Consider the following 57,671-nt stretch of genomic DNA (forward strand, 5'->3'; position numbering starts at 1 on the left):
CTAGAGGCACCATTTTAAAACGCACACCTTTTTTAGCTTTCCCAGCATTGTTTTTTACATTTTCTATGGCATCATTAGTCGCTTTGGCGTTTATTTCTACTATTTTTTTACCGTTACTATTTGTAAACTCTAAAATTTCTGCTACAAAACCATAAGTACCATTCATACGTTTATAAAAACGATCATGAGCAAAAGCTTCGCTTAAAATACCAATCTTGTTTCTTAAGCCCATTTGATTTACAACATATCTTGGATGATGATTATAAGTATAAATTGCTTTTGCGGGCCAACCTTGACGTAACGAATAGCCTCCGTAAGGCCCCAATTTTACACCATAATTTTTATCGATAGACTTTACAATACTTGGTAACATGGTGTTCCAGGTAAAATCGTAAGGTGCTTTTTCACCTGCATAATGATAACTTGGCGCATATGTAACGCCATATCCATGCCAAGTCCCATTGGTTGTATGTAAATCTACTAGCATTTCTGGATCCCATTTTACCAATACATTTTCTACTAAAGCCTGAGTTTCAAAAGCCTCCATTTTAATACCATCTCTATTTAAATCTAATCCTTGACTGTTGGCTCTAATACCAACCTCAACAGGACTATCTTCTTGTGATGGTCGTCTGCCTTTCTCCATTTTATCATTAGAATCTGTGTTATAAATTGGTGCAAAAAGCAGAATTTGATTGTCCAATAAGTGCTTCTTCTCTCCAAGTAGAATATCACGCATTAATTGTTGCAGAATCTCTTTGCCTTCTACTTCTCCAGAATGGATATTTCCTTGAACGTACATAACAGGCTTCCCTGAATTTTTAGCTTCTTCAGCTGAACTTATTTTTGGATTTGCCATAACTACAACTGGAATACCCTTACCCTCTTTACTAGTTCCCATAAATTCAAGGTGAACTAGATTCGACTTACTTTGAATGGTCTTAATAAAGTCCATTACTTCAGCATAAGTAGAGGTTTTCTGATAATTAGTTTTTTCAGGAGTTGTTATTAAATCTTCGCTCCAAGGTGTGCTTTGTGCAGATAATTGAATCCCTATTAAAAAAATGGCTAGTCTTAAAAATGATTTCATAATCAATCTGGTTGGTTTATAAATTTCATTGCATAAAAATACTTTATTAAGCTTCAACTACGCAATTATTTCTGTTACAAATTGTGTCATCTATATTTTTTGCAATTTCAAATACAGAAGTATCTTGTTTTTCTTGTATTTTAGTACTTAAAAGAACTGCAATGAAAAATTTAAACACAATATTTTTTAGTGTTTTCACTATCCTATTTACTATTAGTTGTTCCAAAAATAATACTCCTAACAACCCTTCAACTCCACAGCCTAACAATTCCACATGCACTAACGGGTTTGCAGACGTATTCCCTTGTAACGATTATGACCTTATGGCACATATGACTTTAGAGGATCTTAATGGCGGTATCGAAGGAAACGATTCATGGGGATGGACAGACTCTGTTTCTGGTAAAGAATATGCTCTAGTATGCACCTCATCTGGCGTGTCGTTTGTTGATATCTCTAATCCTATGGATCCAATACTAATAGGCACTCTCCCAACAGCCACTACTAATAGTTCATGGAGAGATGTAAAAGTTTATAATGACTATGCTTTTGTTGTAAGCGAAGCGCCAAATCATGGCATGCAAGTATTTGATTTATCAAGATTAGGTGATGTAACTACACCTCCTGAAACTTTTACTGAAGATGCCTACTACAATCAGTTTGGTAACGCACATAATATTGTAATTAATGAGGTAAGTGGCTATGCTTATGCTGTAGGAACCAACACTTATAATGGTGGCCCACATTTTGTTAATATTCAAGATCCTTTAAACCCTATAGCAGCTGGCGGCTATAGTAACGATTCGTACTCTCATGATGCGCAAGTAGTGACTTATAACGGTCCTGATACTGATTATGTTGGGCGTGAAATTTTAATTGGAAGTAATGAAGATGAGGTTGTTATAGTAGATGTAACCGATAAAAACAATCCAACAAACATATCTAATGTGTCTTATTCAAATATTGGTTTTACACATCAAGGTTGGTTTACCGAAGATCAAAAATACTTTATTCTTGGTGACGAATTAGATGAAATCAATTACAACACTAGAACCAGAACTATTGTGTTTGATTTTTCAGATTTAGACAACCCTTCTTTTCATATGCAGCACCTTGGGTCAACCACAGCAATAGACCATAATGTATATGTAAAAGGAAATGTATTATACCAAGCTAATTATACTTCTGGAGTTAGAATTATTGATATCTCTAATATTGAAACTAATACCATGACCGAGATAGGCTTTTTTGATACTTATCCTGAAAATAACAATACATCTTTCCATGGTGCTTGGAATGTATATCCATTTTTTGCAAGCGGCAACTTAATAATAAGCGATATTGAAAGAGGCTTATTTATTATTCGTAAAAGTGGAAATTAATATGAAAAAAGTAATCAACTTATTTTGCATAATTACGTGCCTTTGCGTTAGTAGTTCTTGTCTTGAAGATTTAGACGACAACTATGTAGCTTTTTTTAATGATATTGAGTTTATAAACACCTATGGAGGATCTCAAGAAGACCATATCCTCTCTATTGCTGAAACTCTAGATGGCAACTTAGCCCTCTTTGGTTATACAAATAGTATAGATGGCGATATTACTGATAAAACCTTACAAGAAAACGATTATTGGTTAACAAAAATAACTCCTAGTGGGAACATTCTATGGAGTAAAACTTACGGAGGAACTGGAGACGATGTAGGACAGAAAATGGTAACAACAAACGATGGTGGCTTTGCCGTTACTGGTTATAGCATGAGTAGTGATGGTGACGCAAGTAACAATGAAGGGTTTCATGACAATTGGCTGCTTAAATTAGATGCAAATGGCGGTATTTTATGGGAAAAAAGTTATGGGTTTTCTGGTCACGACCATGCTTATTCAATTATTCAAACAAATGATGGTGGGTTTTTAATGACAGGGTTTTTAGACGTTACAGCTTCAGGAGGAGAAGGCAACACAAAAATAAGAAACTCTAAACGTCATGGCATTGGTGAGTTTTGGTGTCATAAACTAGATGCCAATGGAAACATTGAGTGGCGAAAATATTTTGGCGGCACAAATAACGATCGTTCTTTTGATGTAGTTCAAGCAAATGATGGAGGCTATGTAATAACTGGGTTTTCAGAAAGTAATGACTTCGATATCACAAATAGTAAAGGCTCTTATGACTATTGGGTTATTAAGTTAGACCCTAACGGAAATTTACTCTGGGAAAAATCGTTAGGTGGCTCCGAAATAGATCAAGCAAGATCTATTGCTAAAACAAACGATAATGCCTATATCATTGCTGGAAACTCTTTTAGCATAGACGGAGACGTAACTTCTAACCTTGGAAATTCTGATTTTTTTATCGTCAAAATTGATGATAATGGAAACATCAAATGGCGAAAAAATTATGGAGGTTCCGATTTTGATTATGCAACTTCAATAAGGTCTGCAACAAGCGGATTCTTAATCACAGGAAACTCCAAAAGTAGCGACAAAAATGTAACTTCTAATTATGGTGAAAACGATTTTTGGGTAGTTAAAATTAATACCAATGGAAAGCTTTTAGATCAAAAAAGCTTTGGTGGCTCTGGTTTAGACTTCGCTTTTGATGTGTTAGAAACAACTCAAGGTCATGTTTTTATTGTTGGAGAAACCGAGAGCAATGACTTTGATGTTTTTGAGAATAAAGGTCTTAAAGACGCACTAGTTATAAAGCTAAATAATTAGCTGGTTTCACATAACAAAAACCTATCTAACCATTGGCTAATATAATGTTAGGTTTTCTTTAAATACAGGACATAAATTGTATATTTGTACTTTATTTAGAAATAATCTACATAAGAATATGATCAAAGTTTCAGAAACTGCTAAAAAGAAAGTTGTTGAGCTAATGAGCGAAGACGGTTATAATGCTGTAACGGACTTTGTGCGAGTAGGCGTAAAAAGTGGTGGTTGCTCTGGTTTATCATATGATTTAAAATTTGATAAATCACAGCAAGAAGATGACAAAGTATTTGAAGATAATGGTATAAAAATTATTGTTGACAAAAAGAGCTTTTTATACCTAATTGGAACTACTTTAGAATATTCAGGAGGATTAAACGGAACAGGGTTCGTGTTTAATAATCCTAACGCTAACCGAACTTGTGGTTGTGGCGAAAGTTTCTCCTTATAAAAAATAACATGAGCAAATATACAGAAGACGATTTAAGAGAAGAACTTAAAACCAAGGAATACGAATACGGTTTTTACACAGATATAAAATCTGATACATTTCCTGTTGGTTTAAATGAAGATATTGTTAAGGCCATTTCAAAAAAGAAAGAGGAGCCTAAATGGATGACCGATTGGCGCTTGGAAGCATTTAGGGTGTGGCAAGAAATGATAGAACCAGAGTGGGCAAATGTACATTACGAAAAACCAGATTTTCAAGCTATTTCTTACTACTCTGCACCTAATAGCAAACCAAAATACGATAGTTTGGATGAGGTTGACCCAGAGTTATTAGATACTTTCAAAAAGTTAGGTATTTCTCTAGATGAGCAGAAAAAGTTAGCTGGTGTCGCTATGGATGTTGTAGTTGATTCTGTGTCTGTGGCTACTACTTTCAAAAAAACCTTAGCTGAAAAAGGCATTATTTTCTGTTCTATTAGTGAGGCTATTCAAGAACATCCAGAATTGGTAAAAAAATATATTGGAACCGTTGTTCCAAGAACCGATAATTTTTATGCAGCCTTAAACAGTGCTGTGTTTAGTGATGGTAGTTTCTGTTATATTCCAAAAGGCGTTAAATGTCCAATGGAATTATCTACCTATTTTAGAATTAACCAAGCAGGAACAGGACAATTTGAAAGAACCTTGGTTATTGCTGATGAAGGCAGTTATGTAAGCTATCTTGAAGGTTGTACTGCACCTAGTAGAGACGAAAACCAATTGCATGCTGCAGTAGTAGAATTAATTGCTTTGGATGATGCCGAGATTAAATACTCAACCGTTCAAAACTGGTATCCTGGAAATGCCGAGGGCAAAGGTGGTGTTTATAATTTTGTAACCAAAAGAGGCTTGTGTGAAACCAACTCTAAAATTTCTTGGACACAAGTTGAAACAGGAAGTGCTGTAACATGGAAATATCCATCATGTGTATTGAAAGGTGATAATTCGGTAGGCGAGTTTTACTCCATTGCTGTGACAAATAACTTTCAGCAAGCCGATACTGGAACTAAAATGATTCATTTAGGAAAAAACACTAAATCAACGATTATTTCTAAAGGAATTTCAGCAGGAAAATCACAAAACTCTTATCGTGGATTAGTACAAGTTAGCTCAAGAGCCGATAACGCTCGTAACTTCTCGCAATGCGATAGCTTATTAATGGGTAACGAATGTGGTGCTCATACATTTCCTTACATTGAAGCAAAAAATAAATCTGCTCAAATAGAACACGAAGCAACTACCAGTAAAATTGGAGAAGATCAAATATTTTATTGTAACCAACGTGGTATCGATACCGAAAAAGCCATTGCGTTAATCGTTAACGGTTTTAGTAAAGAAGTATTAAACAAACTACCAATGGAATTTGCGGTAGAGGCTCAAAAGTTATTGGAAATAAGCTTAGAAGGATCCGTAGGTTAAAAATAATTAAACTATGAAAAAACTAATGTTATTATTAGCAATTATTGCTTTTATAGGTTGTAAAAAAGAAACAAAGTCTGTAGAAAACTCAACAGCTTCGGAAAAAGGTTCTTCTGAAAGAACTGAAAAACAAAACGATGGTTTAACACTTTTAAAAGGTGATTTTATTTATTATGCTGATGCTGCTGTCCTACAAACACATAATGAAATTTATGGTGTTATTATTAACGAGAAAATGCATGAACTAAACGAGCAAGTAAAACAGTATAAAAAAGCAGATACAGATATGGCTTCTGTAGAAATAAGAGGAATTATTACACCAAAACCTGAAAATGAAGAAGGTTGGCCATTAAGAGTAGAAATAAAAGAAATATTAAACGTAAGTAAGCCAAATCCTGAGGGAGGCGAAATGATAACTATAGGTAAAGATTAATATGTTAAAAATTGAAAATTTACACGCAAGTGTTGAAGATAAAACAATACTAAGAGGCATTAACCTTGAGGTTAAAGCTGGAGAAGTACATGCTATTATGGGTCCAAACGGTTCTGGAAAAAGTACTTTGGCATCAGTAATTGCTGGAAAAGAAGAATATGAAGTTGATAATGGAAGTATTGTTCTTGAAGGTGAAGATATCGGTGAGTTAGAAGCCGACGAACGCGCTCATAAAGGTGTATTCTTGTCGTTTCAATATCCAGTAGAAATTCCAGGAGTGACTGTCACCAACTTCATGAAAACTGCTATCAACGAAACACGTAAGGCTAAAGGTCTTCCTGAAATGCCTGCTAATGAAATGTTGAAACTTATTCGTGAAAAATCTGAGTTACTAGAAATAGACAGGAAATTTTTATCACGTTCTTTAAACGAAGGGTTTTCCGGAGGTGAAAAAAAACGAAATGAAATCTTCCAGATGGCAATGCTTGAGCCAAAATTAGCCATTCTGGATGAAACCGATTCTGGATTAGACATTGATGCTTTACGTATTGTTGCTAACGGTGTTAACAAATTACGTAGTAAAGACAATGCTACTATTGTTATTACTCACTACCAACGTTTGTTAGATTACATTGTACCAGATTATGTACATGTACTTTATAACGGACGTATTGTAAAATCTGGTGGTAAAGAGTTGGCACATGAATTAGAAGAAAAAGGATACGACTGGATTAAAGAAGAAGTTAGCGCGTAACGTAAGCAGTAAACAATCTCAGTAAACACCGTGATTGAAAACTGAAAACTGAAAACATGGAATTAAAAGAAAAATTATTATCATCATTTTTAGCTTTCGAAAATCAAGTAGATGTAGATACCTATGTTCACGATATTAGGAGTAAAGCCATTAAAACCTTTGAAAACAAAGGTTTTCCAAATAAAAAAGATGAAGCCTGGAAATACACCTCTTTAAACAAAATATTAAAGGAAGATTACAGTGTGTTTTCTAAAGAAGAAAACAATCTAGATTACAATGATGTAAAGAAATATTTAATCCACGATATCGATTCGTATAAAATTATCTTTATAGATGGCAAATATTCGTCACATCTTTCAGAGACTACTCACGACGGAATGGATGTTTGCTTAATGTCGGCAGCTTTAACAAAGCCTAAATACCGTTTAGTTATTGAAAATTATTTTAATAAAATAGCAAAAGACGATAGTTTAGCAGCTTTAAACACCGCGTTCTCTCAAGAAGGTGCGTTTATTAATATTCCAAAAAATAAACTTGCTGAAAAGCCTATTCAAGTTATTCATTTCTCAACAGGAAAAGAATCGTCTTTAATGTTGCAACCAAGAAACTTAATTGTTGTTGGCGAAAATTCGCATGTGCAAATTATTGAGCGTCATCAAAGCTTAACATCTAACCCAGTATTAACGAATTCGGTTACCGAAATTTTTGCATCTAAACGTGCTATTGTAGATTATTATAAGGTACAAAACGATAAGCAAAACGCCTCGTTAATTGATAATACCTACATTAATCAAAAACAACAAAGTCACGTATCTGTTCATACCTTTTCTTTTGGAGGGAAATTAACCAGAAACAATTTAAATTTTTATCAAAACGGAGAGCGTATAGATTCAACCCTAAAAGGTGTGACTATAATAGGAGACAAACAACATGTAGATCATAACACTTTAGTACATCATATAGAGCCTAATTGTGAGAGTCATCAAGATTATAAAGGCATTTTCGGCGATAGTGCCACAGGCGTATTTAATGGAAAAGTTGTTGTTGAAAAAGAAGCACAAAAAACTAATGCCTTTCAAGCTAATAATAACATATTGGTAAGTGATAAAGCCTCTATTAACACAAAACCTCAACTAGAGATTTTTGCAGACGATGTAAAGTGTTCACATGGTTGTACTATTGGACAATTAGATGAAAGTGCTATGTTTTACTTGCGTTCGAGAGGTATTCCTGAAAAAGAAGCTAAAGCATTGTTAATGTATGCCTTTGCTAATAACGTTTTAGAAAGTGTAAAAATTCCTGAGCTTAAAAAACGAATTAACAAGCTTATTGCCAATAAATTAGGTGTAAATATTGGATTTGATTTGTAAGAAATAGTACTAAATATAGAATAAAAAATCCCGCTTTTGCGGGATTTTTTATTCCGTTAAATTAGTTATTCATTTCAAAAAATTACTTCATCTTCTAATTAATCACTTCAATTACATCACGTAATAAACCATTAAAATCCATTGGTTTTAATCCCATGCGTACTACAACCAAATCTTTACTTGGGCACATATATACACGCTGCCCTTGATATCCATTAAAAGAAAATACATCTCTAGGCACATCAGGCAAAAAACCACCAGCGTTTAGCCAAATTTGCGCACCATAACGTCCGTTAGACGAGTTGGTAGGCGTAACAGCATAATCATACCAGTCTTTTGTAAAAATTTGCGCTCCATTCCAGTTACCCTGATGCAAATACAGCAATCCCAATTTTGCCCAATCTCTAGGACTTGCCCAACCATAACTAGAGCCTACATAGTTGCCTATCATATCAGCTTCAATTAACATGGAGTGCATTCCTATTTTATCAATTAAATCAGTGTACCAAAAATCTAAATACTCCTGATATGAATTGAACTGCTTACGCAAAATCCCTGATAATAAATTGGTAGTTCCAGAAGAATAATACCAACTTTCATTTGGTTTTCCAACTAAAGGTTCATCTGCTTGAGAACTCGTCATATCTTCTTCTTGAAAGAGCATTTTTGTAACATCGCTAATGGTTTCATAGTTTTCTTCCCACTCCAAACCTGAATTCATTTGCAATAAGTTGTTTATAGTAATCTTATTGCGCTCATCATCTTTCCAAGCATCAATAGGTGCAGGTTGCATTACATCTATTTCACCATGGCTTTGCAAGACACCATAGATGGTACTGGTAATACTTTTGGTCATAGACCAACCTAAAATTCTGGAATCTTTATTAAATCCTTTAGCATATGTTTCTGCTATAATCTGGTCTTTATAAATTACCAAAAGTGCTCTGGTTTGTAGGCTGTCTTGAGAGTACGTATCAATAACACTCTGTAATTTTTTGTAATCTACATTAGCAAAAACTGTGTCTTTTTGTTCTAAGTTTCCATAAGGATATGGTAACTCTATTTTAGTAAAATTACGCTTCGGTTTTATATTGTCAGGCGTATATTTATATCCATCTGGTATAAGTACACTTCCCAAGCCTTCTCTATAAATCGCTTTTCGTTTATTTAACCCAAACACCGATGCTGTAGCACTTTTTTCCTGCAAATCAATTTCATCTTTAGCAATGTTTATTGGAGAAAAGTTATTATCTGTACTATCTGTAAACTGAAAACCTCTTTTAGCCGTAAATACTGAAGACGCCATACTTTTAGCCGAATAACCCGAAACAATATCTAGGCGTTCGTAATTTAAAAATACCACAACAATAACAGCTGCTAACAATAGCAATAAAAACCACTTTAAATATTTCATAAACGTATGATTTTTGAAGTTTTTCAAATATAAGAATTCAAGTAAATGTAATTTGCATAAATAATCTTTAAGTTCTTATCAACTTATTCAATGCCTTCATTTCTAAATGAAACTTAGTATTACTACCTTTGTTTTTTGAAATTAAAAGCTATGTTAGACGTTACAGTAATTAGAAAAGATTTTCCAATACTCTCTCGTAAAGTAAACGGGAAACCTTTGGTGTATTTAGACAATGCCGCAACGTCGCAAACACCACAACAAGTTATAGATGTTATTGTAAATTATTATAGTAATTATAATGCAAATATACATCGTGGTGTACACACCTTAAGTCAAGAAGCAACCGATAAATACGAAGAAGCACGTAAAAAAATTCAAACGCATTTTAATGCTGAAAAAGCGCATGAAATTATTTTCACTTCAGGAACAACACACAGTATTAACTTAGTGGCTAATGGCTTTGCTTCGTTGTTAAAAAGTGATGATGAAGTTATTGTTTCTGCCTTAGAGCATCATAGCAATATTGTGCCTTGGCAAATGCTTTGTGAAAAAACTGGAGCCACCTTAAAAGTGATTCCAATGAATGAGAAAGGTGAGTTAGTAATGAGCGACTATGCAAATTTGCTTTCCAACAAGACCAAATTGGTGTTTGTAAATCATATCTCTAATGCGCTTGGTGTTATTAATCCGATAGAAGACATTATTGAGAAAGCACATAAAGTTGGAGCTGCTGTGTTGGTTGATGGTGCACAAGCATGTCCTCATATAAAACCAAACGTTCAACAATTAGATGTTGATTTTTATGTCGCGTCTGCTCATAAAATGTGTGGTCCAACTGGTGTTGGTATGCTCTACGGAAAAGAAAAGTGGCTAAACAAATTACCTCCTTATCAAGGTGGTGGCGAGATGATTGCTGAAGTTACCTTCGAAAAAACAACATATGCCGATTTACCTCATAAGTTTGAAGCTGGAACACCAAATATTTGTGGTGGTATTGCCTTTGGAGCTGCTATAGATTATATGAATGCTATTGGTTTTGATAACATAGCAACTTATGAAAATGAACTATTAGCTTATGCCACCAAAAAACTTTTAGATATTGAAGGATTACGAATTTATGGAAATTCAAAACATAAAACCTCTGTTATTTCTTTTAATATTGGCAATGTCCATCCTTACGATATTGGCTCTATAGTGGATAAATTAGGGGTTGCTGTTAGAACTGGACACCATTGTGCACAACCAATTATGGATTTTTATAAAATCCCTGGCACAGTTCGTGCATCCTTTGCATTCTATAACACCTTCGAAGAAGTTGATGTGTTTGTAGATGCTGTAAAGAAAGCTTCCCAAATGTTAACTTAAAAGCTGGGGGCATTATTTTTTGTGTATTAAAATTATAATCCATTAATTATGAAATCATTAATCATATTACTCTCTTTAATTTTTATACCAAAACAATGCAATACTGTGTCTTCAAATTATACTGAATTACAAAAACGTCAAGAAACTATTACTATAACATATCAGGCTGTTTCAAGAGGATTTTTTGAGGAAATTTCTATTTCTAGTGATTCCATAACTATTTCTAATAATATTAATAGAAAAAACGTTAAAACTTATAACAGTTCTATTGAAGATTGGAATACATGCTTAGAATTATTATCTAAAATTAAGATTAATGGTTTATCTATATTAAAAGCTCCAACTACCTTTAGATATGCCGATGGTGCAGCTCATGCCACTTTAATCATAAAAGACGGAGATAAGGAAATTAGGTCGAGTGAATTTGATCATGGACATCCACCTCAAGAAATAAAAGAACTTGTTGAAAAGCTTCAATCCTTTAAAAAACTAAGCTCAAAACAATAAGGAATTGTATTTTTGCATAAAATAAAAACAACTGTGACTATTAAAGACATACAAAACGATATTATAGAGGAGTTCTCAATGTTTGACGACTGGATGCAACGTTATGAATATATGATAGAACTTGGTAAATCTTTACCTCTTATTGACGACCAGTATAAAACCGATGAGAATATCATTAAAGGTTGTCAAAGTAAAGTTTGGGTTCATGCCGAAATGAAAGACGATAAGGTTGTGTTTACAGCAGATAGTGATGCTATTATTACTAAAGGTATTATTGCCATTTTAATACGAGTATTTTCTAACCAAACACCAAAAGCTATCATTGAAGCAGATACAGGTTTTATAGATGACATAGGACTTAAAGAGCATTTATCTCCTACCAGAGCAAATGGTTTAGTAAGTATGATAAAACAAATAAAAATGTATGCCATAGCATACCAAACACAATTAAATTAGTTGATTTGTTTCAGCGTATAAACAAATAACGAATAAAAAGCTTTTAAAAATGAGTACAACACAAATAGATGTAAACGCCTTAGGCGAAAAAATAGTACGTGTTATTAAAACCATATTCGACCCAGAAATTCCTGTAGATATTTACGAATTAGGGTTGATATATGATGTTTTTGTAAATGAAGACTATGAAGTAAAAATCTTAATGACCTTAACAACACCAAATTGTCCCGTAGCTGAAACGCTACCAATGGAAGTTGAAGAAAAAGTAAAGTCTATTAACGAAGTGAAAAGTGCAGAAGTTGAAATTACTTTCGATCCACCTTGGAGTCAAGACTTAATGAGTGAAGAAGCCAAATTAGAATTAGGAATGCTTTGATTTAGTTAGCAGTATCCTGTCACAGTATTCAGTAATTAATTATATATAACTAAATATTACCTTGAGCATTACTAAAATGAAAATATATTTTCATTGATAGTACATAACGAGGTTAACGAAAGGTCTTTTATTAAATGTCAGACGAAATCATAAATCGCGTAGCAAATAGCAAACTTGTTACTATTGATCTTGAGGATTATTATCCTAAAGGCGAACGTATCTTATTTGATATTAAAGATTGGTTACTAGAAGGCTTAGTACTTCGTGAAAAAGAGTTTAGACAAAAAGCTTTAGAACATAACTGGGAGCTGTATAACAATTGCTTCGTTGCGTTAAATTGTTCAACCGATGCTATTATTCCTGCTTGGGCTTATATGCTGTTAGCAACCTATTTAGAGCCTTATGCCTCTAAAACTGTTATTGGAGATTTAACGTTATTAGAAACATCTATTTACCAAGATATTATTTCTAACATAGACGTTTCAGAATTTATAGACAAGCCTATTATTATTAAAGGATGCTCTAATAAGCCAATTCCAGACAATGCCTATATCCAATTAACAGCAAAACTAAAACCTATTGCAAAGTCTATCATGTATGGTGAAGCATGCTCTTCTGTACCGCTTTATAAAAAACCTAAAGCCAGTAGCTAGTGTGATCCCATTATCTATTTAGTGTCTTACAAGAACCTAAATAGGGTAATTTTTAGCAACATTTAATTAAGTTATATATTTGCCAACATTTTTATAAAAAATTAAAATTATGAGAAAATTATTATTAGCAATAACAATTGTTTTTGGAATGACCTCGTTACATGCCCAAGAGGCTGACGAAACTCCAAAAGATGGATGGACTAAAACAGGAACTATTTCATTTTTATTAAACCAATCATCATTCGATAATTGGGTAGCTGGAGGACAAAGTAATTTATCAGGAACCTTAGGTTTAAACTACGACTTTAACCTATTAAAAGGTGATTGGACTTGGGATAACAAATTAATTGCAGCTTTTGGAATTACTAAAATAAAAGGTGAAGATGCTCAAAAATCTGATGATAGATTAGAGTGGAATTCTTTATTAGGAAAAAAAGCATCTGGATATTGGTATTATTCAGCGTTTTTTAATTTTAAAACACAATTTGCAGACGATTTGGATAGCGATACAGATGGTCCAACAAAATTCTTATCTCCAGCCTATTTACAGTTTGGTCCAGGGATGTTATGGAAAAAAAGCGATAATCTTAAAGTAAATATTGCTCCTGCAACGTCTAAACTAGTTATAGTTGATAAAGATTTAACCCTCCCTAACGAAGCGTATTTTGGTGTAGAAGAAGGTAAAAGCACGCGTTTTGAATTTGGTGCTGCTTTAGGTGCTTATTACAAAGTTAACTTAATGGAAAACGTATCAATGGAAAACATTTTAAACTTATACTCTAACTACTTAGAAGACCCTCAAAATGTGGACCTAGATTACACCATGAATTTAGTAATGACTATTAATAAATACCTTTCGGCTAACTTAGCATTCCAAACTATTTATGACGACAATGCTTTTGAAGGCTTTCAAACTAGACAAGTGTTTGGGTTAGGGATTAATTACGGGTTTTAAAACACACCCTTATAACAATAAAAAAGCACCTATTAGGTGCTTTTTTTATACGTCATGCTCATCATAATCTGGATACAAAAACTCATTATACGGAAAACGCGTGACATGAATTTTTCTAACCTCATCATACACACGTTTTCTAAATTCTTCTAAATTCTCTTTGTTTAATGCCGAAATAAATAAGGCGTTATCACCTATTTTAGACATCCACGTGTTTTTCCATTCTTCTAATGAATAGTGTGCTGTGGTTCTTTCAGCAATTAAATCGGTATCATCAAAAGGTTCAGGTTTATAAGCATCAATTTTATTAAACACCATAATGGTTGCTTTATCGGCACTATCTATTTCACCTAAAATCTGGTTTACCGAAGCAATATGCTCTTCAAAATTTGGATGAGAAATATCTACTACATGCAGTAACAAATCCGCCTCTCTTACTTCATCAAGTGTGCTCTTAAACGATTCAACCAACTGCGTAGGTAACTTTCTAATAAACCCAACAGTATCGCTCATTAAAAACGGTAAGTTTTTAATCACTACTTTTCTAACTGTAGTGTCCAAAGTTGCAAACAGTTTGTTTTCGGCAAACACTTGCGATTTACTAATGGTATTCATTAAGGTTGACTTTCCTACATTGGTATAACCAACCAAAGCTACGCGTACCAACTTTCCTCTGTTACCTCGTTGCACAGCCATTTGTCTGTCAATTTTCTTGATTTTAGCTTTAAGCAGTGCTATTTTATCACGTACAATACGTCTATCAGTTTCAATTTCGGTTTCACCAGGACCACGCATTCCAATACCACCTTTTTGTCTTTCAAGGTGTGTCCACATACCTTTTAAACGCGGCAATAAATATTCACATTGTGCCAATTCTACTTGTGTACGCGCATAACTGGTTTGCGCACGTTGTGCAAAAATATCTAGGATTAAGTTGGTTCTATCCAATACTTTGCAATTAAGTATTTTACTGATATTTCGTTCTTGTGCTGGCGATAATTCATCATCAAAAATAGCTGTACCAACCTCATGTTCTTCTATATAACGTCGCACATCATCCATCTTCCCTGATCCAATAAATGTTTTTGGATTAGGCATGTCCATTTTTTGAGTAAAGCGTTTTAAAACCTCTCCTCCTGCAGTATAAGTTAAAAACTCTAACTCATCTAAATATTCTTTAGATTGTTCTTCGTTTTGGTCTTTGGATATAATCCCAATTAAAACCGCTTTTTCTAATGCTATGTCTTTCTTTTCTATCATAAATAAGGATGCAAATGTACAAATTGAATTGCACATTATAATTGTGCTTAGGCTAATAAGATTTTAGTATTTTAGTCACTTATACCAACTTATGGATACAAATTATCATACTATTGCGTTTTACAATCTTGAGAATTTATTCGATACGTTTGATGACAAGTTTACTTATGATGATGATTTTTTGCCAAATTCCAAAAAAAGGTGGACAGAAAAACGCTATCGCAAAAAAGTTAGGAAACTAGGGTATGCCATATCGCATATTGGTGTAAAAGCCTCTAAAAAAATTCCAGCAATTATAGGCTTAGCAGAAGTTGAAAACAAATTGGTGATTGATGATTTGTTAAACTCTAAGTTTTTAAAAAACACTTCGTATAATTATGTGCATTACGACTCTCCCGACGAACGCGGAATAGATGTCGCTATGCTATACGACACTAGTATTTTTGAGGTTATAAACTCCGAAGTATTCCCTTTAGATCTATTTGATGAAGACGGAAGTAGAGATTACACTCGAGATATTTTAATGGTTGAAGGCAAATTAAATGGAGAACATATATTCTTTATTGTAAATCATTGGCCTTCAAGACGAGAAGGTGTTGAAGAAAGTGAACCAGCACGCTTGTTGGCATCATCAAAGGTTTTAAAAATTATGAATAAAATTAAGTCTGAAATACAAAGTGCCAAAATCATTATTATGGGCGATTTTAATGATGGCCCTTTCAACAAAAGTATCAAGCAACTGGTTCATGCTGAAGATTTATTTAACCCAATGGAAGAGCTTAAATCGTTTTTTAGAGGAAGTTTAAGTCACCGACGACAATGGAATTTATTTGACCAAATATTGTTTACCACCAACTTTTTTGAATATTAAAAAGGAGCCCATGGATTTTCAAAAGCCGATATTTTTGATCGTGACTTTTTAAGACAGTATAAAGGAAAATATAGAGGCAACCCTTTTAGGACTTTTGTAGGCAGAAGGTACAAAGGTGGTTATAGCGACCATTTTCCTGTGTATATTCACTTAAAACAAGCTTAATACTTATTTAAAAGCATGATAGCGATTGCTATGCAACCAAATGGGAGCAACCAAAGCACCCAAATATTATAAGCTTTGAATTTCTTTTTATTGGATTTTGCGGTTAATACGTGTCGTCGTCTTCCTGTATAAGTCATCCAATTTTTAAAATAGATAATTATTATTGCTATTACAAAAAGCGTCCAAGCATTTGAAGACGACATGGTATTGACTTTCATTTGATTAAAAAACTCCGAAAAGAACACCCCTAAAAGCAATAATAATGCACCTTGCAACAACGATATGTAAAACACGGTAAAAGTATTGGCTTTTCTTTTTAATCTAGGTTTGTAATGGTTAAAAATGCTCAGGGCAAATTGGTCGAAAATTGTCATTTACTGCTAATTAAATAATAAAGCCACATATTGTGTTTATGTGGCTTTATTTTTAGTTTTTAATATAAATACTATTGTACTGAAATTACAACATTATCTACATGAATAGTTGTATTTAGATTTGCTGTATCACTTCCTGTGTATTTAAAAGCTATATGAGCTGTTCCTGAATACCCTGAAAGGTCTATACTTCCTGAACTTACAAAACTAAACCAAGTTCCATAGTCTGCTTCAAGACTAGAAGTATAGTCTAATGAAGTCCATGTTGCTGTAGCAACGCCACCTTCTGTACCATCCCAATTAGTAGAAATCAACACTTCTAGAGGTTCATGTCCTGCATCTGGATAAGCATGTTCTGTTTGAAAAGTAAGTATTTCACTCGTTTGAGCATCCATATCAATTGCTGGACTAATTAACCACCCAATGCTTGATGTATCACCAGAACTATACGGAGTAAATTCTGCATAACCATTGCCGCTATAAACTTGTTCTGTCCAAAGTGTAGAACCAGCTTCGGCATAATTTGTCCATCCAGAAATATTTAGTGTTGTATTATCTACAGCTGTATTGAAAGATTCCTCAAAAACAGGGTCACAACGTTCACTATTAAAATTTATATCATCAATCGAGTTTAATACCATAACCCTATCGTTACCACCATAACTTTGGGTAATTACTCCCGAAATAGCTCCTCTAGCATCAGTAGGCAAAAGCACTTGTGTAAAACTTGCAAAAGAACTTGTTTCCAAAGGAAATTCTGAACCATCAGTACAACTTACCAAAGTGCGTTGTGTATCAAAATCATCATTAGGGTCTAGAAACGTTTTCCCTTCTAAACTCATTGGAAACTGTACATTTTCGAAGGTTACAAACATTCCCATATGTGAAGAATTAACATCCGATGGTTCTAATGACAATGGTACTATTTCCATGGTAGTTCCTGATCTAAACACATGATTGGGGATCATAACGGCAGTTAGTTCACCAACCTCATCGTCATCGATGCTGCCTCCTATAGTAAGTACTTCTGATGAGTTTTCTCCTAAAAACAACCCATTTAATTTAATATAAATCTCTCTACCTTTGTTAAACTGGTTATACGAATCTGTTTGGTTCAACACAATGCCAACAGCTGCTGTTGGGTTTTCAGGAGCATCTTGCATGTAAAATTCTTTATAAAAATTTCCTGTAGCATCTGAAGATGTTACATAACCTTTTACAACAATATCCGAAGTTATTGCTGTTACTTGTCCTGTATATAATGCAAGAAGTTCGGCTATGCTAACTTCGGTTAACGATCCATTACTAATGCCTTGCATAATATCCTGTAATCCTTTATTTTCTTCATTTCCTAAAGATGCAGGAACAGTAAAGTCGTCGTCTTGAACACATGAAACCATAGCTAAAGTTGCTACAGTAACCATCATTAAAGTTAATATTCTATTGAATTTACCCATAGTTTTATTTTTTTTGGATTCCGTGAATGCTATGCATTTCATTGTTTGTGATATAATATTTTTCATAATTGTTTTTTTAGAATCTGAAGTTTAGATTAAGGAAATACGTAGTACCTCGACCATACCAATATTTAGGACCGAATATGCGCTTAGGATTAGCGTTATCGTCTCTTAGCTGCCTAAAATTAGCATTTCTTCCTTGTTCAAAACCACCAGTTTTGTACTCTTTGTCCAGTAGGTTATTAACACTTGCAAATAAGCCAATAAAATAATCGCCTATTTTCCATGACTTGCCTCCAATAAGATTAACCGTCATGTAATCATCAAATTTCTCTTGCTTTAAAAGTTCTCTTGCTAAATCTGGATCGTAGTCGTTAAATGGCAATCCGTCATTATCTAAATAAAAATTTTCTGTTCTTATTAATGGACTCACATCTAGGTATGCATTAGAAAAGAAATTGGCTGTCGCACCAAACCACCAATAATCTGGATCTCTATATTCAAACCCTACCGAAGCAGCTCGTTGTGAGCCTCCAGCTATTTTGTAATCCTTTAAATTTGCTTGATTGAAGTCTTGAAACCCATTTTCAAAATCATCGGATGTTAAAATAAGGTTTGGGTTATTATCGTAAGTAAATTGTCCAATTGAAGCAGCTCCTTTTAATTTTATTGTTGGTGTTACTTGTGCTTCTATACCCAACTCGCCTCCAAAATGTTTTTTGTTAACTCCCTGAAGAATTTCTTGTACAAAAGCTGTATTATCTCCACCAATACCATCAGCAAAGAAGAATGAAATTTCATTAGCATCTTTAATGGTTGTATAATACCCTGTAAGTCTAGCTTTAACTATTGGAGATCTAAAAATATAACTAGCGTCAACCGAGGTTATTTTCTCCTCAGTAATATCTATCCCACTTTGGTCTCCAACTATACTATGGTTTTCTCTTGAGTTTGAAAACGCATTTCGTAACGAGGGTGCTTTAGTTATATAAGCCGCATTTATATCAAATAAGTGCTTTCCTGTTAACTTATATGTAAATCCTGCCTTAGCACCTAAGCCATTAAATTTAAGTTTCTTTCCTTTACCATACGAGTTGTCTTGATAAGCTTCATGTTGATATAATCCTTCTCTTTGATATTGTGTATTGGTAATACTTCCTGCAACATAAAAGTCTATTTTATTATACTTAAATGCCGCTTGAATATTGGCACTAAAAACATCGGCATATAAGTTATAGTTGTATCTAAATTTATCACCTTCATTAGCAACCCTGTCAGGGTTTCTATAATCATATTGATACCCATCAAAAGAGTCAACATTTAAATACCCTGTAGTACTTCCTAACATGTCTGTTATTTGTGCAAAGTTTTCAGATTTTAGTTGTCTTAAGTTTAAAGCGCCATTTAAGGTAATATTATCTGTTAACTCTGTATTAAAAATGGTATTTGCGGTGAACTGCGTGTCATCGCTTCTATCTTCATATAACACATATGCTGCATTATAACCGCTAATATTATTAGTGATATTAGCATCATACATTCTATTCCAATTTATTTGTCCATTATTAATAAACTCTTGTTGCCATTCATAAGCTCGTTCTAAATCATCATCTGCCAACCAGTAACTAGGAAGTCTTTGGTAATAAGCAGGACTTGGGTTAGCTCCTCCTCCATCATTATCTACATTATTTATTGGCCCTCCATAGTCTAAACGACTATTTCCAAGCTCACCAAATTGGTATGCCAAATTAGTGTTTAAGGTTGTTTTATCATTAATATCCCAGTAGTGGTTTAACATAATTATTGGCTCATCGGTACGCTTTACTCTGGAGTTACGTTTTTCGCCATCTTGCCAACCCCAATACTCATTGTACCTAATATCTTTTAAATCGTAAACTTCTTGTGTGTTAGGTGATGATTTTCCTCTTCTATTTGGCGCATAAATTCCTGTAATATTGATGCTGTGATTATCATTGATTTGTTTTTCTACAGAGACAAAAAATGAATTGGCATCATAAAAAGTTCCGTCTTGAAAACCTTCATTTCCCCATCGTCTTCCAAGAGATAATGAATATGCCCAACCTCCTTCAACTAAACCTGAAGCGTAAGACGCCATTATACGGTTTGTATAACTTCTATTAGATGATGAATAAGTAATACGCCCTCCTTTTCTATATTTAGAGGCTCTTACATTAATGTTAGTAGTTCCTAAAATACCTCCAAAATTATACGCTGAAGGCGGAATACCATTAGTAAACTCTTGGTTTCGCATTACATCGTTTAAACCTCCCCAATTACTCCATTGTGGTCGCCCATTAAACATCTTGTTCATTTCAACACCATTAATGAGTATGGTTCCATTCTCTGAATCGAGTCCTCTTACCCTAAAAAATGATGAACCAAATTCAAAAGCAGCTGTACGTAAAAACACATCTTGCGACGATTGTAGTAATCCCGAAATATTATCAGCACCACTTGTATCGTCGTTAAGTTCGTCATCTGACAAACTAATAGTGAATAAATCGGCCGAATCAGATACATCAATATCTAAAGACATATCAGTAATATTCACGGTACTGCCCTCATTAACTACAATTGGATATCTAGCAGTAATATATCCTAGTTTAGACACATTTAAAACCTGTTCGCCTAATGGGACGTTTCTTGTAAAGCTAAACTCTCCATTAGCATCTGTTTTAGTTGAAAATGAAGTCTCCTCAATAGTTATTATAACTTCGGGAATTGGTAAATTTGTTACTGCATCCTTTACACTACCTCTTATTATAGTTTGTTGTGCAAAAGCTGAGGAAACAAAAACAACTCCCATTAAAAAAATAAGTACGTTTTTTTTCATATTTAATTTTAAAATTAACACTCCTTTTCTTAAAACTTACATTTTTTAAGACTACCAAATTTACATTATTTATTACTAATATTTACCTTTGGCTTAAGATTTGATTGTATCTTAACGAACTCATAATACATGTTTTAAATGAAAAAAATAAACTTTTTAGTAATTGCATTTCTCTTTTTTACATCTGTAGATGGGCAAGAAAAAAGGAAATTTAAAGTACATACTGTAGCTTTCTATAACGTTGAAAATTTATTCGATACAATTAATAATCCCAATAAGTTTGATGAAGCAAGCCCCATAATGGAGCTGAATTTTAATAGAGGCGAGGTTTACAAACAGAAAGTTAAGAATATGGCGAAAGTTATATCTGAAATAGGCGCAGATGTGTCTAAAAATTCGCCTGTAATTATTGGTATTTCTGAAGTTGAAAACAGACAAGTTATTGAAGATTTAGCCAATGATTCTGCTTTGGTAAAAAAAGATTATGGTATTGTACACTTTGAATCGCCTGATGCAAGAGGGATTGATGTTGCCTTAATGTACCAAAAAGCTTTTTTTACACCTATAGAAACAAGCAATCATGAACTAAAAATTTATGATGATAATACTAGAAAACGAGTCTATACAAGAGACCAACTACTGGTTAGTGGAAAATTGGAAGGGGAGTTGATTCATATAATTGTAAACCATTGGCCTTCTAGAAGTGGTGGTGAAGCAAGGAGTAGGCCTAAACGAATTGCAGCAGCGAAACTAAATAAACGTATTATAGATTCGCTTCAAGCCATTGACCCTTATGCTAAAATTTTTACAATGGGCGATTTAAATGATGATCCTACTAATTCAAGTGTTAAGGATATTTTAAATGCCGAAAAGGATAAAGAAAAAGTAAAACTTAAAGGTATTTATAACCCTATGGAAGATTTTTTTAGAAAAGGGTTAGGCTCTAATGCTTATCGTGACGCATGGAGTTTGTTTGACCAAATATTAATTACAAAACCTTTATTAGAAAAAGATTACTCTTCTTTTAGATTTTATAAAGCAGGTATTTTTAACAAACAGTACTTAACTAATAAAAAAGGCAGGTATAAAGGCTATCCGTTTAGGAGTTTTGCCGATGGCGGTTTTACTAATGGTTATAGTGACCATTTCCCTGTGTATGTACACATTATAAAAGAAATTGATTAACAACAACTAGCTCATAAAACAAAAAAGGCAGCAATTTTTGCTACCTTTTTTGTTTAATTTAACCATGCATCCCATGGAATTCTTGATAAAAACAACACTAAAGCAATTACGTAAAAAATAGCAATAATTTTAAATTTTGGTGCTGATGTTAATTTCTTTTTGTGCTTAGAATAGCCTATTGTAATTAATACTACAGCCAAAATATTTACAAATGGATGCTCTACTAAATACAATCTAACAGAAGCTGTTTTCATTACCTCGCTTCCCATTTCACTCCACATATCAAACATAGGAGATACAAAATACAGTATCATACCAATTAATAGTTGTATGTGAGATACTATTAATGTAAAAAGTGATATTCTAAATGCCTTGGCATTGTATTCTTTTTTCCCAAGAAGTCCTAAAAAAGCATTTAAAACTGCTAACAACAATATAAATAACACTAAGTAGGCCCAATAGGAATGGAGCATTTTTACAATATCGTACATAATTTATTTTTTATTAAATGAGTTTCAAAAATAGTGATTTTTATTCATAAAAAAGCCTGCTCTTTATGAGCAGGCTTTTTATAAAATCTATATAAGAATATTAGAATTTGTAACGTAAGCTTACGTTCCAGGTTCTACCTAAACCAAAGTATCCTTGGTTACGGTTACTAATACCTTTAAAATTAGCCTCACCTCCTGTTGCTTGAATATTTGTTCTTAAGTCAGAAAGATAAATTTCATAGAATACGTTATTAACGTTAGCTCTAATGTTAAGAGACTTGTCCTTATCTTTTCCTACTAGCATTTTATAAGAAACACCAGTATCTACAATTTTGTAGGCAGGCATTCTTAAGTTTTGCTTTACAGCTCCCACGTTTGCATATAATCTATCGTAGTATCTAAAGTCTGCATCCCAAGATAGTCTTTCAGCTAAATCTACATCAATACCAAATCCTAAAGTAAATTGTGCAGCATCACCTACCATACCTCCATCAACATCTACTTCATCTTCAGAAATAATATTTTGATTCTCATCAGTGATTTGAGTTCTAGAAGTTCCTTGATATTTCCAACTACCTGCAGACATAAATCCATTAAACTTAAATCCATCAGCTAATCTAGCAATAAAATCTACTTCTAACCCAGAGTGTAATTGCTCAACACCAAAATTTAGTGTATTTTGAACTACTCCACCTACAATACTTGAAGAACTTATAACTCTGTCTTTCCAAGAGGTTCTATATACGTTTACATTTGCAGAAAACGCTCTTGTACTATAAGAGTACCCAGCTTCCAAACCAAAAATAGTTTCATTTTGGTATCCTGGACTTTCTTGGTTGTTAAACTGTGTCCAGATATTATCTTGATATGGTTGTCTTGAATAATACCCAGCATTAACATAGGCTTTATTCTCTTCGGCTTCATCCAACACAAACCCTAGACCACCTTTAAGATTATATCCTACATTGCTTATTTTTTCAGAATCCACTGAATCTGTTGTTCCAGCAGGAAGCGGAGTTCCTGTCCATTGTGGTGATGTCCCATTAATAAGTGATTGATCGGCATACTGATAATGATCAAAACGCTGGTGCCATTGGTTAGATAAAGCTCCTTGGAAAAATGCAGAAAATTTATCATTAGCATATTCTAATTGTGCAAAAACACCTCCATAAGAAATACGCTCATCATTACTGTAAGCAATTTTATCTTTTTCATCTACATCAGCAAATAATACCGCCCATGGATTTGCAGATAAGTCTCTTGTTGTAATGACATTTTTATACGTTCCAAAAGAACCATATGTTTGATGGTTTTCATCTCTTAGACGAATATCTTCTTGCCATGATGTTAAGCCATGAAAATTTTCTACCATTCTAAAGTGCTTACCATAGTAGGTTCTTAAGTCTAACCCAATATTAAAACTAAGGTTTTCACTTAACTGTGTTTGTAAGTTAGATACAATTCCATACCAGTTGTGTAAGTTCATTGAAGAACGCGTTACATAACCTCCACCCGCAGTAAAGTAGCCACCAGCTCCATTCGCAACACTATTATTATATGCATAAATAGCATCATAATCTATACGCCCTTCAGCTGTTCTAATACGGTAACCTCTGTTTCCAGTTCCACCACCACGTCCCCAGGACGCATATAATACTGTAGATAAATTAGTATCATCACTAATTGTATAATCCCAGTTTAAGTTAGCAACTGGCTTATGGTAGAAATTTCTTCTTTCAGTCATGTACTGACCTTTGTAAGTTCCCCAGTTATTATTATATCTTCTTCCATACTTAGCATAATCAGATAATCTCTTAGAGAAGTTTTGATCGTGAAACTGTGGTGCTCCTGTAATTAGGAAGTTAAAGTTATGTGTTTCGTTTGGTGTATATCCCACAGATAAAAAATATGTTTGTCCAGCACCAAAGTTACCTTCGTTGTAGCCATCACCTTGCCAGTGAGACAGCATAAAGCTTGCTCCCCAACCTTTTTCAGATTTCCCAGTACTATACTGATAAGTTGTCTTAATAAAATCGTCATTTGCAATACCAGCGTATAAAAACCCAGATTCTCTTTTATCAGTCGTTTTAGTAACAAAGTTTACCGTACCACCAACTGATGAAATTGCTAGTTTTGACGACCCTAATCCTCTTTGAATCTGAATTGCACTAGCAATATCATTAATTCCAGACCAGTTAGACCAATACATTTTACCGTCTTCCATACCATTAATTGGTTGTCCGTTTAAAAGATATGCCGTATTGTCTTGTGCGAAACCACGAACATTGATTCTAGAATCCCCAAAACCACCTGATTGACCTGCAACATATACCGAAGGTGTGTTTACAAGAGTCATTGTGATGTCTTGTGTTCCAATTTTCTTTTGAATTTCAGCAGCTGTAATAGTTGACACTGCAACTGGTGTTTTTCTATCTTCAGCTAAATCGATAAGCCCTGTACCAACAATAACTATTTCCTCTAATGTGTTATCCGGAGATAATGTTATTGTTCCTAAATTGGTATTTCCATTAAAACTCAATGTTACAGAGCCATATCCAACATAAGATATTGTTACTTGACCTGAAGTTGCTTGAGTAGTTAATGTGAATTTTCCATCAAAGTCTGTAGAAACTCCATTTGTAGTTCCTTTTTCAATAATGTTCGCTCCTGGTAATGGAGCATTTAGTTCAGAATCCATAATGGTTCCTGTAACTGTACTTTGCGCTATGACACCAGTAGTAAATACTAATGCTAAAGCAAGTAATAAAAATTGAGTAGTTTTTTTCATACTGAAAAATTAAATTGATTTTTTAGTTCTAGGCAAAATTAACCATTAATTGTTATTGCTTATTAACTAATTGTTAAGAATTTTTGCCGCCGCAAATATACATACTATTGTTGAATTTTAACAAATTTTAACGTATTAACCTTGGCAGAGGTTTCTTAAAAAGACTTTAAGATTTATTTTTGTAGTAGGTTACGAGATTTTTTGTAGAAGAGTCGTGAGGCGTATTTAACGCTGAGTTAAACTCTTTAAGTATATTTTTTGCTAATTGTTTACCTAGCTCTACACCAAATTGATCATAGCTAAAAATATTCCAAATAACACCTTGAACAAATATTTTGTGTTCATACATAGCAATAAGCTTACCTAGACTCTCTGGTGTTAACTTATTAATAAAAATAGTTGTAGTTGGCTTATTTCCGTTAAACACTTTAAAGGGCACAAGCTTTTTCTGATTATCATTAGATAGCTTAGAGTATTTAAGCTCCTTTACTACTTCTTGCTCCGACTTTCCATTTAAAAGTGCTTCTGTTTGGGCTATGAAATTAGAAACAAGTTTGTCGTGATGATCTATATTACCATTCAAACTTTCTTTAAACCCTATAAAATCGGTTGGAATTAATTTTGTTCCTTGGTGTAATAATTGAAAAAATGTATGCTGCGAATTTGTCCCAGGTTCACCCCAAATAATATTTCCTGTTTGAAAACTAACTATATCGCCATTTCTCATAATGGTTTTACCATTACTTTCCATAAAAACTTGCTGAAGATATGTAGCAAATTGGTTTAAATATTGACTATATGGTATTATTGCTTCGCTTTCAGCTTCGAAGAAATTATTATACCAAATACTTAAAAAAGCTGAAATAATTGGAATATTAGATTGAAACAATTCGTTTTTAAAATGTTCATCCATTTTATGAGCACCAGATAATAATGCGCTAAAATTGTCATATCCTATCGATAGGCTAATACTTAGCCCAACTGCGCTCCAAAGTGAAAATCGACCTCCAACCCAATCCCAAACTGGAAATATATTTTCTTGGGAAATGCCAAATTCTTTAACTTTTTCAATGTTTGTTGAGACTGCTACAAAATGCTTTGATACACTTTTCTCGTTTGTTGATTGCAAAAACCATTTTCTTATAGTATTTGCGTTTGATAGTGTTTCTTGGGTAGTAAACGTTTTGGAAACAATTACGAATAGTGTGGTTTCTGGATTTAGTTTTTTTAGAATCTCATTAACATGGTCTCCATCTACATTGCTTACAAAATGTGTGGATAAATGATTTTTATAAAACTCTAAAGCATTAACTACCATTGCAGAGCCAAGGTCAGAGCCTCCAATGCCAATATTTACAATATCAGTAATTGGTTTCCCACTAAAGCCTTTGTGCTCTCCGTTTACAACCTTATTTGTGAAGGACTTTATTTGATGTCTTGTTTTATGAATTCTTGGAATAATATTTTCTCCATTAACAAATACCTCTACACTTTCTGGGGCTCTTAAAGCTGTATGAAGTACAGCTCTTTGTTCTGTTTCATTTATTTTATCGCCTGAAAAATATTTATTTATAGCATCTTTTAAATCAACTTCATCAGCTAATTCCAAGAACAAGTCTATTGTTGTTTGGTTAATTCTGTTTTTGGAATAATCTACAAAAAAATCGTCCCACTTAATAGTAAAACGATTGGCTCTATTAGCATCATTTATAAACCAATCTTTCATATGATCATTTTTAATTTGATCATAATGTGCCTGGAGTTTTTTCCATGCTTTAGTTTTAGTTGGGTTTATACGCTTTAAAGCCATTATTTTTCAGTAATTAAATCGTCTTCTACTAATATTTGCTTATCTAACGTTTTTAAACTATCTATTTTAATCTCTAACTCATCTTCTAAAAACTTGATATTATCTAGTTGTGCTCTAATTGGTTTAATAAACTCCAAATATTCCATTTTTAGGCTATCTGAAATAGGTTCAGCCTCAGGTAGTTTTTGTTTAAACGGATCTACTTGCTTTCCATTTTTCCAAAAACGGTAACATACATGTGGACCTCCTGTATTACCAGTCATACCAACCCAACCAATAACATCGCCTTGTTTTACAAATTGTCCAACTTTTACATTGCGGTTTTTCATGTGCAAATACTGGGTGCTATAAGTAGCATTGTGCTTTATTTTTACATACTTACCATTGCCTCTTGTATAGCTAGATTTAGTAACTGTACCATTGGCTGTTGCTAAAATTGGTGTGCCAATATTTGCGGCAAAATCAGTTCCGCGATGTGGTCGAACTTTATTGCCGTAATAAGCTATACGGCGTCTTAGGTTATAGCGAGAGGATACGCGACTAAATTGTACTGGTGCTTTTAAAAACGCTCTACGTAAGTTTTTTGCTTCATCATCAAAATAATCAATAATTCCTTTTTCACTATCTGTTTCAAACTCAAAGGCATAAAATGGCTCATTCTTATGTTCAAAATAAGCTGCTTTTACGTTATGCACTCCTGCATAAATACTATCATCTATGTATTTATCGGTATAAATCACTTTAAAGCGATCTCCAGGATAAAGCCTGTTAAAATCTATTGTCCAAGCATAAATATCATCGGCCATTTTATTTGCCAATACCTGACTAACACCAAGGCTATCTAGTGTTTGTGAAATGCTAGAAGTAATTGTACCTGTTAATACTTTTTCTACATACTTAATTGGCTTTTTATTGGTATATGCATGAATGGAGTCTTGAAAATTAATAACTACATAATCTTCTTTATTTGGTTGATATATGAAGCATTGTGGTTGCTGTAATGAATCTTTTGAACATAATAACGTATAAGGCTTACCTACTTGCAATCTTCTAATATCAAAAGTGTCTTTTGCTTTTTCAACAATATTATAGATTTGTGGGTATCCTATTTTATTTCGTTCTAATATTTTGCCAAAAGTATCGCCTCTTTTTATTGTATCTCTTACAACAATGAAGTCGTCAAGATTAAACCCAAATTCATATCTTTCAACCACCTCTTCTAATGCAATTTCCTCACTATTAGGTTCTTCTTTTGGCTCTTCCTTACAGGATACAATGCTTACAAAAATTGCTAGCATTACAAACACGATTTGAAATATTTTCTTCTTAAAAATCATATTAAACAGTTTCTCCCCAATTATCAATTTCTTCTTGGCTCCAAAGTTCAGGAAAAAATATACGTTTTTGATACTTTGGATGCATATATTTTTGCCAATCGCTTCCTCCTGTTGCTTCGCCATCGCCTTCAGGCCCTAAGATATAGTGTGCAGCTGCGTTGTAATGTGCCATAACCCAAGTAATATTAACAGTATAGTCATAATGCCTCATGGCCTTAACTAAATTTGTGTTTTTTTGATCTTCAATTGGCAGTTCTTTAAATCGAGACCATAGATTTTTTGTGTTATAAATTTTCATAAATGTTATGAACTCTTCTTTATAACGCTTTTCAAAATTGATAAGTAATTTTGATTTGCTGCCTGTTTTATAATCTTTTCCTGCTGCTTGCCAATATAAATGCTCAAATGCATGCTCAAACGGTGTGTTTCTATCGATGGTTTTTCTAAATCTATTGTCAATTAGGTTAATGAGCTCAGTAGAGGCAAATTCAATTTTTCGATATTGCCCACTTTGGAAACCACTTGCTGGTGTTAATGTGTGTCTAAATTTACTGTATTGCTTAACATCCATCCCTTCGCGCATGATATTGAATGATGTTGTTAACATGTCGAAATATCGACTAATTCGCATTAGCTTATCTTCAAAGAATTTGGTCGTTAAATTTTCGCATTCAGCAACTTGAGATATTTCCCAAAGTATCATTTTAAACAACAGTTCATTTATTTGATGGTAGGTAATAAATACCATTTCATCTGGAAATGTGGTACGTTGAATTTGTAAGCTTAATAAGGCATCTGTATGTATATAATCCCAATAGGTAATGGAATTTGAGTACAACAACCCTTCAAGATAATTTTCGGTGTCTTCGCTTTCGGCGTCGTACTTTTGTTGTATTTTATTTAATAAATGGGTATAATCTAGTTGGTTGGACATAGTATTAATCAAATTGTATTTCAAATGGGTGTTTTAACCCTTTAAAGGCATCTAAGTCGGCTCTAAGTGAACCTATTGCTAAATCGGCTTTTAGTCGCAAAGGTATTTTATTTTTATCGGCACTTACCCATAAAGTTAGACTTTCTTCTTCTTTAAACACGCGACCTGCCATAACGTAAGGTCTAAATTTCAAGCATTTTACTTTTCCAAACTTAGTTCTAATGGTTTCATTTCCTAAATATTTTAACTTAAAGTTGTAGTTTTCAAAATCAAAAAACATGGTTAAGTTTATTTCGTCTCCAGGCTTAATATTACTGGTGTCGTAGTTATTACGCAAATAATAAAATGCCGACACCATGTCTTGAACACCAAACTTGGTATCATGAACCGTTTTCTTCTTCTTTTTAATATTGTTTACATATGCTTTTTGATTTTCTTGATCGAATTCAATTTCTAAATTCTTTGTGTGACCTCCTTCGTTAATATTTCTTATAAACTTATAAGGCAAATTGCTTTCTTTATCAAAATAGCTTTCATAACGATCTTTTACTTTAAAAAACCAGCTAATTGCTCCTGTGGTTTTTCCTTTGCCAACAACATGAAATACTGGTTTTCCTTTAAGTCTTTTTTCTTTTAATTCCATGGTGGCTTCACCAGCTTTCATCCAGCCACTGTAGCTCATTCTAAATTTAAACCATTCTCCATCTTTGTAAGCAGATTCTTTTTGGGCGAAAGAGTTGAAGCTTAACAAGGTTGTCAATACTATAAGTAGATTTTTTTTCATATTTTAAGTAATTGTATTTAAACCATTTTATTAATTTTTTATTGTAATAACTTTGAAAATACAATTACTATTCCAAAAGTATTAAAACCAAAAAACTCTGTCAATATAAAAGACAGAGTTTTTACTGTTTTCGTATTAAATGTTTGTTAAAGTGTACCGCGGTTAGCTTGTTCTCTTTCTATAGACTCAAAAAGTGCTTTAAAATTTCCCGCTCCAAAACCTCTTGCTCCCATTCGCTGAATAATTTCGAAAAACAATGTTGGTCTATCTTCTACAGGTTTTGTGAAAATTTGCAACAAATAACCTTCTTCGTCGGCATCAATCATGATTCCTAAGTTTTTTAGAGTTTCAATATCTTCTCTAAGTTCGTGACTAAACTCCTCCAGTCTTCCTGGAACTGCTTTATAATATGCTTCTGGTGGTGTTGATAAGAATTCGATGCCCCTTTCTCTTAATTGAGACACTGTATTAATAATATCATCTGTAGCTACCGCAATATGTTGTACACCTGGACCTTCGTAAAAGTCTAAATATTCTTCTATTTGCGATTTCTTTTTTCCTTCGGCTGGTTCATTAATAGGGAATTTAATACGTCCATTACCATTACTCATCACTTTACTCATTAGTGCAGAATATTCTGTATGGATTTGTTTATCATCAAAGGACAAGAAATTTTCAAATCCCATAACATCTTCGTACCATTTTACCCATTGGTTCATTTCTCCCCAACCTACATTGCCTACCATATGATCAATGTATTTTAATCCTACTGAAGTTGGATTATAGTCTGATTCCCATTTTTGATATCCAGGAAGAAACATTCCGTTGTAATTTTTACGCTCAATAAACATATGAACGGTTTCACCATAGGTATGAATTCCAGCCTTAATCACTTCACCAAATTCATCTTTTTCAACAACTGGCTCCAAATATGATTTTGCACCTCTGCTTGTGGTTTCTTTGTAGGCACTTTTAGCGTCATCCACCCAAAGTGCTATAACTTTTACACCATCACCATGTTTTACAATATGATTGTTAATTGGTGAGTTGCTATTCAATGGTGTTGTTAATATTAGACGAATTTTATCTTGAACTAGCACATAACTTGCTCTGTCTTTAACACCTGTTTCTAAGCCAGCGTAGGCTAAAGATTGGAAGCCAAAAGCTGTTTTATAAAAATGGGCTGCTTGTTTTGCATTACCTACATAAAACTCAACATAATCTGTTCCAAGAAGTGGCAAAAAATCTTGCGCTCCTTCAAATATTTTTTCTAAACCGTAGTTTACTGATTTTATTTCTTTACTCATGATTAATCGTTTATTTGTTTAATCGTTGATGTGTTTATTTGTTAATTTATATTACTCAAGCCAAGATTTATAATAATCTTCATCTGCTATTTTTAAAGCTTCCTCTGTAACTTGTAATGGCTTAAATGTATCTACCATTACAGCCAGTTCCTGTGTCTCTTTTTTACCTATACTTCGTTCCATTGCTCCTGGATGTGGTCCATGAGGAATTCCTGCAGGATGCAAGGATATATGTCCCGCTTCAATATCGTTTCTACTCATAAAATCTCCATCTACATAGTACAACACCTCATCACTATCTATATTGCTATGATTGTAAGGTGCTGGAATTGCTTCTGGATGATAATCATACAAACGAGGCACAAAGCTACATACCACAAACGCTGATGTTTCAAACGTTTGGTGTACTGGTGGCGGTTGATGAATGCGTCCTGTTATAGGCTCGAAATCGTGAATTGAAAACGCATATGGATAGTTGTAACCATCATATCCTATAACATCAAAAGGATGTGATGCATACACCATTTCAATAATTTCTCCTTGCTTTTTTACATTAATAGTAAAATCTCCGGTTTCGTTATACGTTTCTAATTCTTCTGGTCTGCGAATATCTCTTTCACAAAATGGAGAATGCTCTAATAGTTGCCCAAACCAATTTCTATAGCGTTTTGGCGTGTAAATTGGGTGATAGGATTCTACAATAAACAGTCTATTATCTTCTGTGTCAAAATCTATTTTATAAATCATTCCGCGTGGAATAATTAAATAGTCTCCATACTTAAAATCTAAATTTCCATACATAGTACGCAACTTTCCTGTGCCTTTATGAATAAAAATCATTTCGTCTGCATCAGTGTTTTTATAGAAATAGTTTTGCGTTTTATTTTGTGGAGCGGCTAAAATTATATTACAATCGCTATTAGTAAGTATTGTTTTTCTACTCAACAAATAATCGGCTTCAGGTTTTACTTGAAAGCCTTTAAAGCGATACGATTGAATGTTATTTGCTTTAGCAACTTTTGGAGTCACGCTATACTGTTTTTTAATAGCCTTTACTTGCGTTGGTCGTTGCTCATGATAGCTATTAGTTGACATACCATCAAATCCAATGGTTCCAAAAAGCTGTTCGTAGTAATAATCACCATTTGATTTTTTAAATATGGTGTGTCGTTTAGGTGGAATGTTTCCTAATTTATGATAAAATGGCATTTTTAATAATGTTTATTTGTTTAATCGTTTATTTGTTGATTGCTTTATTAACATTTAGCATTACAACAAATGTGATAAAATTTATACTAAGATAATTAATTAAAAAGGATTCCTATAAAGTTAGGAATAGCAATGCCAACTTACTCAGGATTTCTCTTGATAAGATAATGAAGTAGTACAAGATATTCTGCCCAGAATGGTTTCATATTGTAACAAATATCGGAAAAATTGAGCAAAGTTTTAAAACCAAAAGCCAATATTAAAAAACCATTTGCTTTGGCTGGTTTCTGGCGACCATGTATATTTTGCTTCTATTGGCCCAATAATGGTTTCAAAGGCATAACCCAAGGCATAACCACTATAATCTGGTGTTGTAATCCATTCGCCATTAGTAAAAATACTATCTGCTACATTAGCATAATTTGCCGAAAAATTAAGATGGTGATTTCTTACAAATTCATAATCTAAATTAATAAGCCCTTTTACAAAGCTGTCGCCAGTTATAGAAATATGGTCGTAACCGTAAAATGATATAAAGTTATTGATCAGGTTATTTCCGTAACCTCCAAGAGCAAAACTTAATGATTGGTTAGAGTTATCACCAATTCTAAACCCTCCTTCTGAGCCAAGTACCATAGAAAACTTATCGGTAAAACTAAAGGCATAGCCTATATTGGCCTTAGCAAAAGAAAATTGAGAGAAATTGCTTGTAAAATCTGACGATGATAAATACAAATGAAAATCGCTATCAAATAAAAACCCATTTTTAGGAAAATGCTTGTTGTTATAAGTGTCAAATTTTAATTTCCCGAATAAACTAAAAAAATCTGTGTTTTCGAATGTTGTTTTATCTGCGTTCGGATCTGGATTGTTAACAATAGTTTCGGAAGTAATTTGCAACTTTTTATGCTCTACTCCCAATACTAATGAAAAATCTTTTCTAAACAATGTTTGTAAGTAAAACTGATTTGTAAAATCATCTAATTGAATATCTAATTTGTTTAATCCTGTTGTGGCAATTTCAGCTTCACTTAAAAGTAAAGAGGCATTAATATTTTTATGAAATGTGTTAAATCTAGATCGCAAACCTATACTCCAATAAAATCCTTTATCTATAAAGTATTCGAAATTATACCGAATATTATCACCAAGAATAATATCTAAAGTTGTTACATCGTTGCTTAATAGTAACCGCTTTTGTGTTAAGTTTATTAATGCTGCGCTTTTATACAAGTCGTCATAATGGGCTCCAAGTTTTAAATACGTATTGGTTTCGCTCTCCTTTAAATTTGTAAATAAATCATAGCCATTGTTGTTAGGTTTTAATTGATACAGAAAACTTTCAAAGTTATTTGTAGCTACTAAATTGTTAACACCTCTTGTAAATTCTCTGTAGGTTGTTTTTTCATTCGCCTTAATTTTTAACTTACCGAGTATATACGCTCTTGTATAATTTTCGTTTCCTTTCAAGAAAATATTATTGATTTTTATATTTTCTATTTTAGGAATTGTACGCTCTATTAAACCTATATTATGAGGTAATTTTTTTAGCTCGGTTATATGATTTACTGCCGCTGTTTCTCCTCTTTTAATTATTTCTGCACCATCATCAAAAGACACTACAGTAAACCCTTTAATATCTGGCTTAATGTAAATATCTGTTTTTTTTGATTTTTCAACCATATCCTTAATGGTTCTATAATTATTTATTTGCAATAAAATTTCAGGAGCCGACTTTAAGTCTTCTCTAGTAGATAAATCGTCCTGAACATCAACACCAATAATAATATCCATACCTTTTGCTTTAAGTTCGTTTATTGGATAATTATTAACCACACCACCATCTATTAAAATTTGGTCGTTAATAGTTACTGGTTGAAATAAGGATGGAAAGGCACCACTTGCTGCAATAGCTTGAGCCAAACTTCCTTTTTCTAAAATTACAGGTTTACCACTTTCTATATTGGTAGCAATGCAGAAAAATGGAATAGGAAGGTCTTTAAACTCTTCAACATCACTTACATGAAGCGTTAGTTTTGAAAATAAATTAAACACATTTTGTCCTCTCGAAATGGCTGAAGGTAATTGTATTTTAAGGTTGTTAAAGGGAATTGAAATGGCATATTTCTCAGAGTTTTCGCGTTCGTAAAATGTTTTGGAAGCCCTTGGTAGATCATCGCCAATAAGTTTATCGAAATCTATCCCGTTAAAAATTCTTTCTAACTCTTTACCTGAATATCCTGAAGCATACAACGAGCCAATAACTGCTCCCATACTTGTTCCTGCAACATGGTCTATTTTAATGCCAAGACTATCAATAGTCTTTAAAACACCAATGTGTGCTAACCCTTTGGCGCCACCACCACTTAATACTAAGCCAATTTTAGGTGCTGAATTTTTTTCTGTTTCATTTTGTGCTTTCACAGAAAAAGAAGTAAACAAGAAAAAAATTACTATGATGATTTTAGTTCTCAATCTATTTGTTTTGATTGTAATAATTATAAATTTTTTGAGCTCTTGACAGTCCAATGACCTCTTCTAATTCGTCCAGCTTTGCATACGAAATACGCTTTGCCGATTTAAAATGTTTCAACAACTCCACAATTGTTTTTTCTCCAATACCTGGAATCGTCTCTAATTCTGTATTTAAGGCACTTTTACTACGTTTATTTCTATGGTGTTCAATACCAAAACGATGCGCTTCGTTACGTAATTGCTGAATGATTTTAAGTGTCTCACTTTTTTTATCTAAATATAATGGAATTGGATCATTTGGATAGAATAATTCTTCTAAACGTTTTGCAATTCCAATAATGGCAATTTTGCCTCTTAGGTTTAATTCGTCTAAACTCTTGAGAGCTGAGGATAATTGTCCTTTACCTCCATCAATAATAATAAGCTGTGGCAATGGTTGTTTTTTATCTAATAAGCGTTTATAGCGTCTGTAAACAACTTCTTCCATAGACGCAAAATCATCTGGACCTTCAACGGTTTTTATATTAAAGTGCCTATAGTCTTTTTTGCTCGGTTTTCCGTTTTTAAACACCACGCAAGCAGCTACTGGATGTGTGCCTTGTATATTACTATTATCAAAACACTCAATATGCCTTGGTTCTTCTTTTAATCGTAAATCGGCTTTCATTTGTGCCATGATACGATTGGCATGTCTGTCTGGATCTACAATTTTCACTTGCTTTAGCTGCTCTAATCTATAATACTTGGCATTTCTGGATGACAGGTCTAGAATATGCTTTTTGTCGCCTAATTTTGGAATGGTCACCTTTACATTGTCTCCAATATTAATTTTAAAAGGCACGTAAACTTCTTTAGACTGAGAATTGAAGCGCTGCCTAATTTCAACGATGGCAATTTCTAATAATTCTTTATCAGTTTCGTCAAGTTTCTTCTTTATTTCAAGTGTATGCGAACGCACAATAGAACCTAAAGAAATTTGTAAAAAATTTATATACGCGTAACTTTCATCACTAACTATTGAAAACACATCAACATTGTTAATTTTTGGATTTACAATGGTTGATTTGGCTTGATAGTTTTCAAGAACATCAATCTTTTCTTTTACTTTTTGCGCTTCTTCAAAGTGCATCTCTTTTGCAAGGTCATTCATTTGTTGTTTGAAGCGTTGTAAAGAGTCTTTAAAGTTACCTTTTAAAATTTCGCGAATGGCTTTTATATTTTCTTCATATGCTGAAACCGTTTCTTTACCTTCACAAGGTCCTTTGCAGTTTCCTAAATGATACTCTAAACATACTTTGTACTTTCCTGCATTAATCTTTTCTTGTGATAAATCGTAATTACACGTTCGTAATTGATACAAACCTCTTATTAAATCTAAAAGCGTATATACTGTTTTTACACTTGTATATGGCCCAAAATATTCACTGCCATCTTTAATCAATCTTCTTGTTTGAAATATTCTTGGGAAGCGTTCTTTTTTTATGCAAATCCAAGGGTACGATTTGTCGTCCTTCAACAAAACATTGTAACGTGGTCTGTGCTTTTTTATGAGATTGTTTTCCAACAATAAAGCATCTGTTTCTGTATCCACCACAATATGCTTGATGTTGGCAATCTTTTTTACAAGAATTCTCGTCTTGCCATTGTCATGTGTTTTGGTAAAGTACGAACTAACTCTTTTCTTTAAGTTTTTGGCTTTTCCTACGTAAATAATAGTATCATTTACATCAAAATATTGATACACTCCTGGTAAGCTTGGTAGGGTTTGTATTTGTATTTCTAGAGGAGATTTTGCCATTACCCAAAGGTAATAATTCAATCTAAAAAAGATGTTATTTCTAGTATCTTTATCAGTATCTTTCGCCACTTATTTAAACCTGTTTATGACAAAAAAAATTCTTGGTAGAATCGATAAAGTTGATTTTCCAAAGCTAAATTTATTTGATGTTGCTGTAAAAATAGATACTGGTGCTTTTACATCTGCAATACATTGTTCGGAAATTATTGAAGAAAACAACACTTTACGATGTACTTTTAAAAGTAAAGGACACCCTAATTTTAATAGTAAGGATATTATTTTTAATAATTACACTTACACTGACGTAAAAAGCAGTAATGGCTTTAAGGAAAATAGGTATAAAATAAAATCTGAAGTCGTATTCTTTGGAAAGAAGTACAAGATTAACTTAACTTTAAGCACAAGAGACGATATGAAATTTCCTGTGTTAATTGGCAGACAGTTTTTAAGCAAAAAGTTTTTGGTTGATGTTGATTTGGAAGACCAATCGTTTAACAACAAAGCATTATGAATATTGTAATTTTATCAAGAAATCCCAACTTATATTCTACTCGTCGCCTCATAGAAGAAGGTGAAAATAGAGGTCATTTAGTAGAAGTTATTGATCCTTTAAAATGCGATATTATTATTGAAAAAGAAAAGCCAACTATTTATTATAAGGACAGATATCTTGATTATGTTGATGCTATTATTCCTCGTATTGGTGCTTCGGTAACATTTTATGGCTGTGCTGTTGTAAGGCAATTTGAAATGATGAATGTATTTACCATTTGCACCTCGGATGCCATACAGCGTTCACGCGACAAACTACGCAGTTTACAACGACTTAGTAAAGCTGGAATTGGCATGCCAAAAACGGTGTTTACTAATTATTCTCGCGATGTTGAGGAAGTTATAGAACATGTTGGTGGTGTACCAGTTATTATAAAATTGCTGGAAGGCACTCAAGGCTTAGGTGTTGTTTTGGCTGAAACAAAAAATGCTGCCGAATCGGTTTTAGAAGCCTTTAATGGTTTAGAAGCACGTGTTATTGTTCAAGAATTTATTAAAGAAGCAAAAGGCGCCGATATTAGAGCTTTAATTGTGGACGGACAAGTGGTTGGTGCCATGAAGCGTCAAGGTAAAGAAGGTGAATTCCGTTCTAATTTACATCGCGGTGGTTCAGCTAATATTATAAAATTAAATGCCGAAGAATTAAAACTTGCCATGAATGCTTCTCGTGCATTAAAACTCCCTGTTTGTGGTGTAGATATGTTGCAATCTGCTCGTGGACCATTATTATTAGAAGTAAATTCAACACCTGGTTTAGAAGGTATAGAAAGAGCAACCCATAAAAATATTGCAAGAGCTATTATTACGTTTATTGAACGCAATAAAAACTAATAGTATGAGCGAAAAAGATGTTTTAGAAATATTAGGTGAAAAAGTTGGCCTTGGTAAAAGTGCAACTGTTAGTTTTAACGTTGCAAAATTACACACTCAAAACACTATTGATGTTCCTGTAATTATTGAACGCTCTAAAAAACCAGGTCCAACTATTTTAATTACAGCAGGAATTCATGGTGACGAAATAAACGGTGTTGAAATAGTGAGACAAATTATTGCTAAAGGAATAAACAAACCTAAAAAAGGAACCATCATTTGTATTCCAGTAATTAATATGTTTGGTTTTATTCACATGGATAGAGAATTTCCAGATGGTCGTGATTTAAATCGTGTGTTTCCTGGTGGTAAAAAAGGCTCCTTAGCAAGTAGGGTAGCACATAAATTGATAACCGAAATTGTGCCACATGCCGATTTAATTATGGATTTTCATACTGGAGGTGCTGATAGGTTTAATTCGGCTCAAATTAGAATTAAAAAAGGAGAGGTTGTCTTAGACGAATTAGCAGAAGTTTTTGGAGCTCCTTTTGTTTACTATTCTAAAAACCTCAACAAATCGTTTAGAAATACGAGTTATAAATTAGGCATTCCAATGCTGCTTTTTGAAGGTGGAAAATCCTTTAATATCCACCCTAACATAACTAATACAGGAGTTAATGGTGCCAAGCGTGTGTTGCATCATCTTGGTATGCTGAAAGCCCGATTTAAAGTGTCTCGCCCAAAAAAATCTTGTGTGTATATTTCTGAAAGTAAATGGATTAGAGCCAAATACTCTGGAATGTTTAAGGCTTCTACAACCATTAATTCATATGTAAACGAAGGCGATGTTCTTGGTCATATTACCGACCCTTACGGAAGTTTTAATCATTTTGTAAAAGCTCCCAACGATGGCTACATATTTAATATCAATCAATCACCTTTAGTGTATCAAGGTGATGCCATTTTTCATATTTCTACAAAACTTGCAGAATGACAAAAAAAGAACTTAGAAAAAAGTATAAAACACTAAGAAATTCAATATCTCATGAAGATATTGATGAAAAAAGTTTAGCCATTGCCAACCAATTGTTACCCCTTAATATTTGGGACAAATCATTTTATCATGTGTTCTTGACCATAGCTGAACATAAGGAAATAAACACGGATTATATTTTAAACATTCTAGCTGGTAAAGACAAACACGCTGTTGTCTCAAAAAGTAATTTCAAAACTATTAATCTAGAAAATTATTTGTTAACTGATGGTACTGTAATTAAAACAAACCATTGGGGAATTCCTGAACCTGTTGATGGCATACCTATTGAAAACTCAAAAATTGATGTGGTTTTTGTACCTTTATTATGTTTTGACGCAAATGGTCATCGTGTTGGTTATGGTGCTGGTTATTACGATAATTTTTTAAGCGATTGTAACCCAGAAACTATAAAAATTGGCTTGTCACTTTTTGAAGCCGAAGATACTATAGATGATATTTATGAAGGCGATATACCTCTTGATTTTTGTATTACTCCCCTAAAGGTGTATCAATTTTAACAACTTTATGCTCTTTAGGAAATGCTTTTCTATTAAATACGATCAACATTCCAACACCTGTGCTAATGGCGACATCGGCTATATTAAAAACAGGTTCGAAAAACGTAAAATACTTACCTCCATACCAAGGTATCCATTCTGGTAAATAGCCTTTCCATATGGGAAAATGAAGCATATCGACCACTTTTCCGTGCAATAAACTATCGTAGCCACCTCCTTCTGGAAAAACAGTAGCTATTTGCCCATAACTATCATTAAAAATGATGCCGTAAAATACCGAATCGATAATATTTCCTAGAGCACCTGCAAAAATTAATGAAATAGCTACAATTAAAATTTTAGAGCCTTTACTTTTTATAGCACTCACTAACCAATAACCAATACCAACAATAGCTACTAACCTAAAAGAAGTAAGAATTACTTTAGCTTTTCTATCGGTTATCATTGATGTAAAATCACTGAGTTTTGCTCCCCAAGCCATTCCATCATTTTCAACAAAAAGAATACGAAACCAATTAAAAATCTTTACTTCTCCCCCTAATTCAAAATGTGTTTTAATATAAATCTTGGATATTTGATCTATAAGTAAAATAACAATAATTAGTATTGAGGCTTTCTTTAAGGACATTGTTGTTTTGGTTATTCCTAAGAGTTTTAAATTGGTAAATATAAAAAACGCCTCTAAAATGAGGCGTTTTAAATTAATAATACGTTAATTATTACTTTTGCATATTTTTAGCTTCAATACTTAACGTTGCGTGAGGTACTAATTCTAAACGTTTTTTATTAATTAGCTTTCCTGTAACACGACAAACACCATAGGTTTTATTCTCAATTCTAATCAAGGCATTTTTTAAATCACGAATAAATTTTTCTTGACGAATGGCTAACTGTGAGTTAGACTCTTTGCTCATAACTGCACTTCCTTCATCAAAGGCTTTAAATGTTGGTGCAGTATCTTCTGTACCATTATTATGGTCATTCATATAAGCGCTTTTAATTAACTCTAAATCGTGTTGCGCCTTCTTAATTTTTTCTTGAATTAAGACTTTAAATTCTGCTAAATCTTTATCAGAATATCTTACTGTATTTTCCGCTGCCATAGTTTTTTAAATTTTTTGAATAAATAGTTTGGTATTTACCTCATCAAATGCAATTTCAATACCATTATTTAAGTCATCTAAAATCTCCAATTCATCAGTTAATGTTTCGGTTTTTATGTACTCTAAATTTTTATTTATTGCGTTAATAATTTGTTCATCTTTTTGTAATTGCACTGCAATTCTGTCTGTCAACTCAAAACCAGAATCCTTACGTAAGTTTTGAATTCGGTTTACTAACTCTCTTGCAATACCTTCTTTCTTTAAGTCATCTGTCAAGGTTACATCTAAAGCTACTGTTAATGCTCCCGAACTTGCCACAAGCCAACCTTCAATATCTTGCGATGTTATTTCAACATCAGACTTCTCCAATGTAATGTTTTTTCCATTAATTTCAACGTCTAAAATACCGTTTTGCTCGATATTTTTAATATCTTCTGCTGTAAAGTTATTAACCGCTTGAGCTACTGCTTTCATATCTTTTCCAAAGCGTGGCCCTAACACTTTAAAGTTTGGTTTAATTTGCTTTACCAAAATATCTGAAGCATCTTCTAACACTTCAACCTCTTTTACATTCACTTCAGATTTTATTAAGTTAGCGACTGCTAATATTTCATTTTTCTGAGTTTCACTACTTATTGGAACCATGATTTTTTGCAGTGGTTGACGTACTTTAATCTTTTCTTTAGCTCGTAACGATAAAACTAATGATGATATTGTTTGCGCTGCTTCCATTTTACGTTCTAACGACTTATCAACAAAAGATTCGTCAAATTTTGGAAATTCTGCTAAATGTACACTCTCAAAAGCTTCTTTTTTGGTGACTGAATTTAAATCTAAATACAATTTATCCATAAAGAAAGGCGCAATTGGCGCTCCCAACTTAGCGATAGTCAACATACATGTGTAAAGTGTTTGGTAAGCCGAAATTTTATCTTCTTGATAATCGCCTTTCCAGAAACGTCTTCTACTTAATCTTACAAACCAGTTACTTAAATAATCTTGTGTAAAATCTGAGATTGCTCTTGCTGCTTTTGTTGGCTCGTATTCAGCATAATAATCATCAACTTTTTGAATTAAGGTATGTAATTCTGATAAAATCCAACGGTCAATTTCTGGTCTTTCATTTAGTGGAATATCTGCTTCTGAATAACTGAAATTATCTAGATTTGTATATAATGTAAAGAACGAATAAGTGTTATAAAGTGTTCCGAAGAACTTACGTTTTACTTCTTCTATGCCATCAATATCAAACTTTAAATTATCCCATGGATTGGCATTACTTATCATATACCAACGCGTCGCATCTGCACCATAAGTCGATAATGTTTCAAATGGATCTACAGCATTTCCAAGACGTTTAGACATTTTTTGTCCATTTTTGTCAAGTACCAAACCGTTAGAAACTACATTTTTATATGCAACCGAATCAAACACCATAGTTGCAATAGCATGAAGTGTATAGAACCAACCGCGTGTCTGGTCGACACCTTCAGCAATAAAATCGGCTGGAAATGATTTGTTTTGGTCTATTTTCTCCTTGTTTTCGAATGGATAATGCCATTGTGCATAAGGCATAGAACCTGAATCGAACCACACATCAATTAAATCGCTTTCGCGTTTCATTGGCTGACCAGTTGGAGAAACCAATACGATTTCATCTACAATGTTTTTGTGTAAATCAATCTTAGCATAATTCTCTTCAGAATTGTTACCAACCTCAAAATCTTCAAAAATATCAGCTTCGAGAACCTCAGCTGCCACAGCCTTTTGCATTTCAGCTTTTAATTCTTCTACTGAGCCAATGCATAATTCTTCCTTACCATCTTCGGTTCTCCAAATTGGTAATGGAATTCCCCAATAACGTGAGCGTGATAAATTCCAGTCGTTGGCATTTGTCAACCAGTTACCAAAACGTCCTGTTCCGGTTGATTTTGGTTTCCAATTAATGGTATTGTTCAATGCCACCATTTGCTCCTTGACATCGGTCACTTTAATGAACCAAGAATCTAAAGGATAATACAGAATAGGTTTATCTGTACGCCAGCAATTTGGATAACTGTGCTTATATTTTTCAACCTTAAAGGCTTTATTCTCTTCTTTTAATTTAATAGCAAGCTCAACGTCAACTGAGCGTTCTGGTGCTTCGCCATCATTATAATATTCGTTTTTTACATACTTGCAAGCAAACTCACCCAGTTCTGGTCTAAAACGCCCTTGCAAATCTACAAGTGGCACCAAATTATCATTCTCGTCTTTGACTAGCATTGGTGGTACTTCTGGTGTTGCTTGTTTAGCAACCAAGGCATCATCTGCTCCAAAAGTTGGTGCAGTATGTACAATTCCAGTACCATCTTCAGTAGTCACAAAATCTCCAGCAATCACTCTAAAGGCATTCTCAGGATTATCATTTGGTAATACAAAAGGTAGAAGTTGTTCGTAAGTTATTCCAACTAAATCTTTACCAACAAACTCTTTAACAACGTAAAAAGGGATCTTCTTATCGCCAGATTTATAATTTAATAATTCTGATTTGTCTTCAACTTGATTGAACTTTCCTGAAAACTGATAGTTCACTAGTTTTTTAGCCAAAATCACATTCATTGGTTGGAATGTGTATTGGTTGTATGTTTCAACCAAAACATACTCAATTTTTGGTCCAACGGTTAGCGCAGTATTACTTGGTAAGGTCCAAGGTGTGGTTGTCCAAGCTAAAAAATAGATGTCACCTTCATTTTGTAAAAACTCCGGAAGCGATGTTTCTTTTGCTTTAAACTGAGCAACAACAGTTGTATCTGTTACATCTTGATAGGTTCCTGGTTGATTTAACTCATGCGAGCTTAACCCAGTTCCTGCCTTTGGTGAATATGGCTGAATCGTATAGCCTTTATATAGTAAATTCTTGTTGTAAATTTGCTTAAGTAACCACCAAACAGACTCCATGTATTTTGGTTCATACGTCACATAAGGGTCGTCCATATCTACCCAATAACCCATTTTTTGAGTGAGGTCGTTCCAAACATCTGTGTAGCGCATTACAGCTTTTCGGCAAGCTGCATTATACGCCTCAACCGAAATGGTTTTGCCAATATCTTCCTTAGTGATACCTAATTCTTTTTCAACACCAAGTTCAATAGGCAACCCATGAGTATCCCAACCTGCTTTACGCTTTACTTGGTAACCTTTCATGGTTTTGTAACGAGGGAAAATATCTTTAATAGCACGAGCTAGAACGTGGTGTACTCCAGGCAATCCATTAGCCGAAGGAGGTCCTTCAAAAAACACATAAGGTTTGTTTCCTTCACGTGTGGTAACGCTCTTTTCAAACACATTGTTTTCTTCCCAATAGTTAAGAATTTCTTCAGCTATTTTTGGCAAGTCAAGTCCTTTATATTCAGGAAATTTGGTACTCATATTATCCTATTTCATTTCAAGCTGCGAAATTAAGGAATTTTGATAAAATAAAGGACAGAATTTTCTATTAAATCCTTAGCAATTAATCATTAGAGGTTTTTGATTTTTTTCTAATAGCATTCATTATTTGTGTAATCGGAAGAATCTGTAACAATGACTTTAACTCATTATTAACTGCTTTCATTTTTTTTATTGGCATTACCCAATAGACTATAAGAACTATCAAAAACGTAGAACATAAAATTAAAATTATTTTTTCCATCACAAACTACTACTTTATGAAGGCAAAAATAAAAACGGAGTTTCTAATTAATAGCCTTTTAATATTTACGTTGTTAACTATAAGTCAACAATATAAAAACTTATAATGATTGATTTCTATAAGTTTTTTTAAACAATAAATTCCACCAAATCCTCAATCTTAGAAATAAGTTGAATTTTAATAGCTGTGTTTTTTAATGAAATCTTATTGTATTTAGATACAAAAATGGTTGAAAATCCTAATTTTTCAGCTTCTAAAATACGCTGCTCTACACGTTGTGCAGGACGAATCTCACCCGATAAACCTACCTCAGCTGCGAAACACACATCCTTTTGTAACGCTTCGTCTTCGTTAGATGATAAAATGGCTGCAACTACAGCTAAATCAATTGCTGGATCGTCAACAGTAATACCACCAGTAATATTTAAGAACACATCTTTTGCACCTAAGCGAAAACCTGCACGCTTTTCTAGAACTGCTAATAGCATATTGAGTCGCTTAGCATTAAACCCAGTGGCAGAACGTTGAGGTGTTCCGTACACTGCCGTACTTACCAAGGCTTGCACCTCAATCATTAATGGTCGCATACCTTCTAAAGTGGCAGCAACTGCATTACCTGAAAGCTCTTCGTCTTTTTTGGAAATGAGAATTTCACTTGGATTAGACACTTCACGCAATCCAGAACCTTGCATTTCGTAAATACCTAATTCATTAGTAGAGCCAAAGCGGTTTTTATTGGCTCTAAGAATTCTGAACACATGATTGCGATCGCCTTCAAATTGCAACACAGTATCCACCATGTGTTCCAATATTTTTGGCCCAGCAATGTTGCCATCTTTAGTAATATGACCAATCAAAATAACTGGCGTTGCTGTTTCTTTTGCAAACTTTATAAGCTCTGTTGTGCATTCTTTTATTTGAGAAATACTACCTGACGATGATTCAATATAGTCGCTATGCAACGTTTGAATAGAATCTACCACCACAATATCTGGTTCTAAAGCTTCTATTTGTTTGAATATATTTTGCGTTTTTGTCTCAGTAAGAATATAGCAATTACTACTATTTGGGTTAATGCGTTCAGCGCGCATTTTTATTTGTTTTTGGCTTTCTTCACCTGACACATATAGCGTTTTGTGTTGAAGCTTTAAAGCTATTTGTAACAACAATGTACTTTTACCAATTCCTGGTTCGCCTCCTAAAAGCGTTAAAGACCCTGGAACAATTCCACCACCAAGAACACGATTAAATTCAGCATCATTTGTTTGAATTCTAGCTTCTTGCGATACATCAATCTCATTAATTAATAAGGGTTTTGAAACACGCTTTGAAGTATTAGTTGGTGTTTTCCAGTTGCTTTTTTCTGGTTTTTGTATTACCTCTTCAACAATAGTATTCCATTCCTTACATGCTGTACATTGTCCTTGCCATTTTGAAAATTGATTGCCACAATTTTGACAGAAGTATGTTGTTTTTATTTTTGCCATTTAAAATCCAAAATCTCGTTTAATAGCATCAGCTCGTTCTAACATGTCATCTTTTGTGTAACCTCCAACTTCTTCTAATACATAAGCCGACCTATAGGTACGCATTGCCTTTTTGGGCTCTCCTGTTTCTTCATAAAATCGTCCTAGATAATAATGTCCTAAGAGTGTATCAGGATGTTCTTTTCTTGCTAATTTGCCAAGGGCTTCGTACTCCTCAAAGATTTTGTTTTTTTCAATAGCTGCTGCAATGGCTCTAAAATCGTTAATAAGCACCTGTTTTTCTATATTAAACAGCTCTTTAATCATGCTGTATTTTTCATTCAGGTATTCTACTGGAGACGTTTCTAGTGTTAAAATACGCTCATTATATTCTTTTTTACTAATTGGTTGAAACACAAAAAATATACTTTCCAAAGCATTTGGTATAGCATGAGCTGGCAACGAATAATGTGTTGGTCCGTCGAACTCATTAAAACCAAAAAATATGTTCTTGTTTTCTAATGCAGATAATCTAGCATTCAATACATTTGCATCTTCTCTTAATGGTTTTATATCGTTGGTTGCTGTCGCTAAGTAATAAAATATTTTTCTCTCAAATTCATTAATTCTGGTTGGTAAACTCTCAAGCATACTCATTGCTAAGTCTGGACTTAACGTAATATACGCATTGAATAATGGCTCTTTTTTAAATAAAAAATAGTTGATGAAATTAGCGGTTTCGCCATGACCTACTGCTACTCTAAAATTTGCAGTTCTATATTTGTCTTCGATATATGGAATGAGCTCCATCCCAACAAACTCAAAGAATTTTGCACCAGATTCTACTGGAAAATAGGTTTGGTCAGAATAATGATTGTCTTCATCTCTAGAATTAACCTGATTAATCCCAACAACTATAGCTTCTGGCATGTCTTCCCAATAGGAATAATAATCTACATTTCCAGCCACAGGTTCAAATAGATAATCTCCATCAAAAACAATAAAAATTGGATATAACTTCTCTGTGTTTTCTTCGTAATTTCTCGGTAATTGAATTTTTAACTGTCTTGAATCACCTAGTTTAGCCGATTGAAACTCCTCATATATCGTTTGAGCATTTAAAAAGCTAAAACAAAGTAAGAAAATGAACGTGGTTAGTTTAGTTTTCATCTTAATTCGATTTGAGATTTATAACGGCAAGGTAAACAATTAGGGCTAAAAAAAGAAGTAATTTTAAGACAGCTAGCTAGTCTTTTTTTCTCTTTTTTTATTGTAAATAGGCAAAAACAGTAAGGACAAACCTCCTAAAACAATGACCATTAATGTTTGTGCAGTCCACATAATCCAGCCAAAAGCCATTCCTGCAGCTTCAGCTATTCCAAATATTGAAAATGCTAAAAAGATAGCCACTGGATATGAGCCAACGCCTCCATTAGTAGCTGCAATACTAAAGCTTCCTGAAATAAAACCTATTAAAATAGCTGCAAACGGAATTCCTGAAGTTTCATTTAGAGCAAATGTGGTTACGTAAAACATAAGGACATACATAATCCAGATAAACAAGGTATGAAACACAAAAGCCCACTTTTGCCTCATTTTAAAAATACTAAAAACACCTTCAATTAAACCTGTAACAAATATTTTTATTTTTAAAGCCAGTTTGGAATTACTGCGTTTTATAAACACTATAAACACCAATGAAAGAATTATTAATCCAAAAATTCCGACAAGGATTTTATACGGATCAAATCGATCTGCAAAAAAATCATAGATATATTCAAACTCTAAAAATAAGGTTATTACAATAATGAGGAGCATCATTACTAAGTCTGCAATACGCTCAGCTACGATGGTGCCAAATCCTTTTTCAAAAGGAATTCCTTCATAATTCGCAACTATAGAAGCTCTCGATATTTCGCCAGCTCTTGGAATAGTGTAATTAATAAGATACGCAGACATAACTGCCATAAAGCTGTTGGGTATATGCAATTTATAACCCATTGGGTTAATCATAAATTTCCAACGGTAAGCTCGTGAAATATGACTTAGGATACCAAGCAAAACTCCCAAACCTATCCAAAAATAATTGGCTTCTTTAAAATATTCTAGAAGTTCAGATAAAGGCATTTTGGACAAAGAATACCAAACTAAAACCACTCCCAAGATTAAAGGAAGTGCAATTTTTATGACATTCTTTGTTTGTTTGCTCAATGATTTATTTTAATAAATTGGTGTTTTCGTCTGGAAAAACCAGCGATGGTTTAAAGTTCTTAGCTTCCTCAATATCCATAAATGCGTAGGTTATTAAAATAAGGATATCTCCTACTGCAACTTTTCTTGCGGCTGCACCATTTAAAGTAATTTCACCACTATTTCTAGGACCTGGAATAACATAAGTTTCAAGACGTTCGCCATTGTTATTGTTTACAATTTGAACTTTTTCGCCTTGAATAATATTAGCAGCTTCCATTAAATCTTCATCAATAGTAATACTACCAATGTAGTTAAGGTCTGCACCTGTACATTTAACACGGTGAATTTTAGATTTTACAACTTGTATTTGCATTGGGCAAAGGTAATTAATTTAGTGCGATATTGTCTATAAGCCTTATTTCTCCAGCATAAACAGCAATGAATGCACGATATTTTTTTGATTGTGATTTTCTTTTTACTGGCTTTAAGGTTTCTATGTCGGCAATTATAAAATATTCTAACGTTAATAATTTATTTTTTTTGAATTGCTTAGTAACCCATTCCGTTACTTTTGTAGCACTTTTTGTGCCAAATTTTTTCTTAGCTTCTTTTAGGGTTTTAAAAATAAAAGAGGCTTCTTTTCTATGGTTTTCCAACAATCTTTCATTACGAGAACTCATTGCTAAACCAGAAGCTTCACGATGTATTTTACAACCAACTATTTTTACTGGTAATTTATGCTTTTCTACTAGCTTTCTAATAATTTGTAATTGCTGGAAATCTTTTTCTCCAAAATAGGCTTTGTCAGGTTTAATTATTTCGAATAAGCGTTTTACAATAGTTCCTACACCATCAAAATGACCATCTCTAAATTCACCTTCCATTTCATGTTCTAAACCATCAAAACTAAATTTAATGGCTTTAGGATTTTTTCCATAAATATCTTGTACTGTTGGGGCATAAACAAAAATTTTAGACTCTGATACTGTTTTTAACAATGCTACATCTCTCTCCAACGTTCGTGGATAATTTTTAAGGTCGTTTTTATTATCAAATTGGGTAGGGTTTACAAAAATGCTCACAAAAATAACATCGTTTTCTTTCAGAGCTTTATTAATTAAAGACAAATGACCTTTGTGCAATGCTCCCATTGTAGGAACAAACCCAATAGAAAGGTCTTTTTTTCTTAGGTCTAAGATTGTCTCTTTAATATGTTCTTTTGTGTTAGCTACTTGCACTTTATAAAAAAATTAACAGCGTGCAAACATAATATATTACTGTTAATCTGCATAATTTTTGTAATTTTGCGTGTTTTTTATTCTAAAATTAAAGCAGAAGCGTTTATGAAAGATAAGAGAATATTATATGTGTCCTCTGAAGTAGTGCCATATTTACCCGAGACAGAGATTTCTTCAATGTCCTTTGAGGCACCAAGAATGGTAAACAAACAAGGAGGTCAAATACGAATATTCATGCCTAGATATGGAAATATTAATGAAAGAAGACATCAGCTTCATGAAGTAATTAGATTATCTGGAATTAATTTAGTGATTAATGATTTAGACATGCCTTTAATAATTAAGGTGGCATCTATCCCTAAAGAAAGAATCCAAGTTTACTTTATCGATAATGAAGAGTACTTTAAGCGAAAAGCAACTTTGACAGATGAAAACGGGAAATTATTTGACGATAATGACGAACGTGCTATATTCTTTGCAAAGGGCGTTATTGAAACTGTAAAGAAATTAAATTGGGCTCCAGATATTATTCATGTACATGGCTGGTTAGCATCATTGCTTCCGCTTTATTTAAAAGAATATTATAAGGACGAACCTCTTTTTAATGAAAGTAAAATAGTAACTTCTCTATACAATCAAAGCTTTGACGATTCGTTAAATAAAGAAATGATGAACAAAATAAAGTTTGATAATATTGAAGAAGAAGCAATAAAAGCCTTAGAAACGCCTACTTACAACAATATAATGAAAGTAGCTGTTGACTATTCAGACGCCTTAATTGTTGGATCTAAAGAACTTCCTAACGAATTACAAGACTATTTAAAAAATTGCGAAAAACCAGTCTTAGAATACCAATATCCAGATGAATTCGCCGAGGCCTATACTACTTTTTATAACACCCAAGTTTTAAGTTAAAAAATACATGAAAAAGAATAAAAACTTAATAAGTAACCTTGCACTTTTGGTTATAATAGTATCTGTTTTTGCAGCTTGCGAAAGAGATTTTTCTAATATAGACTCTGATGTGGTCAACTCAGAAAACACAACACATTTTGATGCAGATGTTGTAACCTATCCAATAGTAGCTTACAATAAAAAAATTACACCTTTTAATTCCGATAGGTTATCATCTAACATCATAGGCTATTATAGCGACCCTGTTTATGGTAGTTATTCGGCAAATTTTGTAACACAGCTTTCTCCTAGCCTTTTCAACCCTACTTTTGGAGAAAATGTAAAGCTCGATTCTGCTGTACTTAATGTACCTTACTATAGTAGAGTAACTGGAACTAATGAAGATGGTGGGTCTGACTATGCCTTAGACTCTGTTTATGTTGATACTCCTATTAAATTATCTATTTACCAAAACAACTATTTTTTAAGAGAATTTGATCCAAATTCTGAGCTTAATCAATCGCAAAAATATTATTCAAATGGAGCCCTTTCACAGACAGTTCAAATTAATCCAGCTGACTTGGAAGGAGAGCTTATTTATAGTGAAGATTTTACACCAAGCGACAAGCAAATTGTTTTAGAAACCGTTAATGAACAAGGTGAGCCAGATTCAACCTTAATTGCTCCAGCTTTAAGAATTCATATACAAGATTCCCTACACCATACTTATTGGCAACAGTTATTATTTGATAAAGAAGGAGAACCAGAATTAAGTAACAGGAATAACTTTCTAAATTATTTTAGAGGACTTTACTTTAAAGCCGAAGCAACAAGTGGTTCAGGCACTATGGCTATGCTTAATTTTAATTCATCTGAAGCTAACCTAACCATATACTATACAAGTGACAGAGACAATACTGACGAAGATAATGATGGCATTCCAGATTACGCCGACGTAGATAGTAATGGTGACAATGTTAATGACAATGGAACAGATACAGATGGTGACGGAATAAATGACACACATGATGTAGATCAAACAGAAGGTAGCGACCTTAACAATAACGGAATTGATGATAATTTAGATTCTAACAAAGAAGAATATGTTATGAATTTTTATCAAAATTTAATTAACTTAATAGACAATAATTTAATTGCAATTCCTGATGGTGATGAAAATGTAGGTGATGAAAAGCTATACCTTAAAGGAGGCGAAGGCTATATGGCAGTAATAGATTTATTTAACGGAATGGTTGAAGGAGAAGATGGAAATCCTCAGGACGCATTCGAGAATTTTAAAGAGCTTTTTAGAGACGAAGTTGATGAAGAAATTATTCCTAAAAGACTAATTAACGAAGCTTATTTAGAATTTTATGTAGATCAAACAACCGTTCAAGGAAATGAGCCAGATAGAGTTTATTTATACGATTTAACTAATAATACACCACTATTAGATTATTATATAGATCAAACGGTAAGTGGTACAAATGTCAATGCAAAAATTAATCATTTATCTCCTCTAGAAAGAGTCGATGACGAACCAGATGGAGAAGGCATTAAGTACAAAGTACGAATAACCGAACATTTAAAGAATATTTTTATCAATGATTCTACAAATGTAAAATTAGGCTTAGTAGTAACACCAAATGTTGGCGCAGTAACAACAAAACAACTTCTTGACACCTCTCATGAAGATGTAAAAGCAATTCCAATAGGAACCCTTTTATCTTATAAAGGAACCGTTCTATATGGAAACAATACAACAAATGAAGCAAAAAAAGCTAAATTGACTATATATTATACCGAACCAAAAAATTAAAAATTATGTGTGGCATTGTTGGATATATTGGGCATCGAGAAGCTTACCCTATTATTTTAAACGGACTTAAACGTTTAGAATATAGAGGATACGACAGTGCAGGCATTGCTTTATTTGATGGAAATGACATAAAACTTTCCAAAACCAAAGGAAAAGTTGATGATCTAGAAAAGCGCGTTTCCAAAGAAATATCTACTAACGGAACTTTAGGCATAGGTCATACACGTTGGGCAACACATGGTGTTCCAAATGATGTTAATTCACACCCACATTATTCAAACTCTGGTGATTTAGTAATTATTCACAACGGAATCATAGAAAACTATGAAGCCTTAAAAAAAGAGCTTCTAAAAAGAGGATACACTTTTACATCTGACACTGATACTGAAGTTTTAGTAAATCTTATTGAAGATATTAAAAAAAGCAATAATGTTAGATTAGGAAAAGCAGTACAAATAGCACTAAATCAAGTTGTTGGTGCTTATGCTATTGCTGTGTTTGACAAAACAAAACCCAATGAAATTGTAGTAGCACGCCTAGGAAGCCCTTTAGCAATTGGTGTTGGAGAAGATGAGTTTTTTATTGCAAGTGATGCTACACCTTTTATAGAATTTACCAATAATGCCATTTATTTAGAAGATGAAGAAATGGCTGTAGTTAGAAGGCATAAAGATGTAAAAATTCGAAAAATTAAAGACGACTCTTTAGTGAGCCCTTACATTCAAGAATTACAACTTAACCTTGAACAAATAGAAAAAGGCGGTTATGAGCATTTTATGCTTAAAGAAATATTTGAACAACCAAATGCCATTAAAGACACCTATAGAGGTCGTTTACTAAGTAAAGAAGCTATTATAAAAATGGCTGGAGTAGAAGATAACATGAAAATGTTTCTTAATGCCAATCGTATTATTATAGTAGCCTGCGGAACTTCTTGGCACGCTGGTTTAGTTGCTGAGTATATATTTGAAGATTTAGCAAGAATTCCTGTTGAAGTTGAGTACGCGTCCGAATTTCGATATAGAAATCCTGTAATTAATAAAAATGATATAGTCATTGCTATATCACAATCAGGCGAAACAGCTGACACGTTAGCTGCAATTAAATTGGCAAAATCTCAAGGAGCCTTTGTTTTTGGTGTTTGTAACGTTGTAGGATCATCAATAGCACGCGAAACTAATGCTGGAGCATATACACATGCAGGGCCAGAAATTGGTGTAGCTTCTACAAAAGCGTTTACGACTCAAATCACAGTGCTAACCCTTATAGCATTGCGATTAGCTAGAGCTAAAGGAACAATGTCTAGTTCAGATTTTAGACGTCATTTAATCGAATTGGAAATGATTCCTGATAAAGTAACCCAAGCTTTAAAATCAGATTCCTACGTTAAAACCGTTGCTGAAATATATAAAGATGCTAAAAACTTTTTATATCTAGGTAGAGGCTATAATTTTCCTGTAGCACTCGAAGGCGCATTAAAACTTAAGGAAATTTCATATATCCATGCCGAAGGTTATCCTGCTGCCGAAATGAAACATGGTCCAATAGCTCTAATTGATGAAAACATGCCTATTGTAGTAATTGCAACAAATAAAGGGCATTACGAAAAAATTGTTAGCAACATTGAAGAAATCAAAGCTAGAAAAGGAAAAATAATTGGCATAGTAACCAAAGGAGACAAAAGTGTTAAAAAACTAGCAGACCACGTAATAGAAGTTCCTGAAACAATTGAGTCGCTTACACCACTCCTTACAACTATTCCGTTACAGTTATTATCTTACTATATTGCTGTCATGTTAGATAAAAATGTCGATCAACCTCGTAATTTAGCTAAATCGGTTACTGTAGAATAATCTTCGTTATTTAAAATTAATCCAAATTTAACATTTGGTTAAATTTTAAGATAATCGCTATTTAAAAAGTCTTATATTGTGTTTAATATATACTATGCATGCATAGTTGTTATATTTTTTTATATTGCAAATAACTAAAAGCACTTTTAAAATTAAATCAATACCCAATATGAGAACTATTCTAAAGATTTTTTTATTACTCTTTTGCGTATCATCCTATGCGCAAACTACTATTAAAGGTAAAATTACCGATAATAGTGGCCTACCACTACCTGGTGCAAATGTTATTGTACTTGGAACCACCAGTGGTACAATGACAGATTTTGATGGTAATTACATCTTAACTGTTAGCCAAACACCTCCATTTACTATACAAATAAGTAGTGTAGGTTTTGAAACACAAACTATTGAAGTAACTACCAACAACCAAACAATTGACATTACTTTAAAAGAAGGAAACGAATTAGACGAAATTGTAGTTTCGGCTTCTAGAACCCCTGAACGAATATTTGAGTCTCCTGTAACAGTAGAACGCTTTGGGCTTAAAGAAATTAAAAATACTGCTTCTGCTGATTTTTATGATGGGCTTGAAAATCTAAAAGGGGTAGATGTTAATACCAATAGTTTAACCTTTAAAGCTATTAACACTCGTGGGTTTGCTACATTTGCCAATACAAGGTTTATGCAGTTAGTTGATGGGATGGATAACTCTACACCAGCACTTAACTTCCCAATAGGAAACTTAGTTGGTATGACTGAAACCGATGTGCAAAGTGTTGAACTACTCCCTGGTGCATCTTCAGCTTTATATGGAGCTAATGCTTTTAACGGAATTTTGTTCATGACCAGTAAAAACCCTTTTGACCATCAAGGAATAAGCGGTTATTACAAACAAGGAATTACCTCTCAAGAAGCCTCAGGTGATAATTCTTATACCGATTTTGGTATGAGAGCCGCTCATAAGTTTAGCGATAAGTTTGCTGCAAAAGTAAACTTTGCTTACCTAAAAGGAACCGATTGGGCTGCAACCAGTGAAGTTGATAGAAATGATCCTTCAAGAAGTCGTTCTCATTATGGTTATAATGGAATTAATGTATATGGTGATGAAGTTTCTACTAATATTAGAGCTGCTTCTGGATTAGGCATCATTCCTGATGTTGTTGTCTCTAGAACCGGATATAATGAAAAAGATTTAACCGATTATAATGCTGAAAGTGTTAAAGCAGATTGGGGATTATATTATCGCCCTTGGGCAGATGACTTTGAAATTGTATATCAAGGAAAAGTTGGTACAGGTTCAACGATTTATCAAGGAACAAACCGTTATAATATTGATAATTTTACACAACAACAACATAAAATTGAATTGAGAAATGACAATTTCTTTTTAAGAGGCTATGTGGTTGGTGATAAAGCTGGCGATTCATATGATATGGTATTTACAGGTATTAACATACTTAATGCTTGGAAACCTCACGAACAATGGTTTGCAGATTATATAGAAACCTATGCAGGAATCGAATTAATGGGAAATCCTTTAGGCTTAAGTGAACAACAAAAACATGATGCTGCAAGAGCAGTTGCAGAACAAGGCAGATACCAACCTGGTACACCTGAATTTAAAGCTGCATTTAATAGAAGTATTAATGATCCTGATTTATTAACTGGTTCAAAATTTCAAGATGCTTCTAAATACTACCATACTGATGCCAACTACAACTTTAGCCATTTAACCGATGTAGCCGACATTCAAGTTGGTGGATCTTATAGAAAATATAGTTTAAATTCTTTTGGAACTATTTATACCGATTATGATGGTAATATTGATTATTCTGAATATGGTATTTATACACAAATACAAAAAAATATCGATTTAAGTGACAATGTAGAGTTAAAACTAACTGGTTCTGCTAGATACGATAAATCAGAATTTTTTGATGGCTTTGTATCTCCAAGGATATCTGCAGGTTTTACGATTAATAAAAATCATAATATTAGAGCTTCTGCACAAACAGGATTTAGAAATCCAACGACTCAAGATTTGTTTATTGGATTAGATGCTGGTGTTGGTATATTAGTAGGTTCAGCTCCTGATAATTTAGACAGATATGTAAGAGATTATGATATTAGCACAGAAGGTCAAGGCCTAGGAACTCCTGCCATGGTCACTCAAACAGGTGCTGCTGCTTACAACAATTCTTATTCTGCTGCTTCGGTACAAGCTTTTGCTGCATCTGGAAATCCAGCACTTTTAGAAACAGGAAATCCTGAAGTTGTAAAACCTGAAAAAGTGAGCTCTTTAGAGGTAGGATATAGAGGGAAATTAGATAAAACAATTATCGATTTAAGTATATACTACAATAAATACCAGGATTTTATCTCTGGTGAAAATGTAGTTGCTCCTTTATATGGAACTGTAGGAGACAATTCTCTTTCAATTGCTGCTTTAGCAAATGGTGATTATGTAGGATACCAAACATATACAAACTCTGAAGCTGATGTAGACTCCTATGGAGCATCTATTGGTATATCAACAAAGATTTTTGGTGATTTTGATTTATCAGGAAATTACACCTACGCTAAACAAGACTTTGACCAAGATGCTTTCCCTGATTTTAGAACTAATTTCAATACGCCTGAACATAAGTTTAAAGCCTCTTTTGGTAACACCGATTTATTTAAAAATTTCGGATTTAATATTGCCTACAGATTTAGTGATGATTATTACTGGCAGGCAACTTTTGGAGATGGTTTAGTACCAGAATTCCATACCGTTGATGCACAAATAAACTTAAGAGTTCCAAGCTTGAAATCTACTTTTAAAGCTGGAGCCACTAATTTATTAGGTGATGAATATTTCACAGCTTTCGGAACAGGTTTCATAGGTTCTCAATACTATATTTCTTGGACAATTAATAACTTATAAAATGAAAAAAAATATTATGAATACTAAATATATATGGTTGCTATTAATCTGTTTAGGTTTTGTAGCATGCAACGATCCTGAAGATTTTATTGATGCTCCTGAACCTGAGGCAGTACTTCCTCCTCTAACCGCAGGAAGTGCCGATTTTTCAAAATTCGTGTCAGTAGGCGCGTCTTTTACTGCTGGCTATACTGATGGTGCTTTGTTCATAGCTTCACAACAAAATTCATTCCCTAGTATTATGGCAGAACAATTTGCTAAAGTAGGTGGTGGTTCCTTTACCCAACCTATGATGAATGATAACTTTGGTGGCTTAGCAATTGGAGGTACAAGAATTGCTGACCCTCGTTTAGTTTTTGGTGGTGCAGGCCCAGTACCTTTAGAGTCTATAATTGGTCCAATAAATGTAACTACCGATATTATGTCTAACAACCCAACAGGACCTTTTAATAATATGGGAGTTCCTGGAGCCAAAAGTTTTCATTTATTATC

Annotated in this window: 47 protein-coding genes and 1 pseudogene (2 of these 48 only partly in view); 24 read left to right on the forward strand and 24 right to left on the reverse strand. The window is 33.3% G+C overall.

All coding sequences use genetic code 11. The features are described from left to right. On the reverse strand, positions 1–1,090 hold the 5' portion of the coding sequence (locus E5167_RS02130) for a M14 family metallopeptidase (protein ID WP_136840556.1). It extends 539 nt beyond the left edge of the window; the window shows 1,090 of its 1,629 coding nt (coding positions 1–1,090); its start codon is at positions 1,088–1,090; the stop codon falls past the left edge of the window. A gap of 161 nt (positions 1,091–1,251) precedes the next feature. Here E5167_RS02130 and E5167_RS02135 point away from each other — a divergent pair, with 161 nt between their 5' ends. From E5167_RS02135 to sufD, 7 genes are all read left to right on the forward strand, one after another. Then, positions 1,252–2,472 carry a choice-of-anchor B family protein gene (locus tag E5167_RS02135; RefSeq protein ID WP_136840558.1) on the forward strand — a complete coding sequence of 407 codons (1,221 nt, stop codon included), beginning with the start codon at positions 1,252–1,254 and terminating at the stop codon, positions 2,470–2,472. 1 nt (position 2,473) lies between these two features. Further along, positions 2,474–3,811, forward strand: a complete 1,338-nt coding sequence (locus E5167_RS02140) for a hypothetical protein (protein ID WP_136840560.1) — start codon at positions 2,474–2,476, stop codon at positions 3,809–3,811. Between the two features lie 118 nt (positions 3,812–3,929). Then, positions 3,930–4,259: a HesB/IscA family protein gene (locus E5167_RS02145; protein WP_136840561.1), complete on the forward strand. Its 330-nt coding sequence runs from the start codon at positions 3,930–3,932 to the stop codon at positions 4,257–4,259. A gap of 8 nt (positions 4,260–4,267) precedes the next feature. Further along, positions 4,268–5,716: a Fe-S cluster assembly protein SufB gene (gene sufB, locus E5167_RS02150; protein WP_136840562.1), complete on the forward strand. Its 1,449-nt coding sequence runs from the start codon at positions 4,268–4,270 to the stop codon at positions 5,714–5,716. Positions 5,717–5,729: 13 nt separating this feature from the next. Continuing rightward, positions 5,730–6,149: a hypothetical protein gene (locus E5167_RS02155; protein ID WP_136840563.1), complete on the forward strand. Its 420-nt coding sequence runs from the start codon at positions 5,730–5,732 to the stop codon at positions 6,147–6,149. Between the two features lies 1 nt (position 6,150). Beyond that, the gene (sufC, locus tag E5167_RS02160) at positions 6,151–6,903 is read left to right on the forward strand and encodes a Fe-S cluster assembly ATPase SufC (protein WP_136840564.1); all 753 of its coding nucleotides are present in this window, start codon (positions 6,151–6,153) and stop codon (positions 6,901–6,903) included. A gap of 56 nt (positions 6,904–6,959) precedes the next feature. Next, positions 6,960–8,273: a Fe-S cluster assembly protein SufD gene (sufD, locus tag E5167_RS02165; RefSeq protein ID WP_136840565.1), complete on the forward strand. Its 1,314-nt coding sequence runs from the start codon at positions 6,960–6,962 to the stop codon at positions 8,271–8,273. Positions 8,274–8,367: 94 nt separating this feature from the next. Here sufD and E5167_RS02170 read toward each other — a convergent pair whose 3' ends face one another. Then, the gene (locus tag E5167_RS02170; RefSeq protein ID WP_136840567.1) at positions 8,368–9,687 is read right to left on the reverse strand and encodes a serine hydrolase domain-containing protein; all 1,320 of its coding nucleotides are present in this window, start codon (positions 9,685–9,687) and stop codon (positions 8,368–8,370) included. 150 nt (positions 9,688–9,837) lie between these two features. Between E5167_RS02170 and E5167_RS02175 the strand changes: the two genes are divergently transcribed. The 6 genes from E5167_RS02175 to E5167_RS02200 all read left to right on the forward strand — a co-directional run bounded on the left by E5167_RS02175 (position 9,838) and on the right by E5167_RS02200 (position 13,999). Further along, a complete protein-coding gene (locus tag E5167_RS02175; protein ID WP_136840569.1) occupies positions 9,838–11,052 on the forward strand; it encodes an aminotransferase class V-fold PLP-dependent enzyme in 1,215 nt (404 codons plus the stop codon). Positions 11,053–11,100: 48 nt separating this feature from the next. Then, a complete protein-coding gene (locus E5167_RS02180) occupies positions 11,101–11,559 on the forward strand; it encodes a hypothetical protein (protein WP_136840571.1) in 459 nt (152 codons plus the stop codon). Positions 11,560–11,592: 33 nt separating this feature from the next. Then, positions 11,593–12,015: a SufE family protein gene (locus E5167_RS02185; protein WP_136840573.1), complete on the forward strand. Its 423-nt coding sequence runs from the start codon at positions 11,593–11,595 to the stop codon at positions 12,013–12,015. Positions 12,016–12,064: 49 nt separating this feature from the next. After that, complete coding sequence (locus E5167_RS02190) at positions 12,065–12,391, forward strand: DUF59 domain-containing protein (RefSeq protein WP_136840575.1); 327 nt, start codon at positions 12,065–12,067, stop codon at positions 12,389–12,391. A 134-nt stretch (positions 12,392–12,525) separates the two neighbouring features. Next, a complete protein-coding gene (locus E5167_RS02195) occupies positions 12,526–13,044 on the forward strand; it encodes a DUF2480 family protein (RefSeq protein WP_136840577.1) in 519 nt (172 codons plus the stop codon). A gap of 109 nt (positions 13,045–13,153) precedes the next feature. Further along, the gene (locus tag E5167_RS02200; protein ID WP_136840579.1) at positions 13,154–13,999 is read left to right on the forward strand and encodes a DUF3078 domain-containing protein; all 846 of its coding nucleotides are present in this window, start codon (positions 13,154–13,156) and stop codon (positions 13,997–13,999) included. Between the two features lie 45 nt (positions 14,000–14,044). Here the strand turns inward: E5167_RS02200 and hflX are convergent, their stop codons facing one another. Further along, positions 14,045–15,259 (reverse strand): GTPase HflX, encoded by a 1,215-nt coding sequence (gene hflX, locus E5167_RS02205; RefSeq protein WP_136840893.1) that lies wholly within the window; start codon positions 15,257–15,259, stop codon positions 14,045–14,047. Between the two features lie 91 nt (positions 15,260–15,350). On the opposite strand from hflX, the pseudogene E5167_RS02210 reads away from it, so the two are divergent. Continuing rightward, positions 15,351–16,295, forward strand: a pseudogene (locus E5167_RS02210) (endonuclease/exonuclease/phosphatase family protein). Here E5167_RS02210 and E5167_RS02215 read toward each other — a convergent pair. From E5167_RS02215 to E5167_RS02225, 3 genes are all read right to left on the reverse strand, one after another. Next, entirely contained in the window at positions 16,292–16,669 is a 378-nt protein-coding gene (locus E5167_RS02215) for a hypothetical protein (RefSeq protein ID WP_136840581.1), read from the reverse strand. The pseudogene E5167_RS02210 and the gene E5167_RS02215 overlap by 4 nt on opposite strands. Before the next feature lie 71 nt (positions 16,670–16,740). Next, on the reverse strand, positions 16,741–18,192 hold the full coding sequence (locus E5167_RS02220; RefSeq protein ID WP_136840583.1) for a DUF5689 domain-containing protein: 1,452 nt from the start codon (positions 18,190–18,192) through the stop codon (positions 16,741–16,743). 10 nt (positions 18,193–18,202) lie between these two features. After that, positions 18,203–20,980: a TonB-dependent receptor gene (locus E5167_RS02225; RefSeq protein WP_136840584.1), complete on the reverse strand. Its 2,778-nt coding sequence runs from the start codon at positions 20,978–20,980 to the stop codon at positions 18,203–18,205. 138 nt (positions 20,981–21,118) lie between these two features. Here E5167_RS02225 and E5167_RS02230 point away from each other — a divergent pair, with 138 nt between their 5' ends. Continuing rightward, the gene (locus E5167_RS02230; RefSeq protein ID WP_136840586.1) at positions 21,119–22,165 is read left to right on the forward strand and encodes an endonuclease/exonuclease/phosphatase family protein; all 1,047 of its coding nucleotides are present in this window, start codon (positions 21,119–21,121) and stop codon (positions 22,163–22,165) included. A 53-nt stretch (positions 22,166–22,218) separates the two neighbouring features. Here E5167_RS02230 and E5167_RS02235 read toward each other — a convergent pair whose 3' ends face one another. The 10 genes from E5167_RS02235 to uvrC all read right to left on the reverse strand — a co-directional run bounded on the left by E5167_RS02235 (position 22,219) and on the right by uvrC (position 37,098). Further along, on the reverse strand, positions 22,219–22,656 hold the full coding sequence (locus E5167_RS02235) for a hypothetical protein (protein ID WP_136840588.1): 438 nt from the start codon (positions 22,654–22,656) through the stop codon (positions 22,219–22,221). Between the two features lie 100 nt (positions 22,657–22,756). After that, complete coding sequence (locus tag E5167_RS02240; RefSeq protein WP_136840590.1) at positions 22,757–25,444, reverse strand: TonB-dependent receptor; 2,688 nt, start codon at positions 25,442–25,444, stop codon at positions 22,757–22,759. A gap of 166 nt (positions 25,445–25,610) precedes the next feature. Continuing rightward, positions 25,611–27,254, reverse strand: coding sequence for a glucose-6-phosphate isomerase (pgi, locus tag E5167_RS02245; RefSeq protein WP_136840592.1), 1,644 nt, complete (start codon positions 27,252–27,254; stop codon positions 25,611–25,613). Beyond that, positions 27,254–28,552 carry a M23 family metallopeptidase gene (locus tag E5167_RS02250; RefSeq protein WP_239021922.1) on the reverse strand — a complete coding sequence of 433 codons (1,299 nt, stop codon included), beginning with the start codon at positions 28,550–28,552 and terminating at the stop codon, positions 27,254–27,256. Before E5167_RS02250 ends, pgi begins: the two co-directional genes overlap by 1 nt. Positions 28,553–28,592: 40 nt before the next feature. After that, positions 28,593–29,525 (reverse strand): tryptophan 2,3-dioxygenase family protein, encoded by a 933-nt coding sequence (locus tag E5167_RS02255; RefSeq protein WP_136840596.1) that lies wholly within the window; start codon positions 29,523–29,525, stop codon positions 28,593–28,595. A 4-nt stretch (positions 29,526–29,529) separates the two neighbouring features. Next, positions 29,530–30,309: a DUF3108 domain-containing protein gene (locus E5167_RS02260; RefSeq protein ID WP_136840599.1), complete on the reverse strand. Its 780-nt coding sequence runs from the start codon at positions 30,307–30,309 to the stop codon at positions 29,530–29,532. A 146-nt stretch (positions 30,310–30,455) separates the two neighbouring features. Beyond that, positions 30,456–31,616, reverse strand: coding sequence for a 4-hydroxyphenylpyruvate dioxygenase (hppD, locus tag E5167_RS02265; protein WP_136840601.1), 1,161 nt, complete (start codon positions 31,614–31,616; stop codon positions 30,456–30,458). A 51-nt stretch (positions 31,617–31,667) separates the two neighbouring features. Then, positions 31,668–32,825, reverse strand: coding sequence for a homogentisate 1,2-dioxygenase (locus E5167_RS02270; protein WP_136840603.1), 1,158 nt, complete (start codon positions 32,823–32,825; stop codon positions 31,668–31,670). Positions 32,826–33,065: 240 nt separating this feature from the next. After that, on the reverse strand, positions 33,066–35,300 hold the full coding sequence (locus E5167_RS02275) for a patatin-like phospholipase family protein (RefSeq protein WP_239021923.1): 2,235 nt from the start codon (positions 35,298–35,300) through the stop codon (positions 33,066–33,068). A gap of 1 nt (position 35,301) precedes the next feature. Beyond that, positions 35,302–37,098: an excinuclease ABC subunit UvrC gene (gene uvrC, locus E5167_RS02280; RefSeq protein WP_136840895.1), complete on the reverse strand. Its 1,797-nt coding sequence runs from the start codon at positions 37,096–37,098 to the stop codon at positions 35,302–35,304. 85 nt (positions 37,099–37,183) lie between these two features. Between uvrC and E5167_RS02285 the strand changes: the two genes are divergently transcribed. The 4 genes from E5167_RS02285 to E5167_RS02300 are packed head-to-tail and all read left to right on the forward strand — an operon-like array spanning position 37,184 to position 40,014. Beyond that, entirely contained in the window at positions 37,184–37,609 is a 426-nt protein-coding gene (locus E5167_RS02285; protein ID WP_136840605.1) for an ATP-dependent zinc protease family protein, read from the forward strand. Continuing rightward, on the forward strand, positions 37,606–38,481 hold the full coding sequence (gene rimK / locus E5167_RS02290; RefSeq protein ID WP_136840607.1) for a 30S ribosomal protein S6--L-glutamate ligase: 876 nt from the start codon (positions 37,606–37,608) through the stop codon (positions 38,479–38,481). The genes E5167_RS02285 and rimK overlap by 4 nt, the downstream gene beginning before the upstream one ends. A gap of 4 nt (positions 38,482–38,485) precedes the next feature. Beyond that, complete coding sequence (locus E5167_RS02295; RefSeq protein ID WP_136840609.1) at positions 38,486–39,454, forward strand: succinylglutamate desuccinylase/aspartoacylase family protein; 969 nt, start codon at positions 38,486–38,488, stop codon at positions 39,452–39,454. Then, complete coding sequence (locus tag E5167_RS02300; protein ID WP_136840611.1) at positions 39,451–40,014, forward strand: 5-formyltetrahydrofolate cyclo-ligase; 564 nt, start codon at positions 39,451–39,453, stop codon at positions 40,012–40,014. The genes E5167_RS02295 and E5167_RS02300 overlap by 4 nt, the downstream gene beginning before the upstream one ends. On the opposite strand, the gene E5167_RS02305 is transcribed toward E5167_RS02300, so the two are convergent. The 8 genes from E5167_RS02305 to panC all read right to left on the reverse strand — a co-directional run bounded on the left by E5167_RS02305 (position 39,986) and on the right by panC (position 49,687). Then, a complete protein-coding gene (locus tag E5167_RS02305; RefSeq protein ID WP_136840613.1) occupies positions 39,986–40,642 on the reverse strand; it encodes a lipoprotein signal peptidase in 657 nt (218 codons plus the stop codon). The genes E5167_RS02300 and E5167_RS02305 overlap by 29 nt on opposite strands. 91 nt (positions 40,643–40,733) lie before the next feature. After that, the gene (locus E5167_RS02310; protein ID WP_136840615.1) at positions 40,734–41,117 is read right to left on the reverse strand and encodes a TraR/DksA family transcriptional regulator; all 384 of its coding nucleotides are present in this window, start codon (positions 41,115–41,117) and stop codon (positions 40,734–40,736) included. 6 nt (positions 41,118–41,123) lie between these two features. Continuing rightward, positions 41,124–44,528, reverse strand: a complete 3,405-nt coding sequence (gene ileS / locus E5167_RS02315) for an isoleucine--tRNA ligase (RefSeq protein WP_136840617.1) — start codon at positions 44,526–44,528, stop codon at positions 41,124–41,126. A 390-nt stretch (positions 44,529–44,918) separates the two neighbouring features. Beyond that, positions 44,919–46,277: a DNA repair protein RadA gene (gene radA / locus E5167_RS02320; RefSeq protein ID WP_136840619.1), complete on the reverse strand. Its 1,359-nt coding sequence runs from the start codon at positions 46,275–46,277 to the stop codon at positions 44,919–44,921. Continuing rightward, positions 46,278–47,426 carry an alpha/beta hydrolase gene (locus tag E5167_RS02325; protein WP_136840623.1) on the reverse strand — a complete coding sequence of 383 codons (1,149 nt, stop codon included), beginning with the start codon at positions 47,424–47,426 and terminating at the stop codon, positions 46,278–46,280. A gap of 72 nt (positions 47,427–47,498) precedes the next feature. Further along, positions 47,499–48,467 (reverse strand): lysylphosphatidylglycerol synthase transmembrane domain-containing protein, encoded by a 969-nt coding sequence (locus E5167_RS02330; RefSeq protein WP_136840626.1) that lies wholly within the window; start codon positions 48,465–48,467, stop codon positions 47,499–47,501. A 4-nt stretch (positions 48,468–48,471) separates the two neighbouring features. Beyond that, positions 48,472–48,822, reverse strand: a complete 351-nt coding sequence (gene panD, locus E5167_RS02335; protein ID WP_136840629.1) for an aspartate 1-decarboxylase — start codon at positions 48,820–48,822, stop codon at positions 48,472–48,474. Positions 48,823–48,835: 13 nt separating this feature from the next. Then, the gene (gene panC / locus E5167_RS02340; RefSeq protein ID WP_136840633.1) at positions 48,836–49,687 is read right to left on the reverse strand and encodes a pantoate--beta-alanine ligase; all 852 of its coding nucleotides are present in this window, start codon (positions 49,685–49,687) and stop codon (positions 48,836–48,838) included. 105 nt (positions 49,688–49,792) lie between these two features. Here panC and E5167_RS02345 point away from each other — a divergent pair, with 105 nt between their 5' ends. From E5167_RS02345 to E5167_RS02365, 5 genes are all read left to right on the forward strand, one after another. Further along, positions 49,793–50,602, forward strand: coding sequence for a glycogen/starch synthase (locus E5167_RS02345; RefSeq protein ID WP_136840636.1), 810 nt, complete (start codon positions 49,793–49,795; stop codon positions 50,600–50,602). A 7-nt stretch (positions 50,603–50,609) separates the two neighbouring features. Continuing rightward, positions 50,610–52,400 (forward strand): DUF4270 domain-containing protein, encoded by a 1,791-nt coding sequence (locus E5167_RS02350; protein ID WP_136840639.1) that lies wholly within the window; start codon positions 50,610–50,612, stop codon positions 52,398–52,400. 5 nt (positions 52,401–52,405) lie between these two features. Then, on the forward strand, positions 52,406–54,253 hold the full coding sequence (gene glmS / locus E5167_RS02355) for a glutamine--fructose-6-phosphate transaminase (isomerizing) (protein ID WP_136840642.1): 1,848 nt from the start codon (positions 52,406–52,408) through the stop codon (positions 54,251–54,253). Positions 54,254–54,422: 169 nt separating this feature from the next. Next, positions 54,423–57,179 carry a TonB-dependent receptor gene (locus tag E5167_RS02360; RefSeq protein WP_136840644.1) on the forward strand — a complete coding sequence of 919 codons (2,757 nt, stop codon included), beginning with the start codon at positions 54,423–54,425 and terminating at the stop codon, positions 57,177–57,179. A gap of 1 nt (position 57,180) precedes the next feature. Continuing rightward, on the forward strand, positions 57,181–57,671 hold the 5' portion of the coding sequence (locus tag E5167_RS02365; protein ID WP_239021924.1) for an SGNH/GDSL hydrolase family protein. It continues 1,039 nt past the right edge of the window; only the first 491 of its 1,530 coding nucleotides appear in the window; its start codon is at positions 57,181–57,183; its stop codon lies beyond the right edge, outside the window.

The sequence above is a fragment of the Pontimicrobium aquaticum genome, from assembly GCF_005047595.1.
GTDB lineage: Bacteria > Bacteroidota > Bacteroidia > Flavobacteriales > Flavobacteriaceae > Pontimicrobium > Pontimicrobium aquaticum.

Coding starts and splice junctions, on each gene's coding strand:
- E5167_RS02135 (WP_136840558.1), top strand. CDS start 1,252: ATGAAAAATTTAAACACAATATTTTTTAGTGTTTTCACTATCCTATTT.
- E5167_RS02140 (WP_136840560.1), top strand. CDS start 2,474: ATGAAAAAAGTAATCAACTTATTTTGCATAATTACGTGCCTTTGCGTT.
- E5167_RS02145 (WP_136840561.1), top strand. CDS start 3,930: ATGATCAAAGTTTCAGAAACTGCTAAAAAGAAAGTTGTTGAGCTAATG.
- sufB (WP_136840562.1), top strand. CDS start 4,268: ATGAGCAAATATACAGAAGACGATTTAAGAGAAGAACTTAAAACCAAG.
- E5167_RS02155 (WP_136840563.1), top strand. CDS start 5,730: ATGAAAAAACTAATGTTATTATTAGCAATTATTGCTTTTATAGGTTGT.
- sufC (WP_136840564.1), top strand. CDS start 6,151: ATGTTAAAAATTGAAAATTTACACGCAAGTGTTGAAGATAAAACAATA.
- sufD (WP_136840565.1), top strand. CDS start 6,960: ATGGAATTAAAAGAAAAATTATTATCATCATTTTTAGCTTTCGAAAAT.
- E5167_RS02170 (WP_136840567.1), bottom strand. CDS start 9,687: ATGAAATATTTAAAGTGGTTTTTATTGCTATTGTTAGCAGCTGTTATT.
- E5167_RS02175 (WP_136840569.1), top strand. CDS start 9,838: ATGTTAGACGTTACAGTAATTAGAAAAGATTTTCCAATACTCTCTCGT.
- E5167_RS02180 (WP_136840571.1), top strand. CDS start 11,101: ATGAAATCATTAATCATATTACTCTCTTTAATTTTTATACCAAAACAA.
- E5167_RS02190 (WP_136840575.1), top strand. CDS start 12,065: ATGAGTACAACACAAATAGATGTAAACGCCTTAGGCGAAAAAATAGTA.
- E5167_RS02195 (WP_136840577.1), top strand. CDS start 12,526: ATGTCAGACGAAATCATAAATCGCGTAGCAAATAGCAAACTTGTTACT.
- E5167_RS02200 (WP_136840579.1), top strand. CDS start 13,154: ATGAGAAAATTATTATTAGCAATAACAATTGTTTTTGGAATGACCTCG.
- hflX (WP_136840893.1), bottom strand. CDS start 15,259: ATGATAGAAAAGAAAGACATAGCATTAGAAAAAGCGGTTTTAATTGGG.
- E5167_RS02215 (WP_136840581.1), bottom strand. CDS start 16,669: ATGACAATTTTCGACCAATTTGCCCTGAGCATTTTTAACCATTACAAA.
- E5167_RS02220 (WP_136840583.1), bottom strand. CDS start 18,192: ATGAAAAATATTATATCACAAACAATGAAATGCATAGCATTCACGGAA.
- E5167_RS02225 (WP_136840584.1), bottom strand. CDS start 20,980: ATGAAAAAAAACGTACTTATTTTTTTAATGGGAGTTGTTTTTGTTTCC.
- E5167_RS02230 (WP_136840586.1), top strand. CDS start 21,119: ATGAAAAAAATAAACTTTTTAGTAATTGCATTTCTCTTTTTTACATCT.
- E5167_RS02235 (WP_136840588.1), bottom strand. CDS start 22,656: ATGTACGATATTGTAAAAATGCTCCATTCCTATTGGGCCTACTTAGTG.
- E5167_RS02240 (WP_136840590.1), bottom strand. CDS start 25,444: ATGAAAAAAACTACTCAATTTTTATTACTTGCTTTAGCATTAGTATTT.
- pgi (WP_136840592.1), bottom strand. CDS start 27,254: ATGGCTTTAAAGCGTATAAACCCAACTAAAACTAAAGCATGGAAAAAA.
- E5167_RS02250 (WP_239021922.1), bottom strand. CDS start 28,552: ATGCTAGCAATTTTTGTAAGCATTGTATCCTGTAAGGAAGAGCCAAAA.
- E5167_RS02255 (WP_136840596.1), bottom strand. CDS start 29,525: ATGTCCAACCAACTAGATTATACCCATTTATTAAATAAAATACAACAA.
- E5167_RS02260 (WP_136840599.1), bottom strand. CDS start 30,309: ATGAAAAAAAATCTACTTATAGTATTGACAACCTTGTTAAGCTTCAAC.
- hppD (WP_136840601.1), bottom strand. CDS start 31,616: ATGAGTAAAGAAATAAAATCAGTAAACTACGGTTTAGAAAAAATATTT.
- E5167_RS02270 (WP_136840603.1), bottom strand. CDS start 32,825: ATGCCATTTTATCATAAATTAGGAAACATTCCACCTAAACGACACACC.
- uvrC (WP_136840895.1), bottom strand. CDS start 37,098: ATGGCAAAATCTCCTCTAGAAATACAAATACAAACCCTACCAAGCTTA.
- E5167_RS02285 (WP_136840605.1), top strand. CDS start 37,184: ATGACAAAAAAAATTCTTGGTAGAATCGATAAAGTTGATTTTCCAAAG.
- rimK (WP_136840607.1), top strand. CDS start 37,606: ATGAATATTGTAATTTTATCAAGAAATCCCAACTTATATTCTACTCGT.
- E5167_RS02295 (WP_136840609.1), top strand. CDS start 38,486: ATGAGCGAAAAAGATGTTTTAGAAATATTAGGTGAAAAAGTTGGCCTT.
- E5167_RS02300 (WP_136840611.1), top strand. CDS start 39,451: ATGACAAAAAAAGAACTTAGAAAAAAGTATAAAACACTAAGAAATTCA.
- E5167_RS02305 (WP_136840613.1), bottom strand. CDS start 40,642: ATGTCCTTAAAGAAAGCCTCAATACTAATTATTGTTATTTTACTTATA.
- E5167_RS02310 (WP_136840615.1), bottom strand. CDS start 41,117: ATGGCAGCGGAAAATACAGTAAGATATTCTGATAAAGATTTAGCAGAA.
- ileS (WP_136840617.1), bottom strand. CDS start 44,528: ATGAGTACCAAATTTCCTGAATATAAAGGACTTGACTTGCCAAAAATA.
- radA (WP_136840619.1), bottom strand. CDS start 46,277: ATGGCAAAAATAAAAACAACATACTTCTGTCAAAATTGTGGCAATCAA.
- E5167_RS02325 (WP_136840623.1), bottom strand. CDS start 47,426: ATGAAAACTAAACTAACCACGTTCATTTTCTTACTTTGTTTTAGCTTT.
- panD (WP_136840629.1), bottom strand. CDS start 48,822: ATGCAAATACAAGTTGTAAAATCTAAAATTCACCGTGTTAAATGTACA.
- E5167_RS02345 (WP_136840636.1), top strand. CDS start 49,793: ATGAAAGATAAGAGAATATTATATGTGTCCTCTGAAGTAGTGCCATAT.
- E5167_RS02350 (WP_136840639.1), top strand. CDS start 50,610: ATGAAAAAGAATAAAAACTTAATAAGTAACCTTGCACTTTTGGTTATA.
- glmS (WP_136840642.1), top strand. CDS start 52,406: ATGTGTGGCATTGTTGGATATATTGGGCATCGAGAAGCTTACCCTATT.
- E5167_RS02360 (WP_136840644.1), top strand. CDS start 54,423: ATGAGAACTATTCTAAAGATTTTTTTATTACTCTTTTGCGTATCATCC.